General features: G+C 69.6%; 59 protein-coding genes and 1 tRNA gene (1 of these 60 running past the window's edge). 29 read left to right on the top strand and 31 right to left on the bottom strand.

Annotated features, from left to right (window positions below; all coding sequences use genetic code 11):
- Window positions 1-35: 35 nt before the first annotated feature.
- The 3 genes from AC5YDA_RS00005 to AC5YDA_RS00015 form a co-directional block, all read right to left on the bottom strand.
- Window positions 36-1,297, bottom strand: a protein-coding gene (locus AC5YDA_RS00005) for an IS3 family transposase (protein WP_496184194.1) whose coding sequence is annotated in 2 segments (ribosomal slippage) — window positions 36-949 and window positions 949-1,297 — 1,263 coding nt in all. Because the reading frame shifts where the segments join, the coding sequence is not laid out codon by codon here.
- Window positions 1,298-1,359: 62 nt separating this feature from the next.
- A complete protein-coding gene (locus tag AC5YDA_RS00010; protein WP_496192660.1) occupies window positions 1,360-2,805 on the bottom strand; it encodes an ABC transporter permease subunit in 1,446 nt (481 codons plus the stop codon).
- Window positions 2,798-3,667: a branched-chain amino acid ABC transporter permease gene (locus AC5YDA_RS00015; RefSeq protein ID WP_496192661.1), complete on the bottom strand. Its 870-nt coding sequence runs from the start codon at window positions 3,665-3,667 to the stop codon at window positions 2,798-2,800. Before AC5YDA_RS00015 ends, AC5YDA_RS00010 begins: the two co-directional genes overlap by 8 nt.
- Before the next feature lie 162 nt (window positions 3,668-3,829).
- On the opposite strand from AC5YDA_RS00015, the gene AC5YDA_RS00020 reads away from it, so the two are divergent.
- The gene (locus tag AC5YDA_RS00020; RefSeq protein ID WP_496192662.1) at window positions 3,830-5,050 is read left to right on the top strand and encodes an ABC transporter substrate-binding protein; all 1,221 of its coding nucleotides are present in this window, start codon (window positions 3,830-3,832) and stop codon (window positions 5,048-5,050) included.
- Window positions 5,051-5,421: 371 nt separating this feature from the next.
- Here AC5YDA_RS00020 and AC5YDA_RS00025 read toward each other — a convergent pair whose 3' ends face one another.
- Window positions 5,422-6,582 carry an acyl-CoA dehydrogenase family protein gene (locus AC5YDA_RS00025; RefSeq protein ID WP_496192663.1) on the bottom strand — a complete coding sequence of 387 codons (1,161 nt, stop codon included), beginning with the start codon at window positions 6,580-6,582 and terminating at the stop codon, window positions 5,422-5,424.
- A gap of 1 nt (window position 6,583) precedes the next feature.
- Complete coding sequence (locus tag AC5YDA_RS00030) at window positions 6,584-7,063, bottom strand: MaoC family dehydratase (RefSeq protein ID WP_496192664.1); 480 nt, start codon at window positions 7,061-7,063, stop codon at window positions 6,584-6,586.
- 95 nt (window positions 7,064-7,158) lie between these two features.
- Between AC5YDA_RS00030 and AC5YDA_RS00035 the strand changes: the two genes are divergently transcribed.
- A complete protein-coding gene (locus AC5YDA_RS00035; protein ID WP_496192665.1) occupies window positions 7,159-8,709 on the top strand; it encodes an acyl-CoA carboxylase subunit beta in 1,551 nt (516 codons plus the stop codon).
- Window positions 8,710-8,721: 12 nt separating this feature from the next.
- The gene (locus tag AC5YDA_RS00040) at window positions 8,722-9,045 is read left to right on the top strand and encodes an EthD family reductase (RefSeq protein WP_496192666.1); all 324 of its coding nucleotides are present in this window, start codon (window positions 8,722-8,724) and stop codon (window positions 9,043-9,045) included.
- A 6-nt stretch (window positions 9,046-9,051) separates the two neighbouring features.
- Here AC5YDA_RS00040 and AC5YDA_RS00045 read toward each other — a convergent pair whose 3' ends face one another.
- The 3 genes from AC5YDA_RS00045 to AC5YDA_RS00055 are packed head-to-tail and all read right to left on the bottom strand — an operon-like array spanning window position 9,052 to window position 11,961.
- The gene (locus AC5YDA_RS00045) at window positions 9,052-10,101 is read right to left on the bottom strand and encodes an MBL fold metallo-hydrolase (protein ID WP_496192667.1); all 1,050 of its coding nucleotides are present in this window, start codon (window positions 10,099-10,101) and stop codon (window positions 9,052-9,054) included.
- Window positions 10,094-10,843 (bottom strand): SDR family NAD(P)-dependent oxidoreductase, encoded by a 750-nt coding sequence (locus AC5YDA_RS00050; RefSeq protein WP_496192668.1) that lies wholly within the window; start codon window positions 10,841-10,843, stop codon window positions 10,094-10,096. The genes AC5YDA_RS00045 and AC5YDA_RS00050 overlap by 8 nt, the downstream gene beginning before the upstream one ends.
- Entirely contained in the window at window positions 10,840-11,961 is a 1,122-nt protein-coding gene (locus tag AC5YDA_RS00055) for an alkene reductase (protein ID WP_496192669.1), read from the bottom strand. The genes AC5YDA_RS00050 and AC5YDA_RS00055 overlap by 4 nt, the downstream gene beginning before the upstream one ends.
- A 78-nt stretch (window positions 11,962-12,039) precedes the next feature.
- Between AC5YDA_RS00055 and AC5YDA_RS00060 the strand changes: the two genes are divergently transcribed.
- The 6 genes from AC5YDA_RS00060 to AC5YDA_RS00085 all read left to right on the top strand — a co-directional run bounded on the left by AC5YDA_RS00060 (window position 12,040) and on the right by AC5YDA_RS00085 (window position 17,876).
- Window positions 12,040-12,654 carry a TetR/AcrR family transcriptional regulator gene (locus AC5YDA_RS00060; RefSeq protein WP_496192670.1) on the top strand — a complete coding sequence of 205 codons (615 nt, stop codon included), beginning with the start codon at window positions 12,040-12,042 and terminating at the stop codon, window positions 12,652-12,654.
- A gap of 72 nt (window positions 12,655-12,726) precedes the next feature.
- Window positions 12,727-14,265 carry a class I adenylate-forming enzyme family protein gene (locus AC5YDA_RS00065; protein WP_496192671.1) on the top strand — a complete coding sequence of 513 codons (1,539 nt, stop codon included), beginning with the start codon at window positions 12,727-12,729 and terminating at the stop codon, window positions 14,263-14,265.
- Window positions 14,266-14,291: 26 nt separating this feature from the next.
- Window positions 14,292-16,061, top strand: coding sequence for an acetyl/propionyl/methylcrotonyl-CoA carboxylase subunit alpha (locus AC5YDA_RS00070; protein ID WP_496192672.1), 1,770 nt, complete (start codon window positions 14,292-14,294; stop codon window positions 16,059-16,061).
- On the top strand, window positions 16,061-16,942 hold the full coding sequence (locus AC5YDA_RS00075) for an HpcH/HpaI aldolase/citrate lyase family protein (protein ID WP_496192673.1): 882 nt from the start codon (window positions 16,061-16,063) through the stop codon (window positions 16,940-16,942). The genes AC5YDA_RS00070 and AC5YDA_RS00075 overlap by 1 nt, the downstream gene beginning before the upstream one ends.
- A 1-nt stretch (window position 16,943) precedes the next feature.
- A complete protein-coding gene (locus AC5YDA_RS00080; RefSeq protein ID WP_496192674.1) occupies window positions 16,944-17,405 on the top strand; it encodes a MaoC family dehydratase in 462 nt (153 codons plus the stop codon).
- Between the two features lie 27 nt (window positions 17,406-17,432).
- On the top strand, window positions 17,433-17,876 hold the full coding sequence (locus AC5YDA_RS00085) for a cupin domain-containing protein (protein WP_496192675.1): 444 nt from the start codon (window positions 17,433-17,435) through the stop codon (window positions 17,874-17,876).
- Between the two features lie 185 nt (window positions 17,877-18,061).
- On the opposite strand, the gene AC5YDA_RS00090 is transcribed toward AC5YDA_RS00085, so the two are convergent.
- The 5 genes from AC5YDA_RS00090 to AC5YDA_RS00110 all read right to left on the bottom strand — a co-directional run bounded on the left by AC5YDA_RS00090 (window position 18,062) and on the right by AC5YDA_RS00110 (window position 23,983).
- The gene (locus tag AC5YDA_RS00090; protein WP_496192676.1) at window positions 18,062-19,129 is read right to left on the bottom strand and encodes a LacI family DNA-binding transcriptional regulator; all 1,068 of its coding nucleotides are present in this window, start codon (window positions 19,127-19,129) and stop codon (window positions 18,062-18,064) included.
- 4 nt (window positions 19,130-19,133) lie between these two features.
- Window positions 19,134-19,982 (bottom strand): glycerophosphodiester phosphodiesterase family protein, encoded by an 849-nt coding sequence (locus AC5YDA_RS00095; RefSeq protein WP_496192677.1) that lies wholly within the window; start codon window positions 19,980-19,982, stop codon window positions 19,134-19,136.
- Window positions 19,979-21,736: an ABC transporter permease gene (locus AC5YDA_RS00100; RefSeq protein ID WP_496192678.1), complete on the bottom strand. Its 1,758-nt coding sequence runs from the start codon at window positions 21,734-21,736 to the stop codon at window positions 19,979-19,981. Before AC5YDA_RS00100 ends, AC5YDA_RS00095 begins: the two co-directional genes overlap by 4 nt.
- On the bottom strand, window positions 21,733-22,785 hold the full coding sequence (locus AC5YDA_RS00105; RefSeq protein WP_496192679.1) for an ABC transporter ATP-binding protein: 1,053 nt from the start codon (window positions 22,783-22,785) through the stop codon (window positions 21,733-21,735). Before AC5YDA_RS00105 ends, AC5YDA_RS00100 begins: the two co-directional genes overlap by 4 nt.
- Before the next feature lie 91 nt (window positions 22,786-22,876).
- A complete protein-coding gene (locus tag AC5YDA_RS00110; protein WP_496192680.1) occupies window positions 22,877-23,983 on the bottom strand; it encodes an extracellular solute-binding protein in 1,107 nt (368 codons plus the stop codon).
- 468 nt (window positions 23,984-24,451) lie between these two features.
- Between AC5YDA_RS00110 and AC5YDA_RS00115 the strand changes: the two genes are divergently transcribed.
- From AC5YDA_RS00115 to AC5YDA_RS00160, 10 genes are all read left to right on the top strand, one after another.
- Entirely contained in the window at window positions 24,452-25,648 is a 1,197-nt protein-coding gene (locus tag AC5YDA_RS00115; protein ID WP_496192681.1) for a tyrosine-type recombinase/integrase, read from the top strand.
- 273 nt (window positions 25,649-25,921) lie between these two features.
- A complete protein-coding gene (locus tag AC5YDA_RS00120) occupies window positions 25,922-26,149 on the top strand; it encodes an excisionase family DNA-binding protein (RefSeq protein WP_496192682.1) in 228 nt (75 codons plus the stop codon).
- Window positions 26,149-26,637 (top strand): hypothetical protein, encoded by a 489-nt coding sequence (locus AC5YDA_RS00125; RefSeq protein WP_496192683.1) that lies wholly within the window; start codon window positions 26,149-26,151, stop codon window positions 26,635-26,637. Before AC5YDA_RS00120 ends, AC5YDA_RS00125 begins: the two co-directional genes overlap by 1 nt.
- Before the next feature lie 116 nt (window positions 26,638-26,753).
- A complete protein-coding gene (locus tag AC5YDA_RS00130; RefSeq protein ID WP_496192684.1) occupies window positions 26,754-27,182 on the top strand; it encodes a hypothetical protein in 429 nt (142 codons plus the stop codon).
- On the top strand, window positions 27,182-27,463 hold the full coding sequence (locus AC5YDA_RS00135; protein ID WP_496192685.1) for a WhiB family transcriptional regulator: 282 nt from the start codon (window positions 27,182-27,184) through the stop codon (window positions 27,461-27,463). Before AC5YDA_RS00130 ends, AC5YDA_RS00135 begins: the two co-directional genes overlap by 1 nt.
- Window positions 27,460-27,960 (top strand): hypothetical protein, encoded by a 501-nt coding sequence (locus AC5YDA_RS00140; protein ID WP_496192686.1) that lies wholly within the window; start codon window positions 27,460-27,462, stop codon window positions 27,958-27,960. The genes AC5YDA_RS00135 and AC5YDA_RS00140 overlap by 4 nt, the downstream gene beginning before the upstream one ends.
- Window positions 27,961-28,010: 50 nt before the next feature.
- On the top strand, window positions 28,011-28,283 hold the full coding sequence (locus tag AC5YDA_RS00145) for a hypothetical protein (RefSeq protein ID WP_496192687.1): 273 nt from the start codon (window positions 28,011-28,013) through the stop codon (window positions 28,281-28,283).
- A 224-nt stretch (window positions 28,284-28,507) separates the two neighbouring features.
- Entirely contained in the window at window positions 28,508-28,660 is a 153-nt protein-coding gene (locus AC5YDA_RS00150) for a helix-turn-helix domain-containing protein (RefSeq protein ID WP_496192688.1), read from the top strand.
- 12 nt (window positions 28,661-28,672) lie between these two features.
- Window positions 28,673-28,828, top strand: coding sequence for a hypothetical protein (locus AC5YDA_RS00155; protein WP_496192689.1), 156 nt, complete (start codon window positions 28,673-28,675; stop codon window positions 28,826-28,828).
- Window positions 28,829-28,832: 4 nt separating this feature from the next.
- A complete protein-coding gene (locus tag AC5YDA_RS00160) occupies window positions 28,833-29,780 on the top strand; it encodes a hypothetical protein (RefSeq protein ID WP_496192690.1) in 948 nt (315 codons plus the stop codon).
- A 360-nt stretch (window positions 29,781-30,140) separates the two neighbouring features.
- Here the strand turns inward: AC5YDA_RS00160 and AC5YDA_RS00165 are convergent, their stop codons facing one another.
- The 7 genes from AC5YDA_RS00165 to dnaG form a co-directional block, all read right to left on the bottom strand.
- Window positions 30,141-30,521: a hypothetical protein gene (locus AC5YDA_RS00165; protein WP_496192691.1), complete on the bottom strand. Its 381-nt coding sequence runs from the start codon at window positions 30,519-30,521 to the stop codon at window positions 30,141-30,143.
- A gap of 107 nt (window positions 30,522-30,628) precedes the next feature.
- Window positions 30,629-31,237, bottom strand: coding sequence for a hypothetical protein (locus AC5YDA_RS00170; RefSeq protein ID WP_496192692.1), 609 nt, complete (start codon window positions 31,235-31,237; stop codon window positions 30,629-30,631).
- Window positions 31,238-31,318: 81 nt separating this feature from the next.
- A complete protein-coding gene (locus AC5YDA_RS00175) occupies window positions 31,319-32,125 on the bottom strand; it encodes a hypothetical protein (RefSeq protein ID WP_496192693.1) in 807 nt (268 codons plus the stop codon).
- 117 nt (window positions 32,126-32,242) lie between these two features.
- Window positions 32,243-32,318 (bottom strand) — tRNA-Asn (locus AC5YDA_RS00180).
- Between the two features lie 37 nt (window positions 32,319-32,355).
- On the bottom strand, window positions 32,356-32,862 hold the full coding sequence (locus AC5YDA_RS00185; protein WP_496192694.1) for a hypothetical protein: 507 nt from the start codon (window positions 32,860-32,862) through the stop codon (window positions 32,356-32,358).
- An 18-nt stretch (window positions 32,863-32,880) separates the two neighbouring features.
- On the bottom strand, window positions 32,881-33,717 hold the full coding sequence (locus AC5YDA_RS00190) for a sigma-70 family RNA polymerase sigma factor (protein WP_496192695.1): 837 nt from the start codon (window positions 33,715-33,717) through the stop codon (window positions 32,881-32,883).
- Window positions 33,718-33,816: 99 nt separating this feature from the next.
- Window positions 33,817-35,676 carry a DNA primase gene (gene dnaG / locus AC5YDA_RS00195; RefSeq protein ID WP_496187871.1) on the bottom strand — a complete coding sequence of 620 codons (1,860 nt, stop codon included), beginning with the start codon at window positions 35,674-35,676 and terminating at the stop codon, window positions 33,817-33,819.
- Between the two features lie 89 nt (window positions 35,677-35,765).
- Here dnaG and AC5YDA_RS00200 point away from each other — a divergent pair, with 89 nt between their 5' ends.
- The 3 genes from AC5YDA_RS00200 to AC5YDA_RS00210 are packed head-to-tail and all read left to right on the top strand — an operon-like array spanning window position 35,766 to window position 38,022.
- A complete protein-coding gene (locus AC5YDA_RS00200) occupies window positions 35,766-36,488 on the top strand; it encodes an ABC transporter permease (protein WP_496187925.1) in 723 nt (240 codons plus the stop codon).
- A gap of 38 nt (window positions 36,489-36,526) precedes the next feature.
- The gene (locus AC5YDA_RS00205) at window positions 36,527-37,243 is read left to right on the top strand and encodes a hypothetical protein (RefSeq protein ID WP_496192696.1); all 717 of its coding nucleotides are present in this window, start codon (window positions 36,527-36,529) and stop codon (window positions 37,241-37,243) included.
- Window positions 37,240-38,022, top strand: a complete 783-nt coding sequence (locus tag AC5YDA_RS00210) for a hypothetical protein (RefSeq protein WP_496192697.1) — start codon at window positions 37,240-37,242, stop codon at window positions 38,020-38,022. Before AC5YDA_RS00205 ends, AC5YDA_RS00210 begins: the two co-directional genes overlap by 4 nt.
- Before the next feature lie 2 nt (window positions 38,023-38,024).
- Here AC5YDA_RS00210 and AC5YDA_RS00215 read toward each other — a convergent pair whose 3' ends face one another.
- The gene (locus AC5YDA_RS00215; protein ID WP_496192734.1) at window positions 38,025-39,101 is read right to left on the bottom strand and encodes an HD domain-containing protein; all 1,077 of its coding nucleotides are present in this window, start codon (window positions 39,099-39,101) and stop codon (window positions 38,025-38,027) included.
- Window positions 39,102-39,202: 101 nt separating this feature from the next.
- Between AC5YDA_RS00215 and AC5YDA_RS00220 the strand changes: the two genes are divergently transcribed.
- Complete coding sequence (locus tag AC5YDA_RS00220) at window positions 39,203-40,000, top strand: hypothetical protein (RefSeq protein ID WP_496192698.1); 798 nt, start codon at window positions 39,203-39,205, stop codon at window positions 39,998-40,000.
- Window position 40,001: 1 nt separating this feature from the next.
- On the opposite strand, the gene dusB is transcribed toward AC5YDA_RS00220, so the two are convergent.
- Both dusB and AC5YDA_RS00230 read right to left on the bottom strand, forming a co-directional pair.
- Window positions 40,002-41,153, bottom strand: a complete 1,152-nt coding sequence (dusB, locus tag AC5YDA_RS00225; protein ID WP_496192699.1) for a tRNA dihydrouridine synthase DusB — start codon at window positions 41,151-41,153, stop codon at window positions 40,002-40,004.
- A gap of 85 nt (window positions 41,154-41,238) precedes the next feature.
- The gene (locus tag AC5YDA_RS00230) at window positions 41,239-41,832 is read right to left on the bottom strand and encodes a TetR/AcrR family transcriptional regulator (RefSeq protein ID WP_496187876.1); all 594 of its coding nucleotides are present in this window, start codon (window positions 41,830-41,832) and stop codon (window positions 41,239-41,241) included.
- Window positions 41,833-41,902: 70 nt separating this feature from the next.
- Here AC5YDA_RS00230 and AC5YDA_RS00235 point away from each other — a divergent pair, with 70 nt between their 5' ends.
- Window positions 41,903-43,105 (top strand): alpha-amylase family glycosyl hydrolase, encoded by a 1,203-nt coding sequence (locus tag AC5YDA_RS00235; protein ID WP_496192700.1) that lies wholly within the window; start codon window positions 41,903-41,905, stop codon window positions 43,103-43,105.
- A gap of 48 nt (window positions 43,106-43,153) precedes the next feature.
- Here AC5YDA_RS00235 and AC5YDA_RS00240 read toward each other — a convergent pair whose 3' ends face one another.
- Together AC5YDA_RS00240 and AC5YDA_RS00245 are read right to left on the bottom strand one after the other, a co-directional pair.
- Entirely contained in the window at window positions 43,154-44,533 is a 1,380-nt protein-coding gene (locus AC5YDA_RS00240; RefSeq protein ID WP_496187878.1) for a glycine--tRNA ligase, read from the bottom strand.
- Between the two features lie 112 nt (window positions 44,534-44,645).
- Window positions 44,646-44,954: an antibiotic biosynthesis monooxygenase family protein gene (locus tag AC5YDA_RS00245; protein ID WP_496187879.1), complete on the bottom strand. Its 309-nt coding sequence runs from the start codon at window positions 44,952-44,954 to the stop codon at window positions 44,646-44,648.
- A gap of 58 nt (window positions 44,955-45,012) precedes the next feature.
- Between AC5YDA_RS00245 and AC5YDA_RS00250 the strand changes: the two genes are divergently transcribed.
- Window positions 45,013-45,423, top strand: a complete 411-nt coding sequence (locus AC5YDA_RS00250; RefSeq protein WP_496187880.1) for a Fur family transcriptional regulator — start codon at window positions 45,013-45,015, stop codon at window positions 45,421-45,423.
- Between the two features lie 7 nt (window positions 45,424-45,430).
- The gene (recO, locus tag AC5YDA_RS00255) at window positions 45,431-46,171 is read left to right on the top strand and encodes a DNA repair protein RecO (RefSeq protein WP_496187881.1); all 741 of its coding nucleotides are present in this window, start codon (window positions 45,431-45,433) and stop codon (window positions 46,169-46,171) included.
- 16 nt (window positions 46,172-46,187) lie between these two features.
- Here recO and AC5YDA_RS00260 read toward each other — a convergent pair whose 3' ends face one another.
- From AC5YDA_RS00260 to larC, 4 genes are read right to left on the bottom strand one after another with little or no spacing between them, the layout of a single operon-like run.
- The gene (locus tag AC5YDA_RS00260) at window positions 46,188-47,042 is read right to left on the bottom strand and encodes a GerMN domain-containing protein (RefSeq protein WP_496187882.1); all 855 of its coding nucleotides are present in this window, start codon (window positions 47,040-47,042) and stop codon (window positions 46,188-46,190) included.
- 14 nt (window positions 47,043-47,056) lie between these two features.
- Window positions 47,057-47,722, bottom strand: a complete 666-nt coding sequence (larB, locus tag AC5YDA_RS00265) for a nickel pincer cofactor biosynthesis protein LarB (protein ID WP_496187883.1) — start codon at window positions 47,720-47,722, stop codon at window positions 47,057-47,059.
- Window positions 47,715-48,566, bottom strand: coding sequence for an ATP-dependent sacrificial sulfur transferase LarE (gene larE / locus AC5YDA_RS00270; protein WP_496187884.1), 852 nt, complete (start codon window positions 48,564-48,566; stop codon window positions 47,715-47,717). The genes larB and larE overlap by 8 nt, the downstream gene beginning before the upstream one ends.
- Before the next feature lie 11 nt (window positions 48,567-48,577).
- Window positions 48,578-49,930, bottom strand: a complete 1,353-nt coding sequence (larC, locus tag AC5YDA_RS00275; RefSeq protein ID WP_496187885.1) for a nickel pincer cofactor biosynthesis protein LarC — start codon at window positions 49,928-49,930, stop codon at window positions 48,578-48,580.
- Window positions 49,931-49,971: 41 nt separating this feature from the next.
- Here larC and AC5YDA_RS00280 point away from each other — a divergent pair, with 41 nt between their 5' ends.
- A complete protein-coding gene (locus AC5YDA_RS00280) occupies window positions 49,972-50,748 on the top strand; it encodes an isoprenyl transferase (protein WP_496187886.1) in 777 nt (258 codons plus the stop codon).
- 61 nt (window positions 50,749-50,809) lie between these two features.
- Here AC5YDA_RS00280 and AC5YDA_RS00285 read toward each other — a convergent pair whose 3' ends face one another.
- Entirely contained in the window at window positions 50,810-52,252 is a 1,443-nt protein-coding gene (locus AC5YDA_RS00285; RefSeq protein ID WP_496187887.1) for a CitMHS family transporter, read from the bottom strand.
- A 164-nt stretch (window positions 52,253-52,416) separates the two neighbouring features.
- Here AC5YDA_RS00285 and AC5YDA_RS00290 point away from each other — a divergent pair, with 164 nt between their 5' ends.
- Window positions 52,417-54,072 (top strand): sensor histidine kinase, encoded by a 1,656-nt coding sequence (locus AC5YDA_RS00290; protein ID WP_496187888.1) that lies wholly within the window; start codon window positions 52,417-52,419, stop codon window positions 54,070-54,072.
- A 3-nt stretch (window positions 54,073-54,075) separates the two neighbouring features.
- Window positions 54,076-54,744: a response regulator gene (locus tag AC5YDA_RS00295; protein ID WP_496187889.1), complete on the top strand. Its 669-nt coding sequence runs from the start codon at window positions 54,076-54,078 to the stop codon at window positions 54,742-54,744.
- A gap of 6 nt (window positions 54,745-54,750) precedes the next feature.
- Here the strand turns inward: AC5YDA_RS00295 and AC5YDA_RS00300 are convergent, their stop codons facing one another.
- Window positions 54,751-54,905: the 3' portion of a universal stress protein gene (locus AC5YDA_RS00300; protein WP_496187890.1), read on the bottom strand. The gene runs 763 nt beyond the window's last position; the window shows 155 of its 918 coding nt (coding positions 764-918); its start codon lies off the right edge, out of view; it ends in the stop codon at window positions 54,751-54,753.

Here is a 54,905-nt window from a genome sequence, read left to right on the forward strand (position 1 = left end):
GGGCCTTACCCCCGGATTCTGGACACGGGGTGTGATTACGCGGCGGTCTGCAGCGTAGTGGCCCGGCGGGCCTCGTAGGTGGATGGGGACAGGTAGCCGCACCAAGAGTGACGGCGTCGGGTGTTGTAGCGGACGAGCCAGCGGAAGAGTTCGCGACGGCAGGTCAGCTCGTCGGGCCAGCAGGCAGCGTCTTGGAGGACCTCGCGCTTCATCGCGGCGTTGAACGATTCAGCCAACGCGTTGTCGGCCGACGAGCCGACTGCACCCATGGATTGGGTGACGCCGAGGTTGGTGCACAGCTTGGCGTAGTCCTTGGAGCAGTAGACCGACCCGTGGTCACTGTGGAAGATCGCACCCGTGAGCCGCCCCCGGGTTGAGGCAGCCGCGTTGAGGGCGTCCTCGACCAACTCGGTCCGCATGTGGTCGGCCAGGGCCCAGCCGGCGAGCCGCCGGGAGTAGCAGTCGATGACGGTGGCCAGGTAGAGGTTCGTCCCGTCGGCCAATGGCAGGTAGGTGATGTCGCCGACGTAGCGGCGGTTCGGCGCGTCGGCGGTGAAGTGGCGCTTGAGCAGGTCGGGGTGCTTGTGCCCCGACGGCTCGGGGATCGTGGTTCGCACCCGACGCTTCTTCACGTAGCCGCGGATGCCCTCCAGGCGCATCACCCTGGCGACCCGCTTGTGGTTCACGCGCTCACCGTCAGGCGCGTTGTCGTTGAGCTCGGCGGTGATCCGTGGCGCACCCTGGGTGTTGTCCTGTGTGTGGACGGCTCGGATCCGCTCGGCGAGCTGAGCATCTGCCCGGGCACGCTCCTCGCGTGCCGGCGCCCCGGCTTTCCAGGCGTAGTAGGAGGAACGCTCGATCTCGACGAGCTGGCACAGTCGCTTCACCTCGAAGGTGGCGGAGTTGTCGGCGACGAACTGGAAGCGACTCACCAGCGCGTCTCCCCGGCGAAATACTTGGCCGCCCGCTGGAGGATCTCCCGCTCGGTGGTCAGCTTGGTGGTCTCGAGCTCGAGCTCGTTCACCCGTGCCTCCAGCCGGGCGATCTTCTGCTCCGCCGACTCATCGACCGGTGCAGACGGGCCCGCGGTCGAGGGCTTGGACTGCAGCGGACTGGAGGTCAGCGTCCCGTCAGCAGCGGTCTTCTTGCCGGTGCCGTAGACCTCGAGCCAGTGCCGCAATGTGCCGCGCACGATGCCCAGGTCCTCAGCGATGCCGCGGACCGTGGCCCCCGGCGTGGACTCGTACAAGTCGACGGCCTGACGACGGAACTCCTCGGAGTAGTTCTTCCTAGCCATATCTCGGATCATCTCGCTTCCCCAGCACCAAGTGCTGGATTCAGCGTGTCCAAGAACCGGGGTCAGGCCCCGACCTTCCCCTGCAGGTGGGCACCCACCTTCACGGTGTCGATGACGCTCATGTCCTCGAACAGGCAGGGGGTCTGGAATGTACGGGCCAGCCCTTGGCGCGCCATGACGTGGGCGGGGGCCGTCGTGACGTCCTCGCCGTTCATCTGAATCGAGCCCGAGGTGGGCTTGAGGTTGCCCGACAGCAGGTTGACCAAGGTCGACTTGCCGGCACCATTGGGGCCGATCACCGCCAGCACCTCGCCCGCGTGCAGGTCGAGGGTGATGTCGTTGACGGCCACGACGCCTCCGAACCGCTTGGTCAACCCCTGTGCGGACAGCACTTCTGCACCCACCTGGGGCGTGCCGTGCTCAGTGTCCCCCTGACGCCGGAGCGTGGCCATGTCGACTCCGTCGTGCGTCATGTCCGCAACCGGGTCGGGCTTCGGCACCGGTCGGAACTGACCCCACAGGTACGTGATCAGACCGACCGCGCCCTCGGGGCGGAAGATGAGGATCAGGCACAGCATGAGACCGAAGAAGAGGCTCTCACCAGCGCCTGCAGCCCCCGATCCCCACAAGGTGGTGACGACCCTCTCGATACCCTGGCTGAGCGCCTCGATGAGGAGCGCACCGATCACGGCGCCCCATGGGCTGCGCAGACCACCCAGCACGACGAGAGCCAGCACGCTGATGACGGTGTGCACGCCGAAGGGCGGCGGGTTCACGTACATGATCTGGTGTGCGTAGAGCGACCCGGCCAACGAGCCGAGGATCGCCGACGCCACGAAGATGCGTGTCTTCGAGCTGCGGATGTCGATGCCAGCGGACGCCGCAGCGGTCTCATGGCCGCGGATCGCCTTCAGTGCGCGCCCCTCTCTGCTGCGACCCAAGTTGTGCGCCGCCCAGACGGCCACCCCGACCACGAGCCAGTTCAGGATGAAGTGCTGCGAGGTGTCCATGAGTGCCACGCCACCGAACGTCAAGGGCTGCACACCCATGCCGGACGAGCCACCGGTGATCGTCGCGTTGTTCACGACGAGGTAGAAGATCTCGGTCAGTGCCAGCGTCGCCATGGCGAGGAAGTGCCCGCGGAGGCGGAAGATCGGGGAGCCCAGCAGCCACGCCACCGCACCGGCCACCAAGGCCGCACCCAGGAGTGCGAGGAGAGCGGGGATGCCCAGTTGCGCGGTGAGCAACGCAGATCCATAGGCACCGATGCCGTAGAAGGCGCCGGTCGCGAGGGAGAACTGACCGGCATACCCGGTGACGAGCACCATGCCGAGGGCCAGGAGGGCGAGAATCGCCACGTTGGCGCCGATACCGGTGTGGTAGGTGCCCAAGGTGAGGCCGAGCACGATCGTGGCCACCACCCAGGCGGAGACCGCCCCGATGCGGATCGGCGAGAAGGCGCGGGCACGCGGCCGGCGCGTGGTTTCGATCAAACGGGCTTCAGACACGGTCCACCACCAGGGCGCGGGTCAGGCCCTGCGGCCGCAGCACGAGCAGGGCGATGAGGAGCACGAACACGATCGTGTCGGCGTACGCGGTGGAGATGAACCGCGCCGAGTAGACCTCCACGATCGCGATCAGGAAGCCGCCCACGAGAGTCAGCCCGAGCTTGTCGAAGCCGCCGAGGATGGCGGCGATGAACCCCTTCAGGCCGAACGCGAAGCCGGCACCCACCGAGACGAACGAGGTCGGCACCTGGGCCGACAGGATGATGCCGGCGACCGATCCCGAGACCGCGAAGGCGATGGTCGCCATCAGGCCGAGATTGATGCCGACGACGCCTGCGGCGTAGCGGTTGACCGCGCAGGCGCTCAGTGCCTTGCCCACCAGCGTGCGGTCGAAGAACAGGGTCAACGTGACGTAGAGGAAGATGGTCATCACCAGCAGCCACACGGTCTGTTGCGGGATGGAGGCGCCGCCCACCTGGAACGAGGCCCCGCTGGTGATGGGCGGGAACTGGTGGGGCGCCGTGCCGAAGATCAGTTGGACAGTGGCGCTGATCGCGATGCCGACACCGAGCGTGACGATGGTCTGCACCAGAAGTCCTTGCGCGCGGAGCGGGCGCACGGCCAGGAAGTACATGGCGACGCTCACCAGCGCCCCGACGACGCCACCGACAACGATGGCCAGGATGGGCGGGAGGAACCGCGACGCCACGACCGCGCCGAATGCGCCGGCGACTGCGATGTCGCCTTGGGCGAAGTTGACCATTCCGGTCATGCGATGGATCACCACGAACGCGATGCCGATCGCCCCGTACAGGGCACCCAGCCCGGCAGCGGTGAAGAGGAGTTGCAGGATGAGATCCACGGTGTTGTCACCCCTTTCGGTGGAATTTGGGTTCTGCTTCTTTGCCAGGAACCTTGACAGACGAACGTTTGTTCGTTGAACTTAGGCCCTGACGCAACGACGTGTCAATGGACGGACCGGGCCGAATCCAATCCGGCGTCCGAACAGAAAGGGATGGACCCCATGACCCACCGCAGAGGCGCCAAGTTCCTCATCGCGACGGCCGCGGCCGTCACCGTCCTGCTCGCCGGGTGCAGTAGCGGCGGCGCCCCGGCCGCCCCCGGCGGCAACGCTGGCGCGGGCGAATCCTACAAGGTGGGCGTCCTCGTGGCGTTGACCGGAAGCTACGCCGCGCTGGGTGTGCCTGAGAAGCAGGCGGTTGAGCTCTACATGAAGAAGCTCAACGATGCCGGCGGCATCAACGGCCACAAGATCGAGCTCGTCGTGGCCGACACGGCCAGCAACGAGGGCAACGCGGTCAACCAGTTGCGCAAGCTGGTCACGCAGGACCAAGTCCACGCCGTGATCGGCCCCAGCTCCTCGGGCGAGGCCATTGCCCTGCGGCCGTTCAGCAAGCAGCTGAAGACCCCCGTCATCGCACTGGCCTCCGCTGAGGCGATCGTGCAGCCCGCCGATGAAGCCGCCTACATGTTCAAGGAGTACCTCGACACCAAGCTCAGCCTCAAGGCCCAGATGCAGTACGCCAAGGAGCAGGGCTGGACGAAGGTCGCTCTGTTGTCAACGAACAACGGGTACGGACAAGACGCCGCCAAGTCGTTCGACGAGCAGGTGACGGCCGCCGGCCTCGAGCTGGTAGGCAAGGAGGTGTTCAACGCCGACGCTACCGACGTCACCGCGCAACTCTCCAAGCTGAGCTCGGCCAACCCCGACGTGGTGATGGTCTGGGCGGTCAACCCGGCGAACGCGGTCGTGGCCAAGACGGCGACGTCGCTGAACTTCAAGCCGGCCATCTTCCACGCCCCCGGCGCAGGGTCCCCCGCCTACATCACCAACGCGGGCGCGGCGGCCGAAGGCACCATCCTGCAGGGCTCCAAGGTGCTCGCCTACGAGTCCATGAGCGCCGATGACAAGCAGCACGCCGTCACCAAGGCACTCGTCGACGCCTACCAGAGCGCGCACAACGAGGCTCCTGGCCAGTACGCGGCCAACGGCTGGGACGGCGCGACCATCCTCGAGGCCGGCCTGAAGCAGATCGAGCTGAAGAGCGACGTCCAAGCCACCCGTGACGCGCTGCGCGACGCGCTGGAGAACAAGACGCAGGGCCTCGTTGGCGTGAACGCGATCTACAACTTCACCCCCGACTACCACGGCCCGACAACTCTGACGGGTCTGGCTGTCCTGGGTGTCGAGAACGGCAAGTTCGTCGTCAAGACCTCTTACTGATCCAGACAGGACTGGTGGCCCCGGACCCTGCCGTCCGGGGCCACCAGCGTGCGTCAACGACGCTTCTTGCCTGGCAGACAACGGTTTGGTCGGTTGGGAGCTTCCACGAGCTTCTGCTGGTGTTGCTCAACGGCATCCCGAGCTTCGTGGTGCACCGCAGCGCGCAGGACCCACAGGTGGACCTCGGCCAGCGCTTCCCCCTCACGGAGGTCTTCAAAGGCAGCGGCAGTTCATCATCGTGACTCTGGTCGTGCTCAACGTGCTGGTCGCCGCGCCCGACATGGCCCTCTCGTTGCCCTCCCTGAAGGAGTAGCCGCGTACGAACACAAGGCCCCGGACCTCACGGTCCGGGGCCTTGCGCCTTGTCGAGGTCAGAAGGAGCGCGGCAGTCCGAGCAACTTCTCCCCCAGGTAGTTCTTGGTCATCTCGTCGGTGAGGGGCGCAAACGTGTACAGCCGCGCATCCCGGAAGTACCGCTGCATCGGTGAGAACCGCGCGAACCCCCAGCCGGCCATCACCCGCATCCCCACGTCGGACGCCGTGGTCCCCGCCCGCGATGCCGCGAGTTTGGCCATGGCCGAGGGAACCTCGTCGGGCTCTCCTGCGACGTCGGATGCGATGAGTGCCTTCTCCAGCATGAGGCGTGCCGCCTCGACCTCCATGGCCGCATCCACCAGGGAGTGCTGGAGGGCCTGGAACGCGCCCACCGGACGTCCGAACGCCTCGCGCTGCTTCGCCCAGGCCACGGCCGCATCCAGCGCACCGCGACCGATCCCGAGGGCCACCGCGGCGGCATTGAGTCGCTCGCCGTTGAGGGTGGCCAGCACGTAGCGAAAGCCGCGGCCCTCCTCGCCCATCAACGCCTCGTCGCCCACCCGCACGTCGTCGAACTGAACGTCGTTCTGCTCCAGCCCCCGGATGCCCATCGTGTCGATCACCGAAGCCGACACACCCGCCGTGGAGGTCGGGACGATGAACATCGAGATGCCGTCGATCGAGGAGCGCTCGATGGGCGCCGTCCGGGCCAGCACGATCAGGTAGTTGGAGTGGTTGGCGGCGCCGATCCACTTCTTGGCCCCGTTGAGCACCCACCCGCCCTCGGGATGGCGCTCAGCCGTCGTCTTCATGGCGCGGGCGACATCGGTGCCGCCGTCCGGCTCGCTCAGCGCGAACGACATGTGCATGTCGCCGGCGTACAGCGGCTGGAGCCATCTGGTCTTCTGTTCGGGCGTGGCTCGGGTCTCCAGCAGGTGGACGCCCATGAACTGGACGACGCAGGCCACCCCGATCGAGGTGGCGGTCGCGCCGAGTTCCTCGAGCACGATCGCTTGGGCTCGGCTGGAGGGGCCGTGGACGCCGGGGTCGGCGTCCAGCTGAAGGAACCCGGCGCGGACGAGACTGCGGTAGAAGTCCACGTCGAAGGCCTCACGCTCGTCGAAGTCGGCGAGCCGCTCGTGGGTGGCGTGCGTGGAGAGGAAGTCGCGCAGAGCCGAGCGGAGCTCGTTCGGGTCGTGCCAGGTGGGGACGCCCATCTCAGGCCTCCCCACGGCGCTTGACGAGAAAGCTGCTCCGGAACGTCATCACCTGCGTGCCGTCGCCCTTCAGGACGCGGTACGACAGGGTCCACAGGCCGCGCTCGGGACGGCTGGTCTCCCGGGCCGCTTCGACGGTGGCCTCGGCGTGCAGCGTGTCCCCGACGAACACCGGGGCGGTGGCGCGCACCTCGTCCAGCCCCAGCCAGGCGATGACGTTGCTGAAGTAGCCGGTGTGGGTCAGGTAGCCCAGCGCCAGGGCCAGGGTCATCGGGCCGTGCGCGATGCGCTGGCCGAAGTCGGTCGCGGCAGCGACGTCGGCGTCGAGGTGCAGCGACACGTTGTCGCCGGTCAAGCCGGCCCACGTGACGAGGTGGGCGTCGGTCATGGTGACGCCGGGGCTGACCACGACGTCCCCCGGCAGGAGGTCCTCCCAGTGGTGGTCGGGGCGACCCAGCGTGCGGGAACTGCTTTGTTCCATGTGTGCCTCCAATCTTCGTGATCACCACACTAGACGAACAATCGTTCGTTCGTATATAACTGAGACATCATTTGGTCGACATGGAGGTCCCCATCATGACTGCGACGCCCACCACGGCTCACACGACGGTGCACGAGCGCCTGCAGCACAGCCTCGCCGCCGCGCGTATCGGCGGTTCGCAGAAGAGCCGCGACAAGATCAAGGCGAGCGGCAAGATGCTCGTCCGCGAGCGGCTCGAGTTGCTCTTCGACGGCGACTACCTCGAGGACGGCCTGCTGGCCCGCTTCGAGGCCGGCCTGCCTGGCGACGCCGTGGTCACGGCGTTCGGCTACATCGACGGGCGCGAGGTCTGCGTCATCGCCAACGACTACTCGGTCAAGGCCGGTACGTGGGGAAACAAGACGTTCGAGAAGATCGTCAACGCCCAAAAGAAGGCCGATGCCGCCGGGATCCCGATCGTCTACCTCTTCGACTCTGCCGGCGCGCGCATCGACGAGCAGTTCGAGAGCTTCGCCGGGCGGTACGCCTGGGGGAACATCTTCTACAACCAGGTACAGATGTCGGGGCGCATCCCGCAGGTGACCGCCCTGTTCGGCCCCTCCCCCGCCGGCTCGGCGTACATCCCCGCCCTGTGCGACCTGACGATCATGGTGCGCGGCCACGCGACCGCGTACCTGGGCTCACCGCGGCTCGCGGAGATGGTCACCGGCGAGAGGGTCACCCTGGAGGAGATGGGTGGCGCCGAGATGCACTGCACCGTCTCGGGCCTGGGAGACGTCCTCGTCGAGGACGACGCCGAGGCCATCGCCGCGGTCCGCGTGTGGCTGTCGTACCTGCCCGCCAATTGGGAGGTCGAGCCGCCCATCGGCGCACCTGCGGAGCCGCGCGAAGGCCGCACTATCGAGGAGATCGTGCCCTTGCGTGAGGCCGAGGTGTTCGACATGGAGGAGTTCATCGAGTCGCTCGTCGACGCCGAGACCTGGTTCCCGTACAAGGAGCTCTTCGCCCCCGAGATGCTCACCGGCTTCGCCCGCATGGCGGGGCGTCCGGTGGGGATCGTGGCCAACCAGCCCAAGCACATGGGCGGCTCGATCTTCACCGACAGCTCCGACAAGGCCGCCCGCTTCATCTGGATCTGCAACGCCTACAACATCCCGATCCTGTTCCTGGCCGACATCGCCGGCTACATGATCGGCTCGGCCGTCGAGCGGCAGGGCATCATCCGCCACGGCGCGAAGATGATCTTCGCCGTTTCCGAATGCCGGGTGCCGCGCATCACGGTGCTGGTCCGCAAGGCCTATGGCGGCGGTTACCTCGCCATGTCGGGTGCGCCCATGAACCCGGACGCCGTGATCGCCCTGCCGACAGCGCGCCCGGCGCTCATGGGCCCGGATGCTGCGGTCAACGGCATCTACTACAACGAGATCCACGCGATTGAGGACCCGGCCGAGCGTGCCAAGTTCGTCGCTGAGAAGCACGCCGAGTACGCCGAGCAGATCGACGTGTTCAAGATCGCCGACGCCAACGCCGTCGAGGCCGTCGTGCCTGCAAACTCGCTGCGCGAGGACCTGATCCGCCGGCTGGCGTTGTACACGAAGCGCAAGCGAGTGCCGGTGGCGCGCCGCCAGGCTGTCACGCCGGTCTGAGGGCGATGTCCAATGATCAAGGTGATGGCGGTGCTGACCCGCAAGGCCGGCACGACCCGGGAGCACTTCGAGCAAGAGTGGGCTGTCACGCACCCCCCGCTCGTGGCCAAACTGCCCGGGCTGCGCCGGTACCTGCAGCACCCGGCGGTGTCCCACAAGGACAAGCGGTGGCCCCACGACGGCATCGCCGAGCTCTACTTCGACACGATGAAGGACGTGGCCGTGGCGTTCTCCTCCGACGCCGCAGGCCTCATCTTCGCCCACGAGGACGAGTTCCTCGAGTCGATGGAGTGGTTCTTGGTCGACACCGACCAGATCCGGGAACCGCTTGCCTGAGGCGGCTCAGCCGTTGCTCGAGGAGGTCAGCCCGGGCAGCGGCTGAGTCTCGTCGCGCGCCATCAGCCACTGCAGGTGCGCGGCCGTCTCGGCCAGGGCCAGCCGCAACGCCAGCCCCCGGAGTTCGTCGAATCCGCGTGACCAGTGCACGCGCTGGGCCACCGACCAGACGGTGGGATTGGGTTGGGTCGCCACGGCGTCCCCCACCTCGGCCGTGCGGGCGTGGACGTGGTCGAGCAGCTGGCGCGATCGCGCCGCCAGCCCGCGAAAGCGGAACTCGTGCGCGGGCAGCACCTCCAGGTCGGGAGCCACCAGCGTCCGCTCGAGGGCGCCCACCAGCGTGGCCAGCGGGTTCTGGGGCGCGCGCATTTCCAGGGCGACGTTGGAGGTGATCCGGGGCAGCAGGTGGTCCCCCGCGTATGCGACCCCCGATGCGGTGTCCCACAGGCAGACGTGTCCCGGCGTGTGTCCCGGGGTGTGGTGCACGACCGCGGTCGTGTCACCCAACCTGATGGCCTCCCCCTCGACAAGGCGCACGTCGGGATCGCGGAAGCCCTGCATCTCCCTGAGTCCCGCTGCGGGCAGGATGGCCTCGGGGATGCGGTCAGCCGGGACGCCCCAGGTGTGCATCCGATGCCGGTCTGCCTCCTCCTCGGCCCGGACGTCATCGACCGCCGTGATGTAGCGGAGTTCGTGCTCCCCCATTGCGACCCAGGCGCCTGTGGCGTCGGCCAGTCGCCCAGCCATCCCGAGATGGTCGGTGTGGAAGTGTGTGGCGACGATGCCGGAAACCTCACGCAGCCCGATGTCGGCGAGGACGAGGCCGTCGACCAGGTGAGCCCAGCCCGTGGAGGAGTCGAACCCCGGGTCGATCACCGTCGCCCCGTCACGCCCCTCGACCACGTAACACAGGGTGTAGCGCATGGGGTTGCCGGGGAAGGGAACCGGGATCGACCACGCCCCGTGCGGCAGCCTTTCCACGGGCGGCAGCTGGCGGGCCCGCCAGGCCGCCCGCTGGGCATGGCCCGTGACGTGGACGCCGCCGCCGTCAGCCACGCGGATCGATGAGCTGGAAGTAGCTGATCGCTCCCCCATCGATGAGCAGGTTCGCACCGTTGATGTTGCGAGCATCGTCGGTGAGCAGGTGGGCGACCAGGCCGCCGATCTCCTCTGGGTCGATCACCGTTTCGGTGGGCACCTTGTCGGCCACGGCGTCCCGCACGGACTGGATGACCATGGGGGTGTCCACGACGCCGGGGTTGATGGCGTTGATGGTGACCCCGGTGCCCTTGAAGTCGACCACGAGGGCCCGGGTCAGGTTGGTCAGGCCACCCTTGGAGGCGGCGTAGCTCGGGTACGGATAGCCGGTGAGGCCCGCGATGGAGGAGATGTTGACGACACGGCCCCACCCGCGCTCGACCATGCCGGGTGTGAAGGCACGGATCATCGCGTACGGTGCGACGAGGTTGACCTCGATGCTGCGGCGGAAGTCGGCCACCGTGCAGTCGACGAGCGGGAGACGATCCAGGATGCCGGCGGCATTGACCAGCGCGTCCACCGGGCCGACCTCGGACGCGACCGCGTCCACCAGCCCCGCGACGTCGGCCTCATCGGTGAGGTTGGCCGCGAATGCGTGGGCTCCGGCGGAGGCCTCGCCGAGCTCCTCGCGTGCGCGCGTCACCCCGGCCTCCGAGACGTCGACGAGCACGAGCCTGTGGCCGGCATCGGCAAGGCGCCGGTTGATGCCGCGGCACATGCCGCCGCCGGCTCCGGTGATGAGAACGGTCCGCTGGGTCATGGGTGCACATCCTTCACGGGGGTGAGGTCGTCTGCTTCCAAGGTGGGGTAGTCGGTGTAGCCCTCGACGCCGCCGCTGTAGAAGCCCTTCGCGCGCACCTCGTTGAGGCGGGCGCCGCGGCGGAACCGTTCGGGGAGGTCGGGGTTCGCGATGAACAGCCGGCCGAAGCCCACCATGTCAGCCACACCGTCGGCGAGGAGCTGCTCGGCGCTGGCCAGCGTGTGGTCGCCGGTGACGATGACGACGTCGTGGAACTGGCGGGCGTAGAAGGCCGACTCGACGGCGTCGTGGGCGCGCTGGGTCGAGGTCGAGCCGGCGATGGCGGGCTCCACGAGGTGGAGGTAACCGACGCCGGCGTGGTTCAGGACCTGGATCGCTGCCGAGTACACGCCCCGCTTGTCGTCGTCGAGCATGTCCATCCAATCCGACGACGGCGACAACCGGACACCGACCCGCTCCAGGGGGAGGACATCGGCCAGCGCCTCGAGCAGCAAGGCCAGGAAGCGCGTCCGGTTCTCGATGCTACCGCCGAAGTGGTCGGTTCGCCGGTTGGCACTGGTGTTGAGGAACTGGTCGATCAGGTAGCCGTTGGCGCCGTGCAACTCGACCCCGTCGAACCCCGCCGCGCGGGCGTTGGCGGCTGCCGTGGCGTACTGCTGGATGATCTCGTGAATCTGCTCGACGGTGAGTTCGCGGGGAACCTCGTACGGGATGCGGCCGTTGAGGCTGCGGTACTGGAAGTTCTGCACGGGCACCGCCGAGGGGGCCAGCGGGGGCAGGCCGTCGGGTTGCACCGACGAGTGGGACTGGCGCCCCACGTGCCACAGCTGGCAGTAGGCGAGCGCGCCCCCGTCATGGATCCCAGCGACGATGGGACGCCATGCCTCTGCCTGCTCTGCAGTGTAAATGCCGGGCACGCGGGGATAGGCCACCCCCTGCGGCGACACGACCGTCCCCTCGGAGACCACCAGACCCGCTCCGGAACGTTGCCCGTAATACAGTGCCATCAAGGCGTTGGGCATCCCGTCCTCATCGGCGCGCGACCTCGTCAAGGGTGGGAGCACCATACGGTTCGCGGCGACTTGGCCCCCGATGGTGACTTTCTCGAAAAGACGCATGTGGAGTTCCTAACAAACGTTCGTTTGCGTAGTAGTGTGGTGCCAGCCACGGCGGCTGTCAATGACGAAGGAGGGACCATGAGCGGCAGAGAAACGGCGGCGACGATCCGTCGGGAGGCCACCGAGCTCTTCTTCAGGCAGGGGTACCACGGGACGAGCCTGCGCGAAGTCGCGGCCGCATCGGGCCTCAAGGTCGGCAGCCTCTACAACCACATCGCCGGCAAGGACGACCTGTTGCTGCAGATCATGGGCGGCATCATGGACGACCTTCTGGTCCTCCACGAGCAGGCCGTGACCGTCACGGGCGATGCGGTCGACACCCTGCTGGCCGCGCTGTCCGTCCACCTTCGGTTCCACGCCGAGCGCGCACGCGAGGTCTTCATCGGCAACGCCGAGCTCCGCAACCTCGAGGGCGAGGCACGCGCGACCATCGTGGCGAAGCGCCACGACTACCAGCTCCGCCTCGAACGGCTGGTTGCCAATGCCGGCGAGGCGGGACTGGCCGAGGTCCTCACCCCCCGGATGCACGTCTACAGCATGGTGGCCAACGGCAACCACCTGGCCAGCTGGTACCGGCCCGAGGGACCGCGCCCGCTGGATGACATCATCGGTGACTACCTGCGCATGCACCTGCGCGAGCTCAACGTGACGGACTCCGACACCCGCGTGACCAGGCTCCTCAAGGCCGCCTAGGAACACCCCCCTTGCCAAAGGGAGGGGGCCGTGGTTATCTTATGAACGAACGTTCGTTCGTAAGGAGTGCCAATGCTGACCCTCGCCGAGATGATCCATCTCAACTACCGTCGTCACCCACAGAAAGAGGCCTTCGTGGCCGCCGATGGGCGGGTGACCCACGGTGAGGCCGCCGTCCGGGCCTGGGGACTGGCGCGCGCGCTCCACAAGCGGGGTCTCGGCACTGGCGACCGTGTCGGCGTCCTCGCGACCAGCTCGCTCTTCAACGCGGAAGCCTATTTGGGCCTGGCCGCCGCGGGGGCGGTCTACGTCGGCTACAACTGGCGCTGGACTCCTTCCGAACTGGCAGCGGGCATCCGCGAGACCGCCGCCCCGATGATCCTCGTTGAGCCGTCGCAGGAGGAACTGCTCGATCAGGCGCTCGCGCTGCTCTCGACGGAGGCGGACCGCGCACTCCCCCTCGTCCTGCGCAACGAACAGCTGGAGAAGATGCGGCTGGAGAACCAGGCGCCGTACCGCAGCCGGGTGACCCTCGACGACCCTCTGTGCATCCTCTACACCGGCGGCAGCACCGGGACGCCCAAGGGTGTCGTCCTCAGCCACCGTGCGGCGGCGGCGAACGCCATCAACGAGATGGTGGACGCCCGGCTGGGTGCTCGAGCCGGCGACCGCGGCCTGGTCGTGGTGCCGCTGTTCCACTCGGCGGGACTGCTGTGCTGGCTCCACACCCACTATGTCGCCGGCGCAACCAGCGTCATCGCGGCCAAGTTCGACGAGGAGTCCTTCGTCGAGGCCGCCGAGAAGGAGAAGGTGACCAACACCTTCATGATTCCGAACATGCTGCGTCGCCTGATGCAGAACGGCGTGATGGACGAGCCCGCCGTTCGCTCATCACTCAAGGCCGTGCACACCGGCGCCGGTCTGCTCCGCCTGCCCGACAAGCAGCGCTTCGCGGAACTCATGCCCGACACGGACCTGTACTTCCGCTACGGATTGACCGAGGCGGGCCCCATGGTCACGCGACTCCGCCCCGAGGACGTCCTGCGCCCCGACGTCGACGGCTCGATGGGCCAGGAGTACTTCCTGACCCAGGTCAAGGTTGTCGACCCCGACGGCCGGGAGGTGCCCGACGGCGAACTCGGGGAACTGTGCGTCCGCGGCCCCAATCTGATGACGCGCTACTACAACCGCCCCGAGGAGACGGCGGCCGCGCTCCGAGGCGGCTGGCTGCACACCGGCGACATCGTCGCCCGCGAGGACGGCTACTACTACTTCCGGGACCGGCTGAAGGAAATGATCAAGACCGGCGGCGAGAACGTGTACGCCGCCGAGGTCGAACAGGCGATGCACCTGCACCCGGCGATCCTCGAGGCCGCAGTGGTCGGCGTACCAGACCCGAAGTGGGACGAGGAGGTGCGCGCCGCCGTCGTGCTGCGCCACGAGGCCACCGCCACCGAGGACGAGATCCGCACCTTCCTGCGTCAGCACCTCGCCGGCTACAAGATCCCGAAGGTGATGGCCTTCGTCCAGCCCGAAGAACTCCCCCGTTCCGCCGCAGGCAAGCTGCAGAAGCACGTCCTGAAGGTCCAGCTCGGCTGGAACGCCCAATGAACCCGACACCGATGCAGGAGGAAGCCGTGGACCGGCCCGTGTTCGACAAGTTGCTCATCGCCAACCGCGGCGAGATCGCCGTGCGCATAATGCGCACCTGCAACGAGATGGGGATCGACACCGTGGCGATCCACTCCGCCGCCGATGCTGGCGCGCTCCACGTCCGCACCGCCGACGAGGCGGTCGACCTCGGCGACGGCCCGGCGTCCGAGAACTACCTCAACGTCGACGCGATCGTGGCGGCAGCGGTGAAGACGGGCGCTCAAGCGGTGCACCCCGGCTACGGCTTCCTGGCCGAGAACGCCACCTTCGCGCAGGCGGTGGTGGACGCTGGTCTCGTCTTCATCGGCCCGCCCCCGTCGGCGATCACTGCGATGGGTGAGAAGGTCGCCGCTCGATCGCTGGCGATCCAGGCCGGAGTGCCGTTGGCGCCCGGATCTGAGGGTGTCGTCGAGTCGGCCGACGAGGTGGCCGCCTTCGGCGCCGAGCATGGTTACCCCTTGCTGGTGAAGGCATCCGCGGGTGGCGGCGGAAGGGGCATGCGCCGCATCAACGCTCCCGGCGAGGTCGCAGCGGCGTTCGACTCGGCGAGCCGCGAGGCGGTGAAGGCGTTCGGCAACGGCGACCTCTACGTCGAGCGCTACGTCGTGGACGCCCGACACGTCGAGGTCCAGGTCTTCGCGGACGCCCACGGCAACTCCGTCTGGGTCGGCGACCGCGACTGCTCAGTGCAGCGACGCCACCAGAAGGTCATTGAGGAGGCACCCGCCCCCGGCCTGTCAGACGAGGTGCGCCGCAGCATGGGCGAGGCGTCGGCGCGCCTGGCGTCCGAGGTGGGCTACCGCGGCGCCGGGACCGTCGAGTTCCTGGTCGATGGCGACAAGTTCTACTTCCTGGAGATGAACACCCGTATCCAAGTCGAGCATCCCGTCACCGAGCTGGTGCAGGGCGTTGATCTGGTTGCCGAGCAGATCCGCGTGGCCGCAGGCCACCCGCTGACCCTGATCTCAGGCGCGACGCCCAACGGCGTGGCGATCGAGGCCCGCATCAACGCCGAGTCGGTCGCCGACGGTGCGTTCCTGCCGAATCCTGGCCCGATCACGGCGCTCGACGCGCCCACCGGCGAGGGCTTGCGTTGGGACGCCGGCTACGAGGCCGGCGACACGGTCCAGCCGTTCTACGACAACCTGATGGGCAAGCTCATCGCGTGGGCGCCGACCCGAGACGAGGCCATCGAGCGCTTGGACAAGGCGTTGGGTGAGGTGGTCGTCGGGGGTGTGGAGACTGCGATCCCGGCCGTGCGAGCAGTCCTGCGCCACGCCGACTTCCGGGGCGTCACCCACCACACAGGATGGCTCGAGTCGGGGGCGATCGATTTCGCATCGCTGGGCGCGGAGCCGGTCTCGCGCCAGGAGGTCGTCGTCGGCGGTCGCTACTACACGATCCCGGTGTTCACCGAAGGCGTCGTGTCCGTGCCAGGCCCGGCGGTGCCTGCGGTGTCCGCGGCGGACAGCAACGGATTCGAGGGTAATGGGCGGCCACGCCAGGCACGCGCCAAGCGCGCCGCGGCGTTCGACGGCACGCTCAAGGCCCCGATGCAGGGTACGGTCGTGCGGGTCGAGGTGGCCGACGGGCAGTCCGTGAACGCGGGCGACATCCTGTTCGTGGTCGAAGCCATGAAGATGGAGAACCCGGTGACCGCGCCCATCCCCGGGGTTGTCAACGGGGTGAGTGTCGCGGTTGGCGACACGGTCGCCGCCGGCACCGCGCTGGCCACCCTTGCGGAAGCGGCGTGATGAAGCCCTACCGCTCACTGCTGTTCGTCCCCGGCCACAAGCGGGACTGGATCGACAAGGCGCTCGCCTCCCCCGCGCAGGCGATCATCATCGACCTCGAGGACTCGGTGCCAGCCGACGCGAAGGAGCATGCCCGTGCGAACGTCGTCGACGTGTTGGCGACCGCGCCCGGGAAGGGCGTGCTGGTGCGGGTCAACGCGCTCGATACCGCGTGGTTCGGCGAGGACGTGGCCGCCGTCGTCCGACCGGGCCTGACCGGGCTGCTGCTGCCGAAGTTGTTCTCCCGCGACGACGTGGTGCGCTTCGACGGGGTCATCACCGCCGCCGAACTGGCCAACGGCGTCGAGCGCGGCTCGACGGAAGTGATGCCCTCCCTGGAGACCGCGGCGTCCATCGCGAAGGTCGACGAGATCCTCGCCGGCCCGCGGGTCGGCGCCGTGATGGCCGCTGCGGCCAAGGACGCGGACGTCTCCCGCGAGGTGGGTTTCACGTGGAGTGCCGAGGGCCTCGAGACGCTCTACCTGCGGAGCAAGGCGGTCGTGGCCGCCCGTGCGGCCGACGTCCGATGCATCGTGCTCGGGTTGTGGCAGGACGTGCGGAACCTCGATGGGATGCGGGGCTTCGCCCAGGCCAACCGAGCGCTCGGCTACACGGGCCAGGTGATCATCCACCCCAGCCACGCGTCAATCGCCAACGAGGAGTACGAGCTCACCGAAACGCAGGTGGACTACCTCACCGGCTTGGTGCACGCCTTCCGCGCGGGCGAGGCATCCGGGCACGGAGCCGTCATGTACCGCGGCGACCACATCGACCTCGCCCACGCGCGCAACGCCGAGGAACAGCTGCGGCTGGCGGGCATCAACATCGACCAAGAGGACTGACATGGCCATGTACTACGAGGACTTCGTCATCGGCGAGGTCATCAAGCACCCGGTGACCCGCACGGTCACCGAGACCGACAACCTCATGTTCACCGCACTCACGATGAACGTGCAGCCACTGCACCTCGACACCGAGTTCGCAGCGCAGAGCATGTACGGCCAACGGATCGTGAACAGCATCTTCACCCTGGGACTTGTCACCGGCATCCCGGTGCAGGAGACCACCTTGGGCACGACGCTGGGAAACCTCGGATTCTCCGACATCACGTTCCCCAAGCCGGTCTTCATCGGCGACACCCTGCGGGTCGAGACCGAGGCCTACGAGACCCGCATCTCGGAGAAGCGCCCCACCACCGGCATCGTCAGCATCGAGCACCGCGGCATCAACCAACGCGACGAGGTCGTGTGCATCGTCCGCCGTGCCGCCTTGATGATGCGCCGCCCCACCGAAGACCTCACCTAGAACACCGACCCAGAAAGGAAACCCACCATGTCCGACGCCCCACTCACCCGCAACGAGGAGCAGCTGAAGGTCACCCGCGCCGACGAGCTCCAGCCCGAAACCGGCCAGACCAGCAACGCCCGCCGCTACAACGGCGTGGCCAAGGAGAACACGGCCGCCACAAAGATCTGGTTCGGCAAGGTCTACACCGGCCCCGGCGAGGTCTCGGGCGCACACCACCACGGCGAGGCCCAGACCGGTGGCTATGTGTTCAAGGGTCGCGGCTACATCCGCTACGGCCACCGCTACGAGAAGATCATCTACATGAACGAGGGCGACTTCGTCTTCGTGCCGCCCTTCATGCCCCACATCGAGGGCAACTGCTCCCATACCGAGGAGCTCATCTGGATGACCACGCGCACCCCCGACAACATCGTCGTCAACCTCGAGGACGAGGACGTCGCCGACATCGAGATCGAGTACGTCGACTGATAGGTGACCCCTCCCCACCAAGTGGGGTCCATCGCGGGCCGGCGGCGTTCACCATGAGGAGCCACCGATCCTGCGTCCGCCGTCGGATCCGCCGATGTTGTCGGCGGCGGACAGGGAGGTGATGCGCGGCCCGGCCCACGCGGTGCGACACCCAGGGAACCCCCGTTGGCCGCTCGACACCGCGTTCAGGCGCGTGGCTTGCGTCGCGGGACGTCGAGGGTGCTGCCACTGATGGGGATGCCCTGCTGGAGTTCGTGCTTCGGGCTCACCTGTCCGGGCGAGTTGATCATCTCGTGCATGACCTCCGCGGCACGCCGGGCGACCGACTCGACCGGCAGGCGAAGGGTCGCCAGTGAAACGAAGCCCAAGCCGGGGAGGATGCCGTCGCAGCCGGTGACCGACACGTCCTCGGGGACGCGCAGGCCAGCGGCGTGGGCGAGGTCGAGGAAGTGCAGTGCCCGGCGGTCGGAGGTGAACATCGCGGCGGTGACCTTCCGCTTGCGGACGATGTCGATCACGGTGCTGCTGTGCTCGCCGATCCACCCGAAGGTGGGTGCGGGGATCTCCTCCACGTCGACGTCCCGATCCCGCAGGCGTGCCGCGATCATGGTGCCACGCACGTGCTCGGCGGTGGAGACGTCGGGACCCGGGATCACCACGGACACCCGGCGGTGGCCACGTTCGGCGACCATCGCGGCGAGCATGCCGGCGTGGGCCTCCTCGTCGTAGCTGACACCGTAGATCTGGGGGTTCCACTCCATGCGCCCGACCGAGATCACCGGAACCACCGACATGAAGGGCGTCAGCTCCTCGGGGCGCACGACCCCGGTGGCCACGAACAGGCCGCTCACCCGCAGGCCGAGCAGGCGCTCCAGGGCGCGGCGCTCGAACGACGCGCCCTGCCCGGCCGAGGGCACCATCGTGACCAGTTGCAGCCCGGCTTGATCGGTGGCCGCCTGCAACTCGCTGTGCAGGTGTCCGTAAGCGGGCGTCCGGGGGTCGCGCAAGAGGAGACCGACCAGGCCGGACCCGAGGCGTCCACCACTCCCGGCGAGGGCGGACGCCGCCAGGTTGGGCACGTACCCGAGCTCGTTCACCGCGCGCAGCACCTTCTCGCGGGTCTCGTCGGAGACCGGGACGCGGCCGGCCAGGGTCCGTGAGACCGTGGCCCGGGACACGCCGGCACGCTCGGCCACCGCGTCCATCGTGGCCCCCGCGGTGCGCGAGGGAGCCGGGAGCGGCGCTTCGGTCATGGCGTCAGGTTAGCCGTTCGAGGTAGCGGTCGAGGAGGCCGGGCCAGTCGGTCTGGATGATGTCGGCGCCCCGGGCGATCATCTCGCCCCACCCGCGATCAGGGTCCACCAGCAGGGACACCTCGTCGTCGAACCCTGCGTACAGCGGAATCCGGTTGGCGAGGTTGAGGCCGTTCATGAGGGCCACCAAGCCGCGCTCGCGGATCGACGCGACGTAGTCCGCGTCGCAGAACGGGTGGTCGGGGTCGCTGGCAACCAGCTCCACTCCGACCATGTTGATCGCCTCGTCGGCCCACACTCGCTCCACCTCCTCGACCGTCTTCACGATCGGGATGTAGGGGAACTTGGTCGGGTGGGTCGACAACGCCTCCAAGGCGTCGTCCTGCACCGGCGACTTGAGCAACAGGTGCGACGGGACGCCGTGCTCGGCGAGTTCGTCCAGCAGCCCCGGCCACCACCACCAGGACCGGTCGACGTTGAAGAACACGTCGGGGCAGGCGTCCAGCACGGTGCGGAGCCGCTCGACGGGGTACAGCGCCGCGTCGGAGATGCACCAGCGGTAGCCGAGTTGCTCGATCTCGGCGGTGCTGAGGGTGCGGATGTTGGCCTCGATGCCGAGGTGCATCGGTTCGTAGCCGTCGTGGAACAGGAAGTGGTCCCCGTCGGTGGAGCGGACGATGTCGATCTCGACGATCGCGGCGCCCTCGGCGATGGCGGCGCGGATGCCCTTGAGGGTGTTCTCGGCGATGCTGCCGCGGCCCGAGCCACGGTGCACCGCGATGAGCGGACGCCGCGTGGCCAGCAGGTCGGCGAACGGCTGGTTGACGGCTGCGTACTGTGGGTGTCCGATCACTGGGTGGCCTCCTGCTTGACGGTGTCTTCGGCGATGGTGCGTCGGCGGATGTGCCGCTTCTTGCCGGACGCGCTGCGTCCGTAGACCAGGTACATGGTCAGGCCCGAGATGATCATGAGGATCACGGCGTACACGAAGGTGATGGCGGTGGTGTCGCCCCGGGTCTCGCCCTCGGTGGCGTTCTTGATGAAGATGCCCAAGGGTTGGTAGAAGGGGTGGGCCAGGAACACGGCGGTGTCGTAGTCGTCGAGCATCGAGTTGAAGTTCAACGCGGTGATGGCCGTGGCCGCCGGGATGACCAGCGGCAGCAGCACCCGCCGGAACGTGTAGAACTGGCTGGCCCCCAGCATGGACGCCGCCTCCTCGAGATTCTGGTTGATGCCGGTGAAGGACGCCTTCATGAGCCGCAGCGTGAACGGGACCTTCCCGATGACGTAGGCGATGCCCAGGATCAGCACCGTGCCGGTGAGCACGAACCCGCCGACGAGGGGGTTGGCGTGGTCGTAGGCGATGATCAGGCCGAGCGCGGTCATGATTCCGGGCATGATCCACGGGATGTGCAGCAGGTACTCGGTCGCGGCGGTGATCTTGTTCCGGTACCTGGTGATGATGCGGGCCACGAACAGGATGAACACGATCACGATGGTGGCCGCGGCGGCCGAATAGCCGACCGAGACCACGAACGGCCAGGAGGCTGCCGGGTCGGTCAGGACCGTGGCGTAGTTCTCAAGCGTGAACGCGCCGAGGGAAAGGCGAGCGAAGGCGATCGACTCGGCGTCGGTGAAGGAGAAGATCACGATCAGCACCGGGGGGAGCACGTAGATCAGGAACAGCAGGTAGGCCACGGCGTGCACCACCACATTGCCCACCGGGTTGGTGATCTTCTGCTTGACCAGGGCGACCGGCACCTTCGACACCGAGAAGTAGGTGCCGCCCTTCTCGAGCCGGTTGAGGAGGAACAGCAGCAGCATCGTGACGGTGGCGAGGATGAGGGCGAGCGCGGCCGCGAGGTCGCGTGAGCCGGGCGCGTTGGCGAACGTCAGGATCATCGGGCTGATGGTCTGGAAGTCGCGCCCGCCCAGGATCTGCGGCGCAGCCAGGGCGCCCAGGCCACCCAGGAAGGTCAGGATCGTGATCGCGAACAGGGTCGGCTTGAGCACCGGCAGGACGATGTTCCACAAGATCGACCAGTTGGACGCCCCCATCTGCTGGGCGGCCTCCACGGTCTGGTAGTCGACCTTGGCCATGGACGCCGTGAGGAACAGCAGGTGGTTTCCCGTCGTGGCGAACGTCATCACGAAGATGACCGCGGCCGCCCCCGAGAACCACTCCCGATCGAGGACCGGGACGATCGTGGTCAGCGCCGAGGTGAGCATGCCGTGGGGGCCGTACAGGAACTTGTAGCCCGACACGAGGACGATGCCGCCGTAGACCAGCGTCGTGGCATAGCCCAGCCAGAGGTACCTCGCGCCCTTGATGTCGTAGTAGCGGGTCACGAGCACGATGAAGACGCCCACGGCGTTGACCGTGACGGACAACACCACCGCGAGGATCAGGCTGTTCACCAGCGAGCGCTGCGCGGGGCGCGACATGGCCAGCTTCTCCCAGGGCGACAGCCCTTCCTTGGGGGCGAACACCGTCTGGAGCAGCTCGACGTTGGGAACGATGAGGAAGGCCACGATGAACCACGCGGTGACCAGGCCGACGGTGAGCACCATCGGCGAGCGCACCATCCTCCCCAGCTCCGACCTCATGCCGCACGCCCTGTGGGTGCGGCGTCCGGGTACTGCAGGACGTGGACGGCGTCGGTGATGACCGTGACCTCGTCGCCGAGGTCGAAGTGGCGGGCCAGCCCGTCCTCGGGGACGACGGCCTTGACGCGGGTGTCACCGAGCTGGACCTCGTAGGAGTGGTTGATGCCGTGGTACTGCTTGCCGACGACGACTCCGTCGACCGGGATCAGGCCGGCGGGTGCGGACGTCCCCCGCGGGGTCACTCGGATCTTCTCGATCCGCAGGTAGCTGGGCAGCGTGGGGTCGAGGTGGCGGGCGCCGGCGTCCACGAGGCGCTGGGAGACGCGGGGTTCGAACCGGTTGACGTCGCCGATGAAGGTGCAGACGAACTCGGTGGCCGAGGCCTGGTAGACGTCCTGGGGCCGGCCGACCTGTTCGATCCGGCCGGCGTTCACCACGGCGATGCGGTCGGACATGGCCAAGGCCTCGTCCTGGTCGTGGGTCACGTAGACGCTGGTGATGCCGAAGTGCTTCTGGAGGTCCTTCAGCTGGACGCGCATCTGGTGGCGCAGCTTGGCGTCCAGGTTCGACAGCGGCTCGTCGAGCAGCATGATGCGCGGCCGCATGACCATGGCGCGTGCGATGGCGACGCGCTGTTGCTGGCCGCCGGAGAGTTCGGCGATGCTGCGGGAGAGTTGGGTATCCGTGAGCTCGACCTCGCGCGCGATGTCGGAGACGCGCTGTTCGAGCTCGTCGCGGCTGACCTTGGCCACCTTGAGGCCGAAGGCGATGTTCTCGCGCACGGTCATGGACGGGAACAGCGCGTAGTTCTGGAACACCATGCCGATGTCGCGCTTGTCGCTGGGCAGGTGGGTGACGTCCTTCTCACCGATGGTGATCCGGCCCTTGCTGGGCGCGACGAAGCCGGCCAAGGCGCGCAGGATCGTGGTCTTCCCACACCCGGACGGGCCGAGCAGGGTGAAGAACTCGCCCTCGTTGATCGTGAGGTTCAGGTTCGGGATCGCCACGAAGTCCCCGAAGCGGACCTCGACATCTGAGTACGTGATCACCGGGTGGTGCCTTTCTGGGTGTGGATGCAGTCTGGAGGGAGGGCGCGGCAGACCCGGGCCGGGTGTGCCGCGCCCTCGTGGGACCGGTCGGTCAGCCCATGTACTGGAGCTGGATGCGCTCGATCCAGGAGTCGATGTTCTTGGCGACGAACTCCCAGTTGATGTCCTGCCGGGTGAACGCGTCAGTGGCGTCGACCGCGGCCTTGTTCGCAGTTGCGGCGGCCTTGGTGTTGGTCGGCGCGGTGAAGAACTGGTTGCTCCACTTGGCCTGCAGCTCGGCCGAGCCGAACCAGTCGATGAACTTCTTCGCCTGGTCGGCCTGCTTGCTGCCCTTCACCAGGGCGACGTGCTGCACCGCGAAGGGGACGCCGACGCTCGGCTTGACGGCCGTGGTCTTGATCTCGTACTGCTTCTCGCGGGTCGCCTTGCCTGCGAGCCACATCTGGCCCGCGTTGACCTTGCCGGCCTTCATGCGGGCGTAGAGGTCCTCGCCCTTGACGGCCGAGGAGCCGTTGCCGAAGTAGGCCTCGATGGCCTTCCAGCCGTCATCGGAGACACCGAGCTCGCCGGAGGGGTCGGCGTAGCGGGTGAGGATGCCCGAGAGCACCATCTGCGTGGTCGCGCCACCGAGGCTGGTCGGGGTCTCGTACTTCGCCTTGAACTCCGGCTCGGTCCACAGGTCGGGCCAATCGGTGGGCGCGCCGACACCGCCGGGGTAGGCACCGTCGTTGTAGACGAGCATGATCGGCTCGCGCACGATCGGCCAGAACTGCGCGCCGTCGCCCAACTTGGCGTCGACATCACCGGACCAGCTCGGGGTGTAGGCCTCGAGGACGCCCGCGGCCTTGAGCTTCTCGAAGAAGACGTTGTTCAGACCGAAGGTGACATCGGCGATGGGATTGTTCTTCTCGGCCAGCAGGCGGTTCTGGATGTCGCCGCCCCCGAGGTCGACGAACTGCAGCTTGAAGCCGGCCGCCTCGGCCTCCTTGGCGAGCCATTCGCCACGACCATCGGACACGGAGTTGGAGTAGACGACGAGGGTGCCGGCGGAAGCCGGGGCCCCACTGGCTCCCGGCGTGCTGCCGGTGGCCGGGGTGCCGCCCGGAGCGCCAGCGGGCGGGGTGCAGCCGGTCAGCACCAGCGCAGCCGAGGCGACGAGCGCGCCGGCACCGGCGAGAAAGGAACGGCGAGGCAACATGGGCATTTCTCCTGGTGGAAGTGGGTCGGTCACGACAGGACGCGCTCCTCCCGGCCCAACGAGGGTCCGTGAAAGCGCGTTCATGTGAAGTGTGACACCTCTTCGTTGCACTTGCCCCTCAGTTGCGTGAACACCCGATGAACGCGCGTTCACGGCCCTCGGTGAAGCATGATGACCTACCCGGGCGTTGCCACCGTGGCGACACGAGAAAAAACAGAAGGGCGTCCTGACCGGTGTTTCACCTTGTCAGAACGCCCTTCTCGGAAGCTCCCCCGACTGGACTCGAACCAGTAACCCTCTGGTCCTCCCCCAACTGGTCGTTGCCCCTAGAACTAAGCGCTTTGACTAGGTGTTGAGAGGTACAGTAACGCCACATTGGCAGTGAGCGCAAGAGAGCGTGACCGAGCACCAAGAAGCTGTTATGTTGCCCGTATGTTGCCCAAATGGGCCACGGGAGAGGGGTAAACAATGGCCGGTCGCCGCGGATTCGGGCGCCTACGCAAGCGCGATTCGGGACGGTGGCAAGCGGGCTACGTCGGTCCCGACGACAAGGTGCACAACGCTCCCGAGACCTTCACGGCCAAGCTCGACGCCGAGGCCTGGCTGTTGCAGGAACGCCGCCTGATCGAGCGCGACGAATGGACCGCCCCAGCGACCCGGGCCGCGGCCAAGCACGCGCGCGGCTCGACCCTCGACGACTACGCGCGGGCGTGGGTCGAAAACCACCGACGGGGCGACGGCCAACCGTTGAAGCCGCGCACGCGCGCGCACTACCTGAGCCTGCTCGAGTCGCGCATCCTGCCCCAGCTCGGCGACCGGCCCCTGCACACACTCGACGAGGACGCCCTGAACCACTGGCGCGACAACCTGCCCAAGACGCCCGTTGCGAACGCGCACGCCTACGCCCTGCTGCGCTCGATCCTCAAGGACGCCGCGAAGAAGGACGCCCGCATCAAGCCCCCGAGCCTGCCCGGGGCGTCCAAGGCCAAGACAACCCACAAGGCCGAACCGGCGTCCCTGGAGGAACTCGCGGTGATCGTGGCGAACATGCCCGAGCGTCACAAGCTGGCAATCCTGCTCATGTCGTGGTGCGCCCTCAGGTTCGGCGAAGTGACCGAGCTGCGCCGCCGCGACGTCGACGTGGCCAACTCGCGGTTGCGCATCCGGCGCGCTGTCGTCCTGGTCAACAAACAACGGATCGTCGACACGCCGAAGTCGGACGCCGGCATCCGAGACGTCGCGATCCCGCCCCACCTACTGCCCATCGTCAAGGACCACATCAAGACGCACGCCCAGCCGGGGCCCAACGGCCTGTTGTTCCCCGCGGCGTCCGGCGGGCACCTGTCACAGTCGACGTTGAACGGCAAGGAGGCACGCAAGCGGCGCATCAAGGGCCGCATGGTCAACGAGTCCGCGAGCGGGTTCTGTGCGGCCCGGGAGGCCGCAGGGCGCCCCGACCTGAGGTTGCACGACCTGAGGCACACGGGCGCTGTCCTGGCCGCCCAGACGGGCGCGACGCTCGCCGAACTCATGGCCCGGCTCGGACACTCGACCCCGGCCGCCGCCATGCGTTACCAGCACGCCGCCCGCGACCGAGACAAGGCCATCGCGGCCGCCCTGTCGGCAATGGTCGACCACGGCAACGCCCGCCCTGAACCGAACTAGGGTCACCCGTGACCCCAGTCGAGTCGCAAACTCCGGTCACCCGTGACCCCAGTTAGGCGCCAGCACCGGGACCGCTCGTGTACGCCAGACAGAAGATCGGCCACATCGGCTTTGATAGACACCTGCGGGGCGGGTCAGAAGAAGATGCACGACCAAACCCGTTCCGACTAGGTGAAAGCGCGTGGCAGCGACCGGTAGCGTGCCGGAGGGTCGCGGCTACTAACCGAGCACGACGCCCCGGAACTGTCGAACCCGATTCATAGCGTCTTGCCCATGACAGCACGACGTAGCACCACAACCAAGAACGCCCCGGAGCCCCGCCAGTTCGTCAGCCGCGAGGTTGCCGCCCAGCGCTGGGACGTCTCCATTTTCACCATCCGCCGCATGATCGCGGACGGACACATCACCGGCTATCGCCTGCCCGGCGGCCGGCACATCCGCGTTGACCTGGCAGAGGTCGACGCCGCGTTCCGCCCGATACCGACCGCCGGGTCCCACTGATGTCGGGCCCGCGCCCCAAGGGGGCGTCGGGCGCGAGCGGGCGCCGCAGCTTCGACAAGTTCGAGTACCTGAAGCAGATCCACAACCTGCCGCACAGTCGGAACCTCACGAACGCCGAGTCGCGCGTCCTGGTCGCGGTATTCAACTTCACAGACGGCCACGGGCGCCGCGCCCACCCGGGCGTCGAGCTGCTGGCCCGCCGACTCGACTACGCGAAGCCTCGCAACGTCGAGAAGCTCCTAGCGATCCTGACGGCCAAGGGTTACCTCGTCGTCGAGTCCGTTGGTGGCGGGCAGGGGCGGGCGACGTCCTACGCCTTGGCGCTCCCCGCCGACCCGGCCGAACCCGATCCTTGGGCCGACCTCGACAACCCCGTCCGCCATGGACGGCCCATCAGATCAAGAACAAACCACAAACCAAAGCGCGCCCCCCGAGACCTCGACCAGCGCGCAGACCAGCGCGGGCCCGGACGCCGCCGTTTGGGTTGACGGGATCACGAAAAGCAAGGCGCTCGACGCCGCGACGCCGGATCAACTCGAAGCCGAACGCGCGCGCCAACTCGAAGCGCTCCGACTCCGAAGCCTGACCGCGGAAGGAACGACTCATGCCGACCCCTGACGAGGCCCGCGCGATCGGCCACGCGATCAGCGCCCTTCGACCTGCCTGGCTCGCGACGTCCGTCGCCACGTGGATCAACAACAACGTTCCGACCAGACCAGCCCGCGACGTCATGCTCGCCCTGGTCGTGGCCGCCTACGACCCGAAGGTCGAGAGCCCCGGGGCCCTCAACCGGCCCGGCCCGTGGTGGGACACCGCCAGCCACGCCGGCCAACTCCCGCGAGAGTCCGGGCTTGTCACCTACTGCGAACACGGACGCCCGGGCGCCTTGCACTGCCCAGACTGCCGACCGCCTTCCCAACGCGTCGGGCCGACGTCGGAACAGCGGGCAGCGATCCGCACCGCGCTCCGCGAGGGCCACGCCGCGACCGCCCAGCGGCACAACCCCGGCGTCATCCCGGGCAAGGTCGCCTGATGGCGGCCGATGCCGCTCGAGAAGCGCTCGCCCGGGCCCTGGCGGCCGCCCTGGACGCCGGGCACGTCCCACCCTGCGCGGGTGACGAGCGATTCACGGACAAGCGCGAGAACGTGCGCGCGTCCGTCGCGAACCGCTGCGACGGCTGCCCCGTGCGCGCCGAATGCCGCAGGGCCGGCGAGCACGAAACCCACGGCGTTTGGGGTGGCGTCGACGTCACCGTCAAGGCGCCACCGCGCCCCAAGAACCCCCGCAACAACGAACACCGGAAGGAACCATGACCGAGCACCACGCCCGCAACCGCACCCGCACCCGGGGAGCGACCCGCGATACCACGTCAGCGGACGCAGTCGCCCGCCAGACGGCCGCGCAGCCCCAGACCCGACCCACGGGCCGCAACCCGCGGGCGGCCGACCAGGGCCCGCAGAGGGCCGGCCGTCCCGTCACGGTCGGACGCTACCGCGGACGCACGGCACCGAACGCCACGCAGGACGCCGCAGGGGTCCGCAGGATCGGCATGGACGGCCCGGCCCGTATTGACTCCCGGGGCGGGGGTCGCGCCCCACAAGTCGCGCAGGGCCCGGCACGGCCTCCGATGCCGCGTCCCGCGCCCCGCAACACCGGGCCCGCGCGCAAACCCGAGCCGCTCACCCTGGACGCCCGAATCAGGCAGGCGCTCGGGCACGCCGAGCCCGCACCCGCACGCACCGGCGACAGGTGGCCCACGCACCGAGCGCGCCGCGCCCGCCGCCGCGGCCGGAACGGGAAGACCCGATGAGCCGCCGGCCCGGCCCCGGCGCCACATCGGCCGAAGTGCAACGCGCCCGCATGCGCAGCGACAACACCGTCGGCTGGAAGGGCGTGCAGAAGCACGGCACCCGGTGGCGCGCCCGGATCGCCCGCGTCCATCTCGGCATGTTCGACACCCCGGAAGACGCGGCACGCGCCTATGACGCCGCCGCCCTCGACATGTACGGCCCCCTCGCCTGGACCAACGCCAAGCACGCCGCCGAGTTCGACCCGTTCGCAGGGTTCGACAACCTCACGGACGCCGATTGGCGCGGCATCCTCGACGCGCTCGACAACGAGGGCCCCCGGTGACCCCGGCCGCCCGCGTCCGTGACGCCCTCGTTGTGTCTGGGCGGGACCTCGACGTCCTCGCGTACGCCGTGCACACCGCACGGCGTACGCGCCGACTTGAAGGCCACCCCGCACACCCGGACCTAGAACGGTTGGCCCACACGCTCGAGCCGGCCGTGTCCGCGCCCGTGTCCCCACGACCGCACGCGGACACCACCGAGGAACCGGCCCGACACGATGAACACATGACCACCAGCGAGGCCGCCGAGCTTCTCGGCGTCACCCCCCGCACCGTCCGCCGCATGGCCGCCAAGCTCAGCGGCCGGAACGTAGGCGGCCGGTGGCTCGTCTCCGCTCGATCCGTCCGCGAACACCTCGCCGGACTCCACAACGCCTAGAAGGGACACCCCATGTCCGACAGCGACAGCACCCCCGACACCAACACCACACCCGAGCCGACCGCCGCGCAGATCGTCGCCGACGTCCTCATGCGTCCCGCCCCGGAGCGGGACAACCCCGCCGAGCCAACCCCGCGCGACATTGTCCGCGACGCTTGGGGGTGGTGACACCGTGACCGCCCCCACCCGCACACAATCCCGGTTCGCCACGATGGGCGCCGACGCGATCCGGCGCGAGCTCTCGCCCATCTCGCACAGCGCAGCCGGCGCCGACCGGTTCGACCTGCACAGCCAGACAGGCCAGTTCCTGGACGTCCTGCTAGACGTGTTCGGCCTCGACCCCGAGCCGTACGCGAACGTTGTCGACGCCCTCAAGCGTGCCGACCGGATCGAAGCATGGGCCGCCGCGTGGAAGACGTCCGCCACCCTCGACGAAGTCGCAGCCGCTCGCATGATCGGCAACGCCACCAACTACGACGACGCCGCCGGAACCGTGTCCGCGTCCGTCCGTGCGACGAACGACACCGAACGCGCCGCCGGCGGTCGAATCTGGGGGCGTGCTCACCTCGCGGCCGCAGCCGGCGCCCTGGCCGCCCTCCGCGGACACGCCGCCCACACGTTCACCGAGCTCCAACGCGTCTACGCTGACAGCGTCGCCGCCTACCTCGACGCCGCCGAAAAGCTGACCAAGGCTACCGGCCGCGCGCGAACCCTCGACGACGCCACCCGCGCCGGCTGCGCGGACCTGTGGCTCACGCTCGAAGCCGACGCCGCCCGCCTCGACCTCGTCGCCGGGTTCGTGCGGCACGCCACCCCCTGGGGCGTCCTGCCGGGAGACGACGTCACCAACGCCCAGCGAGGGCCCGGCTACGGTGCACGCCGCTGGTACACCAACCCGCAGAAGGCCGAGACGCTGAACCAGTACGCGCACGTCTACCGGGGCATGCCACCCTGGCAGTTCCGGGCACACGTCATGCGACAGGCCGGTGCCGCCCTCCGCAGTATCGAAGATGCCCGCCGCACCCCCGAACCGCAGCCGGTCAAGCTCCCGCGGGGCAGCAGCATCGCCAAGCGTGCCGCCGTCGGCGCCCTCACCGCCGCCGACGTCGACAACCTGTGAGACACGCGGACGCCCCCCAAAATGGGTGGGTAGGGGCGTCCGCCGTCCGGGGGCTGAGAGTCCGCACCGCGCGCCGTTCGCGTGGTGACCGTCGACCCGACCCGGACCGGGCCCGGCCGCCACGAGTAGCGGGCGCTGCTCGCCAGGCGGCCGGCCCGACCCATGCCCCCGCGCTGGGGGGGGGTGGGGACCCCCCGCCCCGGGGGGCAATCCCCCTCGGGGAGTAGCTGCAGAAAAGGCCGGCTCCACAACCCCGACCCCCTGCGACGCCTGCGACACTTCGGCCGCCGACCTTCTACACCGGCACCGGTCTCTCGCACAGCAACTTCCCGCGCGACGTCCCGGTCATACTGACGACCCTTACCCGCGCGCGTGGCACGCTTCGGCGGCTGCGCGCGCGGCTGGCCCGTCGGCAAGCTGCACGTCAAGCGCATAGTAGCCGCCACCCCACCCCGGGCCGACGTCCGCAAACCGTGTGCCGTTCGTCACAACCTGCCGCGGATACAGTTCCCCGCGCACGCCGTACACGATCACCCGCCACGGCTCGCCGAAGTCGACGGCGACGGCGCGCTCGATCGCCCCGGCGTCGACGAATAGCGCACGCTCGCGGGGCGTAATCGGCCGACACTCCAACTTCAACCCAAGCACCGGGCCAACCGTTGTCGAGTAGCGCGTCGTCCCCGGGCTGGGCGTCGCCGAGGCCGAGGGCGTCGGTTCGGGCGTGCGCGACGGCTCGGGCACCGGGCCCACGGAACGGGGCGCGACGGTCGGCTCGGGTTCGGGCGCGGCCGGTGTGCATCCGACCAGGACAAGAGCCGCGGCCAGCGCAGCGACACGGGCTGGGGCGGTCACCACTTGACCCCCCCGCCTAGGCATTCGCGAGCGGCCCTAAGCGCTTTGGGGCCGTCCGCGAATGCGGCGCCGCCGTACGTGTGGGTGCCCGCCCACGCCGTACCGACGCCCGAAACCTTGCCGCCGCCACGCACGGCGGCGTTCACGTCCGTTTCGCCGCTCCCCCAGCGGTCCCAATAGGCGACTACCCACCACCCCGGCTCGGGCAGGTCAACTACCAGGGGCGCACCCTTCGCGTAGTTGACGCCGTCCGACGTTGTGTTGTTGCGCACGTGCCATTCGAGCGCGGCGCGTTCCTCGCTCGTCGCGGGCCGGCACTTCGGCGACCATGCCGGGTCGGCGGGCACGTAGCGCAGAAGGGCGCCTGTTGGGCCGACCACCATCCCCTCTTGGGAGCTCGCCGTTAGGCCGGTTCCCGGGATGAGGTGCGACGGCGACGGCCACGCCGCCGAGGGCGTCGCCGAGGCCGAGGGCGCCGGCGTCCGGTATCGCTCCGGGGCCACCCCCGCGGACGCCGGCGCGGCCGTCGGCTCAGGCTCCGCCGAGCATCCGGACAGCACAACGACGGCCGCCAGTGCGACAGCCAGAATGGGGGCGGCATGCATGCGGCCCACGGTAACCCGGAGGGACGCGAGTTCCCGCCCGAACCGCCCGGTGGCCGGTGGCCACCCGCCCCCAACGTCCCGTCATCGCGCCGCCGCCTCGAGCTTGTGAGCGGCCGCGAGCGTGTCGTCGACTTCGCGAAGCCACACCGACGCTCTGACGCCGCACGCGTCCGCGAGGGCGCCCAACTCGGCGATGGTGAAGGTTTCCCTGGTCATGCGGCGGGCGAACGTCACAGGGTCGATTCCGGCCCGTCGTGCGGCTTCCAGTCGGGAGAGGCCGGCGCGGTCTAGCGCGCCGCTGACCTGCTGCACCAACAGCGCGTCATAGGTGAGCCGCAGGAGTTCGCCGGCTGGCCCGGCCTCGACGTCGCCGCCCCCGCAGTCGCACACCACGCACTCGGCGCGGCCGTTCAGGTGCTCATCCACGTCGTGCCCGCACCCAGCGCACCGGGTGACCGCCTCGACTCCGCCGGTTTCGGGCGCCAGCTCGCGGGCCAGCTCCCAGGCGCCCACGACCTCACAGAACTCGGCCTCGAGCGGCTGCCCGTCACGGGCCCGAGCGGCCGACGGGCCGACGTACCAGACCCGGACGGCACCCGCCTCGCCGACGGGTTCGGCGCCGGTGAACCGGAACACGGTGCGCCAGCGAGCCACATAGGCGCGGGCCGCGTCGAGGAGGGCGTCACCCTCGACGACCGGCCGGGCGTCCGCCTCGACGCCGGGCAGGTCGGTCATGGTCGCCCCGAGCTGCTCAACGTTGCGCCGGGCGTGCGTCTCGCACTGCAACCGGGTGAACGGCGTCGGGTCAATCGGAGACGAGCGCAGGAACTCGACGGCGTGCGTGGCCGGTCGGTCGCAGCGGGTGTTCGTGCAGGTGTTGGTGGGCATCGTGTGCGGTTCCTCTCAGTGGAGGACGCCCGGTTTCTTGTTGCCCGCATGTTGCCCACGGGGAAAAGCGAAGGGCGTCCGACTCGGTGTTTCACCTTGTCAGACGCCCGTTTTGAATGGCTCCCCCGACTGGACTCGAACCAGTAACCCTCTGATTAACAGTCAGATGCTCTGCCAATTGAGCTACAGGGGATCGCTGCGCGCGAGAAGAGACTCTAGCAAACAGTTGGTCAGAACGCATATTCGGCGCGGAAGCGCCCGAGTTCGGCCTCGGTGAAGGCCAGCACCTCGGCGTCCATGACCGTGCCGCGCGCCGGGTGGGCGGTCCAGAGGACCGGCGCCTCCCCGTCCATCAGGTTGCGGCGCGCGCTGATGGTGACGGTCTTGTTGGACGCCGGGTGGATGGACGTCTGGAAGAGGAACGTCGTCTCGACGCGCTCCTTGAAGACCTCGGGGAACCGGCGGGGTTCCACGAGCGGCACGGAGACCTGCTGGCCGGTCGACATGATGGTCCACCGCATCGTCTTGTTCTCGTCGTCCCAGCCACCGCGCAAGATGTCGTGCCAGCCCACCTGGGTCACCTCCTCGGACGCGATCCGCACCAGGCGGTCGTGCAGCGCGATCAGGTGGCCGTCCTCGGTCCGCCCCCAGGCCAGCAGGTGGAGCCGCCGTCCGACCTCTGCGTCCAGCAGTGCTCGGGCGTCGGCGGGCAGCGACCTGAGGGAGAAGATGTTCACTCCCCCATTGTGCCAACCTCACGCGGCGAGCCCGGCGGCGTCTCCCGCGCGCATGAGTGCGAGCGCCCGGCGTTCGCGGCGCCGGATCGTCGACTCACTCCTGCCCGTGAGTGCGGCCACCTCCGCATGGGTGCGCGGCGGACCGTCCAGGCCGTACAGCAGGACGACGAGCGTCCGGTCGAGGACGTCCAGGCGTCCGAGCAGGGCCCACACCGTGTCCGGGTCGACGCGATCGTGGCCGCATCCGGGGACGGCGTGGACCTGGAGCCACCGCGGGTCCTCCCGGTCCAACGGCACCACCGGCGTGAATGCCAGCAGCGACCGGACGACGCGTGGCGTCTCCCCCGTCGCCTCGGCGACCTCCTCGACCCGCGGCGTCCGTGCCAGCGAGACGGTGAGCGCCGTCACCGCCGAGCGCGTCCGCCGCCACTGGCGGGCACGGCGGGCCGGCAGCCCCAGCGCCCCCTGTGCGGTCGTGGCGGCGTCCCCCACCCGCATCCGGATCCACGGGATCGCACACGTGGCGAAGTTCCCCTTCTCGGGTGTGAAGCGGTCCACGGCCTCGAGCAATCCGATGTACCCCTCCTGGAAGAGGTCGTCGCGGGGCTGGCCGGTCCGTTCGGCCACGGGCCGGACGACGTACCAGACCAGCCCGGTGTTGGCCCGGACCAGGTGCGCCCGCGCCTGCTGTCCGTCCCGGGCCAGCAGGTCGAGTTCGGCCTCGCTCGCCGGGACGGGTGGGGGCACCTGGCCGGTCAGGACGGCCGCAGCGAGGGTGCCGGCGTCGATGCGCCGCAGCAGGGCGACTTCTTCGGCGTGGGTGAGGCGGGTCTTGGGGGTGGGCTCGATGTCCATGCCTCGAGCCTCGTCCCGTCGCCACCCGCCCGAGCCCGCGGCGAGGGTTGCCCACAGGCAACATTCGGACAACACCGGTGTGCGTCCGGGGCTTGCTTTTCAGCCGCCGATGGCCAACTGCTCCAGGCCGCGACGCCGGGTCTCCAGCTCCAACAGCTGGGCGAACATGCGGTTGTAGGCGGTCTGCTCGTCGACGGGGTTGGTGCGCTGCAGCCGCGACTTGAGGTCGTTGATCTCGCGGACCACGCGGCCGAGGCGGAGCCGCGCCGCGTACTCACGCGCGTAGGCGCCAGTCGGTTCCGCCAGCAGCGGCTCGACCGAGAGGGCCACCACCAATTGCCTGCCGACAGGATCGTCCACGGCGTCGACGACGGCCTGGGCGAACCCGCCGGCGTGCCGGTCGGTCGCCGAGAGCACCTCGAAGACGTGCCGGTAGCTCGGGTGCTGGAAGTCGTCGGGGGTGACGCCGCCCCAGTCCTGCGGGAACAGGTTCGGGTGCTGCACCATCACCTTCAGGACGCCTCGCTCGGTGGCGATGCGGCGATCGGACGGGTCGGGCAGCACCAGCATCGCGGCCTGGCTCGGGGCGTCCGGCGCGACGACGGTGACGGGCGAGGTCTCCGGCGTCTCCTGCGGCACCTTCCGCTGGTTGGCGCGCTGCACCTCCGCCCGGACGGTGTCGGTGTCCATGCCGACCATGCCGGCGAGCTCGCGCAGGTACTCCGAGATGAGCGAGCGATCCCGGACGGACGCCACCAGCGGCGCCGCGGCACGGACGGCGGCGATGCGGCCGTCGGCCCGGTCGAGGTCGAACTTCTCGAGCGTGTTCTTCATCACGTACCGGTACAGGGGGACACGACGGGCCACCAGCTCGCGGACCGCGGCGTCCCCGCCCTGGATGCGCAGGTCGCAGGGGTCGAGCCCGCTGGGCTCGATGGCGACGTACGTCTGCGAACTGAAGGTGGTGTCCGAGCTGAACACCTTGAGCGCGGCCGCCTGTCCGGCGGCGTCCCCGTCGAAGGTGAAGACCACCTCGCCGGCCAGCGCGTCCGACGTCATGAGGCGGGAGAGCATGCGGGAGTGGTCCGCGCCGAAGGCCGTGCCGCAGGACGCCACCGCGGTGTCGACCCCCGCGATGTGGCAGGCCATGACGTCGGTGTAGCCCTCGACGACGACCGCTTGGTTCTTCTTGCCGATGTGGGTGCGGGCGAGGTCCAGCCCGTACAGGACATGGGACTTCTTGTACACGAGCGTCTCGGGGGTGTTGAGGTACTTCGCCGGCATGCGGTCGTCGTCGAAGAGGCGGCGTGCGCCGAACCCCAGCGTCGAACGGCCGGCGTCGCGGATCGGCCAGACCAGGCGTCCCTGGAAGAAGTCCCACCCCGACTCGCGGACCAGCCCGGCCTTGACCAGGTCGTCCTTGCTGAACTTCTTGCCCAGCAGGTGGTTGAGCAGGTCGCGTCCACCCCGGGGTGCGAAGCCGATGCCGAAGTGCTCGGCGTGCTCGCGCGTGAACCCACGTCCGTCGAGGAACACGCGGCCCGTCACCGCGTCCGGGCTGGCGAGCTGCCGGGCGAAGAACTCGGCGGCGAGCTGGTTGGCCTCCAGCACCCGCATGCGCAGGCCCGGCTCGTGCCGCGCACCGCCGTCCCCGTCGGTGTAGCGGAGTTGGATCCCCACCCGGTCGGCGAGAAACTCCACGGCTTCGGTGAAGCCCATGTTGTTGATCTTCTGGACGAACGAGATGACGTCCCCGCCCTCACCGCACCCGAAGCAGTAGTAGAACCCCTTGCTGGGCGTGACGCGGAAGCTCGGCGTCTTCTCGTCGTGGAACGGGCACAGCCCGACGAGCGCTCCTCCCCCGGCCGGCTTCAGCTGGACGAAGGCGCTGACGACGTCGTCGATCCGGGACCGCTCGCGGACCGTCTCCAAGTCCTCGGGGTGGATCAAGCCGGCCATGCGCGCAGTCTAGCCGCGGACCCGGGGGCGCCGCCCCGCGCTAGTCTCGTGCCGTGACCGTGGTTGTCGGCTGGGGACTCGCCCTCGCGTTGGTGCTGCTGGTGGCCCTGGCGGTCGTGGCGTCCCTCGCCGGGCGGACCCCCTTGGCCCGCCAGCAGGTGGTCGCCGCGGTCCGCGCGGTGCTCCAACTGGCGGCGGTGTCGCTGGTCATCACCGCCGCGGTGCAGACCGTGTGGGGCGCGTTCGCCTTCCTGGGGCTGATGTTCGGGGTCGCCCTGTGGACCACCACCGGTCGGGTGGGCGTCCGGGACTGCTGGCCGTGGAGCGCCCTCAGCCTGCTCGCCGGGCTCGTCCCGGTGCTCCTCATCGTGTTCCTGAGCGGGGCCTCCCCGTTCAACGGCATCACCATCGTCGCGCTCGGCGGCATCGTGACCGGCAACATGATGAGCGGTCACACCCTGGCCGGACGCCGCATCTTCGACGAGCTGCGGGCCACGCGCGGCGAGTACGAGGCCGCGCTCGCCCTCGGGCTGACGCGCCGGGACGCCGTGGGCCTGGTCATCGACCGGGTCGTGCCCGAGGCGCTGATCCCCAACCTGGACCAGACGCGCACGGTGGGTCTGGTGACCCTGCCCGGCGCGTTCATCGGCGTGTTGCTGGGCGGCGGCTCCCCGGTGCAGGCCGGCGCGGCCCAAGTGCTGGTGCTCGTGGCCATCATGGCCGGCCAGGCCTGCACCGTGGCGGTCATGGCCGAGCTCGTCCGGCGGGGCCGGATCGTCCCGGCCACCCTGCGTGCACTCGTGCACCCCTGACGCCAAGGATGGATCGCACGGCGCAGTAGGGTCCCGCCATGGATCACCGTCGGATGGCACGACTGGCCTCGGTGGCGCTGTTGCTACCGCTGGCCGGCTGCTCCCTGCGCGGGGAGGTCTGGCTCGAGCCGGACGCCACCGCTCGGGTCGACCTCGTCCTGGCCTACGAATCGGGGTCGGAGTTCGCCTCCGTGGCCCCCTGCTCGCAGGATCCGGGCCGATCGACGCTGGCCAGCCCGCCGGTACCGGCCGCCCCCGGGTACGTGGCGTGCCACCTCACCGGCCGCACGACGCTCGACGGTGACACCCTGGAGCAGTGGGGCATCGCGGTCGCATCCCCGGACCACCTCTTCGTCCGCACCACCCGGCCGTGGTACCTGAGGAACGCCGGGGAGGTGAGCGACCTCGACGTCCTGTTGCACTTCCCCGGTGACGTCATCGCCGCCTCCCGCGGGGTGGAGGTGACGGGCAGCACCGCGCGACTCAACGACCCGGTCGCGGCGGGCGACGGGATCGCCGTCACGGCGCGCTCGCGACTCACCCTGCCGTCCTGGCTCGTGCCCCTCCTCGCCGGGCTCGGGTGGGGCATCGCCCTGGCGCTGGGTGCCTCCTGGTGGAGCGGGTGGTTGGGTGACGACGAGGACCCGGCCCCCGCCCTGCCTGACGACAGGGAGGGGCCGGCCCCGGACGAGGTGCCGCCATCCGAAGGGGCACCGGCCGACCGGCAGGACCCCAGCATCTGGGCCCCGGAATGAGCGTGCGACGGAAGACCCCTCGTGTCATGGTCGCGCTCGCCGTGGCTGCCGGGGCCTTGGCCCTGGCCGGCTATTCGGTGACCGGCGAGATCGTCTTCGACCCTGACGCGACCCACCTCGACCTCCGCATCAGCCAACCGATGGTTCCCGGGGACAGCTCTCCCTGTGACGGGTCGCCGTCCGCCTCGATCTCCGTCACGGAACGTTCGGTGACGCACGGGGTCCTCTCCTGCCGCCTGACGGGATCCTTGCCGCGGGGAACCGACTCGGACCCGGGGCTCGCCACCCACTCGAACGGACACGTGTTCTTCTCGATCCCGACCGGGTACCTCACCGAGTTGGATCCCACCACGGTGACGCTCGATGTCACCACGGTCTTCCCCGGCGGCACCGTGGTCGCCAGTTCCGGGGGTGGGGTCGGCACCGACCGCGTGCGCTGGCACGACCTGCGGGCGCTGCAGAACAGCGGTGTCGCGGCCACGGCGCGGACGGGCGTGGACACCGACTGGATCCTGCCCGCCACCCTCGGCCTGCTGGGTGGGGCCGCCTTCGTCGGTCTCGTCCGCGGCATCGCGCTGGCCCTCGTGGGACCCCGGGACGAACCGTCCGGCCCACCACGCGTCCGCCGCCGGCTCCACTGGGGCGACATCGTGGCGGCGCCGCTCCCCACCACGGCTCAGCCGTCACGACGAGTCAGGGACGCCGAGAGCCGGCCCGCCGCGCGGCCGCCCAAGCACCAGCCGGAGGACCCGGAGGCCTGGGCTCCGGAAGGGCGCTGAGGTCAGGCCCCGAGACCGATGCCCCGTGGCAGCCGGTCGGGGTCCCAACCGAGCAACTCCTCCGCCGTGCCGAACGCGAACCGGTCGGTCATGCCGCCCACGTACGTGACGGCGGTCTTGACGCGATCGGCCTCGGCCGCCCCGTGGTAGTCGGACGGCATCGCCCAGGGGTGGTCGCAGTAGTACTCCACGAGTCCGTGCAGCACCTCGATCACCGCGTTCGACTGCGCGACCGAGTCGGGACGGGTGTAGATGCGCTCGTAGTTGAAGGCCCGCAACGACGCCAGCGCGCCGGCCGCCTCGGCGTCCATCCCCACGACGCCGGTCTCGGCCACCGTCTCGATGATGGACCGGATGAACACCGCCAGTTGCTCGCGCCGCGTCCGGCCCGCGATGGCGGTGACATCGCGGGGCACGTCGTCGAGCGAGACGATGCCGGCGTGCACGGCGTCCTCGAGGTCGTGCGCGCAGTAGGCGATCCGGTCGGCCCAGCTGACGAGTTCCCCCTCGATGGTCATCGGAGCGGGACGTGACCATGAGTGGTTGCGGATCCCGTCGAGGGTCTCGGCGCACAGGTTCAACGGCACCAGGACGACGTCGGCACCCCACGGGCCGTGGTCGTAGCCGCCGGGGAGGAACGCGTCGAAGGCATCCTCCGAGGCGTGGCCGCCGGGGCCATGGCCACAGTCGTGGCCCAGGGCCATGGCGTCCGCCAGCGCCGCGTTGACGCCGATGCCCCGCGCGAGGGAGGTGGCGACCTGGGCGACCTCGATGGCGTGGGTGAGGCGGGTCCGCTGGTGGTCGGTCGGGTAGACGACCACCTGCGTCTTGCCCGCCAGGCGGCGGAAGGCCGTCGAGTGGACGATACGGTCGCGGTCCCGTTCGAAACAGGTGCGCTCGACGTCGGGCGCCTCCTCCCGCCTCCGGTTGCCGGCCCCCGAGCTGAACGTCGCCCCGGGGCGCAGCATCAGTCGCTCGCGCTCCTCGCGAGCCTCGCGTCCGATCGGTGCGGGTAGGTCGAGCCGGACGCGCGAGTCGGCGTGGGCTCGGACGACGTCCCCCTGTGCGTGGCCGGCCATGGTGCGGGCCCAGGCGAGCGTGCGGGGGTTCAGCGCGTCCGACATGGGCCCATCTTCCCGCGCTTCGTAGAATGGGGCCACCCGAGACCATGAGGATGGCCATGAGCGACCAGACACCCCACCCCGACTCCTCGCGTCGCCCCGACGAGGGTGACGGCTACGAGCCGCCCCGCTACGAGCGCGAGTCGCAGGCCCCGGCCGAGGGTGGGTACTCCACTCCTCAGTACGACCAGGGCCAGGACCCACGGGCCTACGGGCAACCCCCGTACGGATACCCCCAGGATCCTCAGCAGTACGGCCAGCAGGCGTACGGTCAGCAGGCCCCCTACGGCCAGCAACCGCCTCCCCAGGCCTACGGACAGCCCCAGTACGGACAACCCCCGTACGAGCAGCAGGCCTACGGGCAACAGCCTGCCCCGTACGGGGCACCGCAGTACGGCCAGCAACAGTACGGCCAGCAGCAGTACGCGCCGTACCCGCAGGACCCCTACCAGCAGCCGTGGCGGCAGCAGCCGAAGAGCAACAGACTGGGCATCGTCGGCCTGGCCACCGTTGCGGTCTGCGCCGTCGTGTTGACGGTGGTCTCCTACCTCATGGGTCAGCAGAGCGGGCAGTTCATGGTGGATTACGGCATGGATCCCGCCTCCATGCAGAATCCCGACCCGACGGATCCGATGATCATCGCGTTCAGCCAGAAGATCCAAGGGCTCTACAGCGCCGGCATCGTCGCCACCCTGGCAGGCATCGGGGGCTGGATCATCAGCATCGTCGCCGCCGTCCAACGCAAGGGTCGCACGTTCGGCATCTGGGGCATCATCCTGGGCGTCACCGCACCGGTCATCGCCCTGATCGCGCTCGTGGCGGGGATGATGCCCTACCTGCAGGCCGTCGCCGGCTGACTCAGCCCCCCGAGACGTCGGACTCGGCGGCGGAGAGGTCCTCGTCGCCGAGCGTCCGGCTGTCCAACCAGCCATAGGGCACCGTGACGCGCTCCCGCGGTGTCCCTTGGCGGCCCCGCGGGGTGCCGAGCTCGTGCTCCGGGTAGGTGGCCTCCGGATCGAGTTCTGCGATCAGATCGTCGAGCTCGGCGAAGCTCGAGACCATCGCGAACGCGCGCCGCAGGTCGCCGCCCACCGGGAATCCCTTGAAGTACCAGGCCATGTGCTTGCGCAGGTCGACCAGCCCCCAGCGCTCGCCGTGGATCTCGGCGAGCAGGACGGCGTGGCGCCGCAGCATCGCGGTGACCTGACCCAGCGTGGGGTAGGGCTGCACCGGGCGGCCCGCGAAGGCGTCCGCCAGGTCGCGGAACAGCCACGGACGCCCGAGGCACCCGCGTCCCACCACCACCCCGGCCGCGCCGGTCCGCTCCACCATGCGGAGGGCATCGACACCCTCCCAGATGTCGCCGTTGCCCAGAACCGGGATGTCGACGAGGTCGACGAGTGAGGCGATGGCCTCCCAGCGGGCCTCGCCGGAGTACGACTGGGCCACCGTGCGCGCGTGCAGCGCGATCGCGGCCACCCCGGCCTCCTGCGCGATGCGGCCGGCGTCGAGATAGGTGAGGTGGTCCTCGTCGATGCCCATGCGGGTCTTCACCGTCACCGGGACGCCGTGGGCATCGGCCGCACGCACCGTCCTGGTGAGGATCTCCGCGAGGCGATCGGTCTTCCACGGCAGGGCTCCCCCGCCGCCGCGGCGCGTCACCTTCGGGACCGGGCACCCCATGTTGATGTCGATGTGGTGGACGCCGAAGTCCTCGCACAGGATGTGCGCCGCCCTCGCCATCACGTCGGCATCGACGCCGTAGAGCTGCACCGAGCGGATGGTCTCCCCCGGCGCGAACTTCAACATGTCGAACGTCTTGGGGTTCTTCTCGACGATGCCACGGCTGGTGATCATCTCGCACACGTACAGCCCCGCACCCTGTTCGAGGCAGAGCTGCCGATAGGCCGGGTTCGTGATGCCGGCCATGGGCGCGAGCACGACCGGGGTCGCCACCTCGACCGTCCCCCCGGAGGGAGCGGTCAGGCGGAGCGGTTCGTAGGTTGGCACGGGGGGCGATTCTACCGTGCTGCATTTTGTGTCGGCGAAATGGGGTGGTGATGACCAGCTTCGTCTACACAAAATGCAGCACGGGTCAGCGGCGCCAGTCCCCGAGCGCTCCCTGGAGCGCGCCGAGCGCCGCCTCGACCAACGCGTGCCGATCATCATCCGGGGATCCGTCCGACGCCCACGCCTGGCCCACGGCGTCGAGAAAGCCGAGGAATCCGAGCAACGCGAAGCGGTCCCGGGCGGCGCCTGTCGGTTGGAGCACGGAGGCGAGGAACTCGCGGTCGTTCGCGCGTGCGCGCTCCCGTACCCCCGCTGCCGCAGCCGGTTCCTCGCTGGGGAGGGTGGCCGTCGGCCGGGCGGCCAGGTGATCGAGGTGCGCGAGCGCCCATGTCCGCACCCGGTCGCGCGCGGAAGTGTTCGGGGGCAGTGCTGCGTCAGCCTCGGCCTGACGCGTGGCCAGCGCGGCCAAGTCGTCCTCCAGCACGGCGGCGTACAGGCCCTCCTTGGACCCGAAGTAGTGGAACACGATGGCCGGGGAGCCACCCGAGGCCCGTGCCACGTCGGGGACCGCAACCTCGGAGTAGGACGCCGAGGCGAAGGCCTGGCGCGCCGCCGCGAGGATGGCGGCCCGGCGCTCCTGCGGGCCAAGACGTCGTCTGCGGATCGGGTCGGTTGCCACAGCATTGCATCCTAGCCTTCATTGAGTTACCGTCAATAGTGTTATTGAGTCACCCTCAACAAGGAGCGCCATGAGCCTGGCCGACCATGCGATCTGGTACCACCTCTATCCGCTGGGAGCACTCGGTGCGCCCGTGCACGAGCGGACGGACGTGGTCACCCACCGGCTCCCCGCGCTGGAACCATGGCTGAACCATGCCGTGGGGCTCGGCTGCTCCGGCCTGCTGCTGGGGCCCATCTTCTCGTCCGTCTCGCACGGTTACGACACCCTGGACCACCACACGATCGACCCCCGCTTGGGAGACGACGCCGACTTCGACCGCCTCGTCCAGGCGTGTCGCGATCGGGGGCTGAGCCTGGTGCTGGACGGCGTGTTCAACCATGTGAGCACCCAGCACGGCCTCGTGGGGGAGGACTCCCCCATGCTGCGTCGCTCGAACGGCTTCCTCTACACATGGGAGGGCCACGACAATCTGGTCGAACTCGACCACACCCGCGAGGACGTCGCCGACTGGATCACCGGCATCATGCTCCACTGGCTCCGTCGCGGCATCAGCGGCTGGCGCCTCGACGTCGCCTACGCCGTGTCCCCCGAGTTCTGGCGCAAGGTGATCGGACGCGTGCGTCACGAGTTCCCGGAGGCGCTGTTCCTCGGCGAGGTCATCCATGGCGACCACGCCGCCATCGCGGACGCCGGCACGCTCGACTCGGTCACCGCCTACGAACTGTGGAAGGCCACCTGGAGCTCCATCAAGGACGCCAACTTCTGGGAACTGGCCCACGCGCTCGAGCGTCACGACGCCTACTCGGCGAACCACATCCTGAACACCTTCGTCGGCAACCACGACGTCGATCGGGTCGCGTCGCTGGTGGGCCCGGAGGGAGCCGTTCTCGCGGCGTCCGTGCTGTTCACCGTTCCCGGGATGCCGAGCGTGTACTACGGCGACGAGCAGGGCTTCATGGGGGTGCGCGGCACCGGGGACCACGCCGACGACGCGGTGCGTCCTCCCCTGCCGACCTCCCCGTCCGATCTGCTGCCGGACGGCGCCTGGCTGCAGCAGGTGTACACGGATCTGATCGGGTTCCGCCGGCGGCACTCGTGGTTGTCCCGAGCGCGGGTCACGGTGACGGCCAAGGCCAACGAGTGGATCGAGTACGCCTCCTCCGACGACGGCGAACGCGTCGATGTCCGGCTCGACCTGAGCCCCACCCCGCGGGTCTCCGTGCGGGCCTCGGACGGCGAGACGTGGGAGTGGACGGGCGGCACCCACTGACCGAATGCCCCCGAGTCGGACTCGGGGGCATTCTCACGTCGTGCCGGTTCAGCAGCCGATCAGGCGGGCACCCAGGTAGCTGACGACCTGGTCGAGCGGGATGCGCTCCTGGGCCATGGAGTCACGCTCGCGGATGGTGACCGCGCCGTCCTCGAGGGTGTCGAAGTCGACGGTCACGCAGTACGGGGTGCCGATCTCGTCCTGGCGGCGGTAGCGGCGGCCGATCGCCTGGGCGTCGTCGAACTCGACGTTCCAGTACTTCCGCAGCTCCGCGGCCAGGTCCTTGGCCTTGGGCGAGAGGCTCTCGTTGCGGGACAGCGGCAGCACGGCGACCTTGACCGGCGAGAGGCGCGGGTCGAGCTTGAGGACGGTGCGCGTGTCGGTGCCGCCCTTCGCGTTCGGCACCTCCTCCTCGGTGTAGGCCTCGACGAGGAACGCCATGAGCGAGCGGGTCAGGCCCGCGGCCGGCTCGATCACGTACGGCAGGTACCGGCGGTTCTGGGCCTGGTCGAAGTAGCTGAGGTCCTGACCGGAGTGCTCGGAGTGAGTCCCGAGGTCGAAGTCCGTGCGGTTCGCGACGCCCTCGAGCTCGCCCCAGCCGTCGCCACCGGTGAAGCCGAAGTCGTACTCGATGTCGACGGTGCGCTTCGAGTAGTGGGACAGCTTCTCCTGCGGGTGCTCGTACAGGCGCAGGTGCTCGGGGTTGATCCCCAGGTCGACGTACCACGCGTGGCGGGCATCGATCCAGTGCTGGTGCCATTCCTCGTCCGTGCCCGGCTCGACGAAGAACTCCATCTCCATCTGCTCGAACTCGCGGGTGCGGAAGATGAAGTTGCCGGGCGTGATCTCGTTGCGGAAGCTCTTGCCGACCTGGCCGATGCCGAAGGGCACCTTCATCCGGCTGGTCGTCTGGACGTTCGCGAAGTTCACGAAGATGCCCTGCGCCGTCTCCGGGCGGAGGTAGTGCAGGCCGGACTCGTCCTCGATGACGCCCAGGTAGGTCTTGAGCATCATGTTGAAGTCGCGCGGCTCGGTGAACTGACCGAGGTTGCCGCACTCGGGGCAGTTGATCTCGTGCAGGCCCTCGGGAGCGCGGCCCTTCTTGAACTCGAAGGCCTCCTCGAGTTGGTCCGCCCGGAAGCGCTTGTGGCAGCTCATGCACTCGGTCAGCGGGTCGGAGAACACCCCGACGTGACCCGACGCGACCCAGACCTGCCGGGGCAGGATGATCGAGGAGTCCAGGCCCACCACGTCGGAACGGCTCTGGACGACCGCCTTCCACCACTGGCGCTTGATGTTCTCCTTGAGTTCCACGCCGTAGGGGCCGTAGTCCCACGCCGCTCGGGTACCGCCATAGATCTCGCCACACGGATACACGAAGCCGCGACGCTTCGTGAGGCTGATGACGTTGTCGAGCTTGCTGGCCATGTGACCTGTGCCTCCTTGTCGGCTGGGGGTGCCCGGCCGGCATCCCCATGTGCGGGGCAACCCTATCCGTCCCCACCGACACCGCGGAAAACCGTTCCGCCGGAGTCCCCCGTCAGCGCGTGCGCGGGATGTTGTCCCCGACCGCGTCGGGCGCGTCGTAAGCGGACGGCTCGTCGATCGCCTCGCTCATGAGCGTCACCAAGACCATCTTGGCCTCGTAGCCGTTGTAGGCCCGCCGGTAGGATCCGACGTTCTCCCACGTGGTCTGGATGGCCCACAGGTCGGGCTCATCGAGGTTGCGCACGAGATCGGCCGAGAGGTTGCCCGGACGGGTCCGGAAGAACGACGCGGCAGCCTCGGCGCGTTCCACGAATGAGGTCTCGGTGTCCGGTGGGACGCGGAACCGGCTGAAGGCGAGCATGCGGCTCAGGGTAGTGGGCCGCGGGTAGGCTGGGACGGACGAGGAGGAACGAACCGACATGACCACCACACCCCAGCGACGCACGCGCCAACGCGTCACGATCGCCGAGGTCCTGGGTGCGCTCGAGGAGTTCCGGACGGCCCAGGACATCCACGACCTCCTGCGCCGTCGCGGCGATGCGGTCGGCCTGGCGACGGTGTACCGGACCCTCCAGTCCATGGCCGAGGCCGGCGAGGTCGACGTCGTCCGCCTCCCCGACGGGCAGGCGTCCTACCGCGCCTGCGGCGAGGCCACCCACGACCACCACCACCACCTCATCTGCCGCAGCTGCGGGCGGGCGGTCGAGGTGGAGTTCGCCGGGGTGGAGGAACTCATCACCAAGCTGGCGAAGCAGCACGGGTTCACGGGCGTGGACCACTCCATCGAACTGCACGGGCTGTGCGCGGACTGCACGGCGACCGGCGCCTGACTCCGCCATGCCCACCTACCGTGACGAGGGGGTCGTCCTCCGCACCCACAAGCTGGGCGAGGCCGACCGCATCATCACGGTGCTGTCCCGCCGCCACGGCAAGGTGCGAGCGGTCGCACGCGGCGTCCGACGCACGTCCAGCAAGTTCGGCGCCCGGCTCGAGCCGTTCAGCCACGTCGACCTGCAGTTCGCCACGGGCCGCACGCTGGACGTGATCACCGAGGCCGTCACCCTGCACGCGTGGTCCGAGCCGCTGTGCACGGACTATCCGCGCTACACCGTCGGCCAGGTGATGCTGGAGACCGCCGACCGGCTGGTCAGCGTCGAGAACGAGCCGTCGCTGCAACAGTACCAACTGCTCGCCGGCGCGCTGCACGCGCTGTGCGTCGGGACGTCCGACGGCCCCCGTCCGTCCACGCTCATCATGGATTCCTACCTGCTGCGCGCCGTCGCCACCGCGGGGTTCGCCCCCAGCCTCGAGGACTGTGCCTCCTGTGGCACGGCCGGCCCGCACCAGGCCTTCTCCCCGTCGGTCGGCGGCTTGGTGTGCCCGCGCTGCCGCCCACCGGGGACGCCGCAGGTCCGGCCGGAGGCTCTCAGGCTCCTGTCCGCCCTGATCTCGGGCGATTGGCCGGCAACGCGCGACGCGGATGACCAGGTGCAGCGTCAGGCGTCCGGGTTGATCGCGGCGTTCGTGACCTGGCACCTGGAGCGCGGCCTGCGCACGATCGACCACGTGGCGCGCTGATCGCCCAGGAGCGGGGTCAGGCCTCGACGACGAACGTGCGGGTGTCCGTGTCGGGGCGGTACCCCTCACCGTCGCCGATGGCGTCCCCCGTCACCTCGATCTCGTAGGTGCCGGGCAGGAGGTCGACCTCGACCGTGTAGGGGGCGAACGGCGTGGATCCGGTGAGGGTCTCCCGGCCCTCGGCGATGGTGGCGCCCGCCCCGTCTCGGACGACCCACAGCACGCTTCCGTCGGCGAACGCCGACTCGCCGGCGATCTTGACCGGCGAGCGCAGCACTTCCCCCTCCGCCGGCGCGTCGATGGACACGTGCACACGAACGCCCAGCGGGTCCTCGCGGCCACGCGGGGTGTCCCACCGAGTGACTCCCCACAGCTCCCCGGGCGGCTCCCCCTCGATGGTGAGGGCGACCAAGCTGTCCGCACCGGTCTGCTCGGTGACCGTCCAGACGAGTTGGTCGATCGCGGCCAGGGCACGGCCGGAGCCGAACTTGCTGCTGCGCAGCGCGTCGGCCGACAGGTCGACGGTCGTGACGTCGCCACTGGTCGTGACCGACAGGACGCGGGTCTCGTGCGACCAGCCGCTCCGGTAGTCCGGGTCGATCGGGCCCTGGATCATCACCTCCAGGGCACCCCGCAGGGGGTCCGCCTGGGGAACCTGCCGCAGTTCACGCCCCAGCCGGAGCCCATTGTTCGATTCGCGTGGGTGGTAGACCAACACCGCGACCATCGGGACGCCAGGGGGGTCGGTCGTGACCACGGTCGGGCTCGCTACGGGGCTGGTGTCCCCAAGCCGGGGCGGGGTGATCGCGCACCCGGCCAGCGCCATCGCCCCTGCCAGGACCGCGGCTGCGAAGCGGACTGCAGTGCGCATGGGGCCTCCCTGCGTCAGGCTCGGGGCGCCGCGATCTGGGCGGCGAGGTGTCCCCCACCGTAGCCGTTGTCGATGTTCACCACACCCACGCCGGGCGCACAGGCGTTCAGCATGGTCAACAGGGGGGCCAACCCTCCGAACGCCGCGCCGTACCCCACGGAGGTGGGGACGGCCACCACCGGACAGGACACCAGGCCGGCGATGAGGCCCGGCAGTGCACCGTCCATGCCCGCGACGACCACGATCGCGCCGGCCTGCCGGAGCAGGTCGACCTTGGCCAACGTCCGGTGGACACCGGCGATGCCCACGTCGACGACGAGCTCGGCACGACGGCCGAGGTGGCGGGCGGTGAGCAGGGCCTCGCGTGCCACGGGCAGGTCGGACGTGCCCGCGCAGGCGACCACGACGAGTTCCCCGGTCGGTGCGGGCATCCGCGGCGGCCACACCAGCAGGCGGGCGACCGGGTCGTGGAAGACCTCCGGGAGCGCCTCCTTGATGGCGGCGGCGCGTGCCTCGTCCGCGCGCGTGAAGATCGTGACCACGTCGGGACGCTCCCCCACCCGCTGGGCGATCGCCCGGCACTGGTCGGGCGACTTGCCCTCGCAATAGACGGCTTCGGGGAACCCGCCCCGGCGGACGCCCCGGTCGAGGTCGAGGTCGGCGATGTCGTCGTCAGCCATGACGGCGCAGCACCTGCAGGGTGAAGGCTCCGGACTGCAGGCCGGCGAGGTCGAGGGCGACGTACCCGAACCCGGCGGCGCGGACATCGGCCAGCACGGCCTCGCGGACACCGTCCTCGGCGAAGCGGGCGAGGTCGGTGACCGGCACCTCGATCCGGGCGATGTCGCCATGGTGCCGGACGCGGGCGTCGCCGAACCCGTGGCGGCGCAGCGCCGACTCGGCGTCGTCGACCTGGCGGAGCTTCTCGGGGGTGACCTCCTGCCCGTGGGGGATGCGGGAGGCCAGACAGGGTGCAGCGGGCTTGTCGGCGACCGACAACCCGAGCGCACGGGCCAGTTCGCGCACGCGCGGCTTGGTCAGCCCGGCGTCGGCGAGGGGACGCAGCACGGCGTGGTCGGTGGCCGCTCGCGCACCCGGCCGGTCGATCCGGACCGCGTCATCGGCGTTCTCGCCATAGGCGACCGCCTCGAGGCCCAGTTCCGCGACCAACTGCTGGTCGATGACCGTGAACATCTCGTCCTTGCAGTGGAAGCAACGGTCGGCACCATTGGCGCGGTAGTCCGGGTTCTGGTCCTCGTGGGTCTCGAACTCGACGAGTTCGGCGTCCATCTCGGCGACCGTCCGGCGCGCGAGGGTCAGCTCATCGGCGGCCAGCGAGGAGGACACGGCCAGCAGCCCGACCGCGTTCTCCCGGCCCAGGGCCGCCGTCGCCACGGCCAGCAGGACAGCCGAGTCGACACCCCCCGAGTAGGCGACGCCGAGGCGTCCGGTTCGGGGCAGGCGCTCGGCCACAGCGAGCGCATCCGCACGCTCGGCAACGGGCAGGTCGGCGAAGAGTGTCACGGGGCGTGAGTCTAGTCGCGACGCGCGAGCCGCTTCCCGGGGACCAGACCGGACGCCACCGCCGCGGCCTGCGCGCGCAGCGCCACGTCGGCCTCGGTCAGGGCCAGCGCCCGGGCGGCCTGGACGACCGACGAGAACTCCGGGGTCGCGTGCAGGACGACGCCGGCGCGGGACCCGACCTTGACCTGGACCGACCTCCCGAGGACGTCGACCTCCACCCACGTGCGGTCGAGCACCGTCCGCGTGACGCTCGATTCCCGGACGCCGAGGGTCGTGGTGTGCGCCAGCATGGCGTCGACGACCGCGTCGTGGGCGGCCCCGTCCGCCAACGCGTGCAGCGTGAACGCCGGACGCCCCTTCTTCATCTGGATCGGGACGAGCCAGGCGTCCACGGCACCGGCGGCCAGGACCGCGTCCAGGACCCCGGGCCACAGGCGGGGGTCCAGGTCGTCCACATTGGCGCGCAGTTCGGCGAGCTCGGTGGCCGGCCGGTCCGGCCCGGAGCCAGCCCTCCCCTCGTCCGAAGTCTCACCCAGCACCACCCGGACGACATTGGGCCACCCGGAGAACTCCTTGCCTCCTGCGCCGATCCCGACCGCCGAGACCACCATCCCGGGCAGCGGTTCGCACGTGTCCGCGAGCGCCCGCACCAAGGCCATGCCGGTGGGCGTGGCGAGTTCCCCGACGGCGCGCGGGGTCGTCGGGACGGCCGGGCCATCGTGGTGGGCGTGGTCGTGCGCGTGGGCGTGGTCGTGCGCGTGGGCGTGGTCGTGGGCGTGGGCGTGGTCGTCCTGGCCCCCGGCCCCGTCCGTCGCCGGTGTCGGATGGACCTGCCACCCGATGCTCAACTCGGCCACAGCCGGCACCGGCACCGGAATGTCGCCGTGGGCAGCCCTGATGCGTCCCGAGCCCAACCGCACCGGGGACGCCGACACGGAGGTCACACCGAGGCCGCGCAAGGCCTCGCAGGTCCCGACGATGTCGGCGACGGAGTCCAGCGCGCCCACCTCGTGGAAGTGCACCAGGTCTGGATCGAGGCCGTGGACGCGCCCCTCGGCGTCCGCCAGGCCGCCGAAGGCAGCGAGGGCCCACACCTTGGTCTCCTGCGCCAGGTCGGCCTGGACGAGGACGGAGCGGATCGACGACCACGTCCGGTGTGGCGGGTCGTCGACCAGGACGCGCACGCGCGCCTTGGTCGCCCGCTGGCCGCCGCGAGTGACGGGCTCCATCTCGAGACGCACCGACCCGGGAGCGACGGCGTCGATGGCCGCCTGGACCGGCCCGGGGTCGGCGCCCGCGTCCAGGAGTGCCCCGAGGAGCATGTCGCCGGCTACCCCGGCCGAGATGTCGAACCACGCATGCATGGCTGCCATTGTGGCCGACTGCGGGGTACTAGGGTCACGGTGTGAGCCCGATCCCGCCGAGACCGCACCCCAGCGGAGCACGCCCGCCCGCGATCCCGAAGAAGTTCGTCCCGAACCACGTGGCCATCGTCATGGACGGCAACGGGCGCTGGGCCAAGCAGCGCAACCTGCCCCGCACGGACGGCCACGCGCGTGGTGAGGCGTCGCTGCTGGACGTCCTCCACGGCGCCGTCGAGATCGGTGTCAGGTACGTCAGCGCGTACGCGTTCTCCACCGAGAACTGGAAGCGCTCCCCCGACGAGGTGCGTTGGCTGATGGGCTTCAACCGCGACGTCATCCGCCGCCGCCGGGACGAACTCAACGACCTCGGCGTGCGGATCATCTGGGCCGGGCGAGAGCCCCGGCTGTGGAGGTCGGTGATCAACGAACTCCGCGCCGCCGAGCAGGAGAGCCGGAACAACACGACGCTCACCCTCCAGTTCTGCGTCAACTATGGGGGACGCGCCGAGATCGTGGATGCCGTGCGTGCCCTGGCCGCGGACGCCCGCGCCGGACGCGTCGACCCCGACCGCATCACCGAGAAGTCCATCAGCGGCCGGCTCTACGCCCCTGAGGTGCCCGACGTGGACCTGTTCATCCGGTCCTCGGGCGAGCAGCGCACGAGCAACTTCCTGCTCTGGCAGTCCGCCTACGCCGAGATGGTGTTCCTGGACCGGCTGTGGCCCGACTTCGACCGCCGCGACCTGTGGCATGCCATCGAGCTGTACGCGCAACGCGATCGCCGCTACGGCGGGGCGGTCCCCAACGAGGTCTCCTGACCGACGGACGATGGCCCGGACCTCGCCGCACGAGGCCCGGGCCGACCCTGGCGCGAACGGCCTACAGCCGGACCCCGCCGAACACAGCCATGGCCACGACGAAGATCACGAAGGTCCCCGTGGCCCAGAACGCGGACTTGCGCTGCCAGGTGCCCATGTCGACGCCCGTCAGGTGCAGGAGCAGGTAGATGAACCCGACCAGCGGGGACAGCAGGTGGAACGCTTGCCCGGCCGTCGAGGCCACCCCGATCTCCATCGCGCTGAAACCGTAACCTGCTCCGGTCTGGGCGAGGATGGGCAGCACCCCGAGGTAGAACGCGTCGTTGCTGAGCAGGAAGGTGCCCGGGGCCGACGCGATGGCGGTCACGAGGGCCCAGTGGCTGCCCAGAGACGTGGGCACCACGTTGGCGAGCCACTGGCCCATCGCCTCGGACATGCCTGAGCCGTTGAGGATGCCCATGAAGATGCCGGCGGCGAGCACCATCGTGATGACGTGCATGGCGTTCGCGCCGTGCTCCTCGATGATCTTGCGCTGGTCCTTCAGGCGGGGGTAATTCGCGATCAGGGCGATGGCGAAGGCCACCTCGAAGATGATCGAGGCGTGCACCTTGGGGATGGCCCCCATGCCGCCGAAGACGAGGAACGTCATGGTGAGCACGGTCAGGGCCAAGTTGAACCACAGCAGGCCCGGACGCTTGAGCGTCGGGTCGGCACCGGGGACGGCGCCGGCCGCGTCGTGGTGCACGGCCTCCAAGACGCCCACGCCGCCCGCCGACGCTTCGGAGGCCGACCCGGAACCCACACCCGCACCGGCCACCGCGGCGGTGGCGTGGCCACCGCGCGAGCCGCCCAGGACCATGGTGTGGAGTTCCTCGTCCGAGATGGTCACGATGCCGAGGCGCTTGCGCTCGGCGAGGCCGCGGATGACCGACACCACGACGACCCACGCCACCGCGATGATCATGCCGGGCAGAATGCGCCGCAGTAGTTCGCCGGAGTCCAGGTCGAGCGCGGCGATGATGCGCGCGGTCGGGCCCCCCCAGGGCAACAGGTTCATGATCGAGTTGGCCAGGATGACGAGGACGGCCAAGTCCATCATCTTCATGTTCAGCCGCTTGTACACGGGGATCAGGGCCGAGCAGACGATCATCGTCGTGGTCGACCCGTCCCCGTCGATCGAGACGACCGACGCCAGGAGCGCGGTGCCCACCAGCACCTTCAGCGGGTCGCCCTTGACCACGCGCAGGATGAGGTTGACCAGCGGTTCGAACAGGCCAGCGGTGATCATGAGCCCGAAGTACAGGATGGCGAACAGCAGCATGGCGACGGTCGGCGCAACGCCCTTGATCCCGTCCAGCGAGAAGCCGGCGATCTTGTCCGGGAAACCGGCGACCAGACCGATGGCGATGGGTGAGACGACCAGCGCCGTGAACGGCGTCGCCCTCTTGGTCATGATCAGCACCATGAAGCTGACCACGATGAGCAGGCCCCACAAGGCAAGCATCAGCATTCTCCTTTGAATCATGGACGGCGCCAGAGGCGCCTCGAGGGACCATATGGTCGTGTGGGAGGCGGGCGTAACCCTTTTATGCACACCTCCCACAAGCCGCGTAGTACCCGTTGTGCGCATTCTGCGCAGAAGGCGCTGGACCGGCGTACGCTGCCGCCATGCCGGCTCCGACCCTGCCCCGCACGCGACGTCCCGCGCCGTGGCGGGTGCGGATCATGGTCACCGTCCTGGGCCTGGTGACCCTGGTCGTGGTGACCTCCCTCGCGATCACGCTGTGGGCCGCCCGGGCGGGAAACGAGGAGCAGGGCGAGCAACGCGCCTTGGCGATCGCGCGGTCGGCGGCCTCCGACCCCCGGTACGCCGCGTGGGTCACGGCCGGCCCACCGGACACCGCGGGCCCGACCCAGACGGCCGCCGAGGAACTGCGCCGCCGGACCGAGGCGCTCTACGTCGTGATCACCGACGACGCCGGGATCCGCTACAGCCACCCCGAGGCCTCGCTCATCGGCGAGCGCGTCAGCACCGATCCCACAGTGCCGCTGGCGGGAGGCGAGGTCATCGCGATCGAGCGCGGGACGCTGGGCCTGTCGGCGCGGGGCAAGGTGCCGCTGCTGGACGCCGAGGGGCGCATCGTCGGCACCGTGTCGGTGGGGATCGCCCTGAGCGAGGTCGACCGGCTCCAGCAGCGCGCCACCCTCCTGATCGCCGGGATCGGGGTGGGTGCGCTCGTCGTCAGCCTGGTGGGCGTCTGGCTGCTGTCGCGTCAGGTGGGACGCGCCACCCACGGGCTGGAGCCCGACGAGATGGCCGACCTGCTACGGGAGCACGCAGCCGTCCTCGGGGGCGCCCTCGACGGCGTCGTCGCCGTGGACGCCGGCGGCCGGGTGCGCCTGGCGAACGACGCCGCCCGGCGCTACACCGGCGCTGAGTTCCGGGTCGGCCAGCCAGTGGAGGAGACCGGGCTCCCGCCTGCGGTCGTCGATCTCCTGCGCGAGCCCTCCGCTCCGGGTGGGGAGGGGGGCCTCGTCGTGGTGGGCGACCATCTCCTCCAAGTGAAGCGGGCCAACGTCGAACGGGAAGGGCGCAACCTCGGTGCGGTGGCCATCCTGAGCGACCGCACCGACCTCGACGGCCTCGCCCGCGAACTCGAGGCGACCCGCGCGCTCACGGACGCGCTGAGGGCCCAGGCCCACGAGTACACCAACCGGCTCCATGCCCTCTCGGGCATGCTCCAGCTCGGCCACCACGAGGACGCCCTGGAGTACCTGCACAACCTGACGGGCGCGGCGGCCTGGGCCCACGGGGTCGCCGACCCCTACCTGGAGGGCATCCTCGCCGCCAAGACGGCGGCGGCGTCGGAGCACGGCGTCGACCTGCGCATCAGCGACGCGACGTGGGTCGCGGGTCGCCTCTCCCGGCCCCTCGACGCCGTCACGGTCGTGGGCAACCTGGTGGACAACGCGACGCGCGCTGCCGCGGCCGGCCAGCGGCGACCGGCGTGGGTTGAGGTGTCCCTGCTGTCGGACACCGAGGACCTCCTCGTCCACGTGGCGGACAGCGGCGACGGCGTCCCGCCGGGCCGGGAGGACGCGGTGTTCGCTGGCGGCTGGACCACGAAGATCGAGGACGGGTCGGCCCACGGCATCGGCCTCGCCCTCGCCCGCGTGGTCGCGCGGCGGCACGGCGGCGACGTGGAACTCCTGCACGGCCGCGGCACAGGGCACGGCGCCGTGTTCGCCGCCAGGCTGCCGGGCGCGATGGACCGCGACCCCCGGCGCCATCCCCGCACCTCCCCGTCGGCAGAAGGGCGTTGAACCGTGACCAGGATCCTGCGCGTGCTCGTGGTGGACGACGACTTCAGGGTCGCGGCCGTCCACGCCGGCGCACTCGAACGCCTGCCCTGGTGCGAGGTCGTCGGCACCGCCACCACGCTGGCACAGGCGCGGCAGCGCCTGACCGACGGACCGGTCGACCTCGTCCTCGCCGACCAGTACCTCCCCGACGGCAGCGGCGTGGACCTCATCGGCGCGGCGGACGCGTCGGTGATCCTCGTGACTGCCGACGACGCCCTCGACACGGTGCGTCGGGCGCTGGTGCGGGGGGTCGTCGGCTACATGCTCAAGCCCTTCCCCATGCAGTCGCTGGTGGAGCGTGTTGCGGCGTATGCCCGGTTCCGCGACCAAGTGGAGGCCACCACGTCGCCGGACCAGGCCGCCGTGGACGCTCTGCTGGGCCAACTGCGCCACCGGCCGTCGCGCACGAGCGTGCCGAAGGGCCGGTCGTCGGTGACGGCCACCTCCGTGTCACGTCTGCTGCGCGACAGCCCGGACCCGCTGACGGCCGTCGCCGTGGCGGACGCCCTCGGCGTCTCCCGGGCAACGGCCCAGCGCTACCTGTCCGACCTCGTCGCAGAGGGGTCCGTCACCCTGTCGCTGCGCTACGGGACGACGGGGCGTCCCGAGCACAGCTACCAGTGGGCCGGCTGACCGGTGTCAGTGACCCCGGTGGTCCTCCGCTGCGCGGATCACGATCACGGGGCTCTCCGCGTCCCGGAGGACCTCCTTCGACGTGGACCCGAGCAACAGGCCGGTGAACCCACCCAGGCCACGCGAACCGAGCACGACCAGGCTCGCGCCGATCGAGGCCT

This window comes from Propioniciclava sp. LT294, assembly GCF_059516005.1.

Excerpts from the sequence above, each read along its gene's own strand:
- AC5YDA_RS00020 (WP_496192662.1), top strand. The coding sequence starts at position 3,830 with ATGACCCACCGCAGAGGCGCCAAGTTCCTCATCGCGACGGCCGCGGCC.
- AC5YDA_RS00025 (WP_496192663.1), bottom strand. The coding sequence starts at position 6,582 with ATGGGCGTCCCCACCTGGCACGACCCGAACGAGCTCCGCTCGGCTCTG.
- AC5YDA_RS00030 (WP_496192664.1), bottom strand. The coding sequence starts at position 7,063 with ATGGAACAAAGCAGTTCCCGCACGCTGGGTCGCCCCGACCACCACTGG.
- AC5YDA_RS00035 (WP_496192665.1), top strand. The coding sequence starts at position 7,159 with ATGACTGCGACGCCCACCACGGCTCACACGACGGTGCACGAGCGCCTG.
- AC5YDA_RS00040 (WP_496192666.1), top strand. The coding sequence starts at position 8,722 with ATGATCAAGGTGATGGCGGTGCTGACCCGCAAGGCCGGCACGACCCGG.
- AC5YDA_RS00050 (WP_496192668.1), bottom strand. The coding sequence starts at position 10,843 with ATGACCCAGCGGACCGTTCTCATCACCGGAGCCGGCGGCGGCATGTGC.
- AC5YDA_RS00055 (WP_496192669.1), bottom strand. The coding sequence starts at position 11,961 with ATGCGTCTTTTCGAGAAAGTCACCATCGGGGGCCAAGTCGCCGCGAAC.
- AC5YDA_RS00060 (WP_496192670.1), top strand. The coding sequence starts at position 12,040 with ATGAGCGGCAGAGAAACGGCGGCGACGATCCGTCGGGAGGCCACCGAG.
- AC5YDA_RS00065 (WP_496192671.1), top strand. The coding sequence starts at position 12,727 with ATGCTGACCCTCGCCGAGATGATCCATCTCAACTACCGTCGTCACCCA.
- AC5YDA_RS00075 (WP_496192673.1), top strand. The coding sequence starts at position 16,061 with ATGAAGCCCTACCGCTCACTGCTGTTCGTCCCCGGCCACAAGCGGGAC.
- AC5YDA_RS00080 (WP_496192674.1), top strand. The coding sequence starts at position 16,944 with ATGGCCATGTACTACGAGGACTTCGTCATCGGCGAGGTCATCAAGCAC.
- AC5YDA_RS00085 (WP_496192675.1), top strand. The coding sequence starts at position 17,433 with ATGTCCGACGCCCCACTCACCCGCAACGAGGAGCAGCTGAAGGTCACC.
- AC5YDA_RS00090 (WP_496192676.1), bottom strand. The coding sequence starts at position 19,129 with ATGACCGAAGCGCCGCTCCCGGCTCCCTCGCGCACCGCGGGGGCCACG.
- AC5YDA_RS00100 (WP_496192678.1), bottom strand. The coding sequence starts at position 21,736 with ATGAGGTCGGAGCTGGGGAGGATGGTGCGCTCGCCGATGGTGCTCACC.
- AC5YDA_RS00110 (WP_496192680.1), bottom strand. The coding sequence starts at position 23,983 with ATGTTGCCTCGCCGTTCCTTTCTCGCCGGTGCCGGCGCGCTCGTCGCC.
- AC5YDA_RS00115 (WP_496192681.1), top strand. The coding sequence starts at position 24,452 with ATGGCCGGTCGCCGCGGATTCGGGCGCCTACGCAAGCGCGATTCGGGA.
- AC5YDA_RS00120 (WP_496192682.1), top strand. The coding sequence starts at position 25,922 with ATGACAGCACGACGTAGCACCACAACCAAGAACGCCCCGGAGCCCCGC.
- AC5YDA_RS00125 (WP_496192683.1), top strand. The coding sequence starts at position 26,149 with ATGTCGGGCCCGCGCCCCAAGGGGGCGTCGGGCGCGAGCGGGCGCCGC.
- AC5YDA_RS00130 (WP_496192684.1), top strand. The coding sequence starts at position 26,754 with ATGCCGACCCCTGACGAGGCCCGCGCGATCGGCCACGCGATCAGCGCC.
- AC5YDA_RS00135 (WP_496192685.1), top strand. The coding sequence starts at position 27,182 with ATGGCGGCCGATGCCGCTCGAGAAGCGCTCGCCCGGGCCCTGGCGGCC.
- AC5YDA_RS00140 (WP_496192686.1), top strand. The coding sequence starts at position 27,460 with ATGACCGAGCACCACGCCCGCAACCGCACCCGCACCCGGGGAGCGACC.
- AC5YDA_RS00145 (WP_496192687.1), top strand. The coding sequence starts at position 28,011 with ATGCGCAGCGACAACACCGTCGGCTGGAAGGGCGTGCAGAAGCACGGC.
- AC5YDA_RS00150 (WP_496192688.1), top strand. The coding sequence starts at position 28,508 with ATGACCACCAGCGAGGCCGCCGAGCTTCTCGGCGTCACCCCCCGCACC.
- AC5YDA_RS00155 (WP_496192689.1), top strand. The coding sequence starts at position 28,673 with ATGTCCGACAGCGACAGCACCCCCGACACCAACACCACACCCGAGCCG.
- AC5YDA_RS00170 (WP_496192692.1), bottom strand. The coding sequence starts at position 31,237 with ATGCATGCCGCCCCCATTCTGGCTGTCGCACTGGCGGCCGTCGTTGTG.
- AC5YDA_RS00175 (WP_496192693.1), bottom strand. The coding sequence starts at position 32,125 with ATGCCCACCAACACCTGCACGAACACCCGCTGCGACCGACCGGCCACG.
- AC5YDA_RS00190 (WP_496192695.1), bottom strand. The coding sequence starts at position 33,717 with ATGGACATCGAGCCCACCCCCAAGACCCGCCTCACCCACGCCGAAGAA.
- dnaG (WP_496187871.1), bottom strand. The coding sequence starts at position 35,676 with ATGGCCGGCTTGATCCACCCCGAGGACTTGGAGACGGTCCGCGAGCGG.
- AC5YDA_RS00205 (WP_496192696.1), top strand. The coding sequence starts at position 36,527 with ATGGATCACCGTCGGATGGCACGACTGGCCTCGGTGGCGCTGTTGCTA.
- AC5YDA_RS00210 (WP_496192697.1), top strand. The coding sequence starts at position 37,240 with ATGAGCGTGCGACGGAAGACCCCTCGTGTCATGGTCGCGCTCGCCGTG.
- AC5YDA_RS00215 (WP_496192734.1), bottom strand. The coding sequence starts at position 39,101 with ATGGCCGGCCACGCACAGGGGGACGTCGTCCGAGCCCACGCCGACTCG.
- AC5YDA_RS00220 (WP_496192698.1), top strand. The coding sequence starts at position 39,203 with ATGAGCGACCAGACACCCCACCCCGACTCCTCGCGTCGCCCCGACGAG.
- AC5YDA_RS00235 (WP_496192700.1), top strand. The coding sequence starts at position 41,903 with ATGAGCCTGGCCGACCATGCGATCTGGTACCACCTCTATCCGCTGGGA.
- AC5YDA_RS00240 (WP_496187878.1), bottom strand. The coding sequence starts at position 44,533 with ATGGCCAGCAAGCTCGACAACGTCATCAGCCTCACGAAGCGTCGCGGC.
- AC5YDA_RS00245 (WP_496187879.1), bottom strand. The coding sequence starts at position 44,954 with ATGCTCGCCTTCAGCCGGTTCCGCGTCCCACCGGACACCGAGACCTCA.
- AC5YDA_RS00250 (WP_496187880.1), top strand. The coding sequence starts at position 45,013 with ATGACCACCACACCCCAGCGACGCACGCGCCAACGCGTCACGATCGCC.
- recO (WP_496187881.1), top strand. The coding sequence starts at position 45,431 with ATGCCCACCTACCGTGACGAGGGGGTCGTCCTCCGCACCCACAAGCTG.
- AC5YDA_RS00260 (WP_496187882.1), bottom strand. The coding sequence starts at position 47,042 with ATGCGCACTGCAGTCCGCTTCGCAGCCGCGGTCCTGGCAGGGGCGATG.
- larB (WP_496187883.1), bottom strand. The coding sequence starts at position 47,722 with ATGGCTGACGACGACATCGCCGACCTCGACCTCGACCGGGGCGTCCGC.
- larC (WP_496187885.1), bottom strand. The coding sequence starts at position 49,930 with ATGCATGCGTGGTTCGACATCTCGGCCGGGGTAGCCGGCGACATGCTC.
- AC5YDA_RS00285 (WP_496187887.1), bottom strand. The coding sequence starts at position 52,252 with ATGCTTGCCTTGTGGGGCCTGCTCATCGTGGTCAGCTTCATGGTGCTG.
- AC5YDA_RS00290 (WP_496187888.1), top strand. The coding sequence starts at position 52,417 with ATGCCGGCTCCGACCCTGCCCCGCACGCGACGTCCCGCGCCGTGGCGG.